Here is a 57,671-nt window from a genome sequence, read left to right as displayed (position 1 = left end):
GCAGGGTCAGGTCGCAGACGTCGCGGCGCAGCAGCACATCGGCGGCGCGCAGGACGCGCTCCTCGGTGCCCTCGGGCAGGACGACCCGGCGCCGGTCCGAGCGCGCCTGTTCGAGCAGTTCGTGCTCGAACATCATCGGGGTGACCCGGCCGCTGCGGGCCACCGAGATGCGCTCCAGCAGGGCGGCGGTGTCCACATGGCGCTCGAAGAGGCCGAGGGCCGTCTCCGCCTTGCGGGGCGTCGCCGCGTTCAACTTGCCTTCAAGGGCGAAGAGTTCACCCGCCGTGGGGAAGGATCCGCCGGTCACCGCGACGACCGGGGTGCCCGGTGCGAGCCGGGTGGCCAGCCGGAGTATCTCCTCGCCGGGCCGCTCGTTCAGGGTGAGCAGGACACCGGCGATGGGTGGCGTGCCGGCGCTGTGTGCGGCGAGCGAACCGATGACCAGGTCCGCGCGGTCGCCCGGGGTGACGACCATGCAGCCCGGGGTCAGGGCCTTCAGGAGGTTCGGCAGCATGGCGCCGCCGAACACGAAGTCCAGCGCGTCCCTGGCCAGGCCCGAGTCGTCGCCGAGCAGAACAGTTCCGCCCAGGGCGGTGGTGATCTGGGCGACCGTGGGCGCGGAGAGTGCGGGGTCGTCCGGCAGCACGGAGCACGGGACCGGGAGCTGCGTCCGCAACGCATCGGCGATGTCCTGGCGGTCCTCGGACGCCACCCGGTTCACGATCATCGCCAGGACGTCGCAGCCGAGGCCGGCGTACGCCCGGTAGGCATTGCGCGTCTCGGCCCGTACGGACTCGGCGTCCTGGTCCTGGCCGCCGACCACGGCGATCACCGATGCGCCGAACTCGTTGGCGAGCCTCGCGTTCAGGGCCAGCTCGTCGGGGAGCTGGGTCGCGGCGAAGTCGCTGCCGAGCACCAGCACCACCTCGTAGTCGCGGGCCACCCGGTGGAAGCGCTCGACGAGCAGGGAGACCAGTTCGTCGGTACCCTTCTCGGCCTGTACCGCGGAGGCCTCCTGGTAGTCCAGGCCGAAGGCCGTCTCCGCGCCCTGCGAGAGCCGGTAGCGGGCGCGCAGCAGCTCGAACAGCCGGTCGGGGCCGTCGTGGACGAGTGGCCGGAAGACGCCCACCCGGTCGACCTGACGCGTCAGTAGCTCCATGACTCCCAGATCGACGACCTGGCGGCCGTCTCCCCGGTCGATCCCGGTCACGTACACACTGCGCGCCACGCGTGGTCTCCCGTCCTGTTTGGCTGGCATTGTCCTCTTGACGATACCTACGGGGGCAGGTGAGCCGCCCGCCGGGCACGGCACCCGGTGCGGACCGCTCCCGGTCCCGCACGGGCCCCGCTCCGGCCGCGTGACGCAGCCGGAAGCACGGGCCCCCTGATCGGCGTGGGACAATCGTCGTGGCTCACGGTACGGGGGTTTCGCGACGGGCCCCCGGAACGCTTGGCACTAGCGAGCAGGAGACACAGCGGGATGCGCATCGGAATTCTCACCGCAGGCGGCGACTGCCCAGGCCTGAACGCTGTGATCCGGTCGGTCGTGCACCGTGCCGTGGTGGGGCACGGCGATGAGGTCATCGGCTTCGAGGACGGCTTCAAGGGGCTGCTCGACGGCCATTTCCGGCCCCTCGACCTGAACGCCGTCAGCGGCATCCTGGCCCGCGGCGGCACGATCCTCGGCTCGGCCAGGCTGGAGCGTGACCGGCTGCGCGAGGCCGCCGAGAACTGCGAGGAGCTGTCCCGCCGTTACGGCATCGACGCGCTGATCCCGATCGGCGGAGAGGGCACGCTGACCGCGGCCCGCATGCTGTCCGACGCCGGGATGCCCGTCGTCGGCGTCCCGAAGACCATCGACAACGACATCTCCGCCACCGACAGGACCTTCGGCTTCGACACCGCGGTCGGCGTCGCGACCGAGGCCATAGACCGGCTGAAGACCACCGCCGAGTCCCACCAGCGGGTCATGGTCGTCGAGGTCATGGGCCGTCACGCGGGCTGGATCGCCCTGGAGTCCGGGATGGCGGGCGGCGCCCACGGCATCTGCCTGCCCGAGCGGCGCTTCCAGGTCGACGACCTGGTCAAGATGGTCGAGGAACGCTTCGCGCGCGGCAAGAAGTTCGCCGTCATCTGCGTCGCCGAGGGTGCGCACCCGGCCGAGGGCTCCATGCCGTACGCCAAGGGCGAGATCGACCAGTTCGGGCACGAGCGCTTCAAGGGCATCGGCAACCGCCTCGCCGTCGAGCTGGAACTGCGCCTCGGCAAGGAGGCCAGGCCGGTCATCCTCGGCCATGTGCAGCGCGGAGGCACGCCGACGGCGTACGACCGGGTGCTGGCGACCCGCTTCGGGTGGAACGCCGTGGAGGCCGTCCACCGCGGCGACTTCGGCCGGATGACGGCGCTGCGCGGGACCGAGATCGTGATGGCCCCGCTCGCGGACGCCGTGACCCGGCTGAAGACCGTCCCCAGCGACCGGATGTACGAGGCCGAGTCGGTCTTCTGAGCCCCGGCCCTGAGGGGTCCGGCCCGGAGGGGTCCTGCGGGCGGGCCAGGTCCTGCGGGCCGGGTCCTCAGGGCCCCGGGTCCTGGCGGGTCTCAGATTCCCGCCGTCCGCCAGAACTCCTCGACCACCCGGTCCAGGAACTCCCGCCCCGCCTCGCCGGCCGTCCCCGCCCGGTCGTGGCCCGTCGTGTTCCAGCTCAGCGTCGACACCATCAGGGACTGGTAGTCGGCGTGCAGCTGCTCCAGCACGTTCTGGAGGAGGATCCGGTCCAGCGGCACGAGCTTGTCCACCGGGCGTACGTAGGCCTGCCAGCGCGTCGTGACCGCCCGGGTCAGCAGGTCCGCCAGCTCCTCGTTCCGGCCGGTCGCCGTCAGGAACTGCGCCGCCGACATGTCCAGCGCGTCGCAGAGTGCCACCGCCTGGCGCTCGTTGCCGCGCCAGCGGCCCGTCTCCTCCGTCCGCTGGTACGCGGCGGCCGTCATCCCGAGCGTCCGCGCCAGATCGTCCACCGCGACGTCCCGGGCCAGCCGGTGCTCGCGCAACGTGCTCGCGGCGGCCAGGAGTTCACCCGGCGCGCACCACAGCACACCGGCCAGCGCCCTCAGTTCGCGTTCGCCCGGCAGGGCCGTTCCACGCTCCCAGGCCATCACGGTCTCTGCCGTGATCCGAAGTCCGTACTGCGCGCCGAGGCCGTACGCAACATGTCCGGGAGCCATTCCCAGTGCCTCGCGGAGGCGGCGCGCGGCGGGGGCGTTGAAGGGAGGGGAGGGGTGCACGGCCCCACCGTAGAAGCCCGCGAACGGCCTGGCTACAGGCTGTTCCTATTACTTCACCCTTCGTATGATCCTCCTACGGCGGCCTCGGCTGCGGCACCCCGGAACATCAGCGGGTTTCGGCCACCCAGTGGTAGTGCAGCTCGGGCCGGCCGACCTGACCGTAGCTCGGCCGGCGCACGCCCCGGCCCACCGTCACCAGGTGCTCCAGATAGCGGCGGGCGGTGATCCTGGAGATCCCCAGCTCCTCCCCGGCGACCGCCGCCGTCAACCCGTCCGGCGCCTTCCGCAGGGCCCGGGTCACCGCCTCCAGCGTCGGCCCGCTCAGCCCCTTCGGCAGGGCGGCCGGATCCGCGACCCGCAGCGCGCCCAGCGCACGGTCCACCTCCTCCTGGCCGCTCGCCTCGCCCGCCGCCGCCCGGAACTCGGCGTAGCGCACGAGCCGGTCCCTGAGCGTGGGATAGGTGAACGGCTTCAGTACGTACTGCACGACGCCGAGCGAGACGCCTTCCCGCACCACCGCCAGATCGCGCGCCGACGTCACCGCGATGACGTCCGCCCCGTGCCCGGCGGCCCGCAGCGAACGCAGCAGTTGCAGGCCGTGCCCGTCCGGGAGATACAGATCGAGCAGCAGCAGATCCACCTCTGTCCGCTCCAGCGCCCGAGCGGCCTCGGTCCGTGAGTGGGCGACGGCGGCGACCTCGAAACCCGGCACCCGGTTCACGTACAGCTGATGGGCGTCAGCCGCCACCGGATCGTCCTCCACGACCAGCACCCTGATCACGGTGCCACCACCTCCGTCCCCGCCGTACGGCCGGTGAGCGGCAGCCGCACCGTGAACTCTGCGCCGCCCTCCGCCGCCCGGCCCAGGGTCACCGCCCCGCCGTTGCGGTGGACCGCCTGCCGTACGAGCGTCAGGCCGAGGCCGCGGCCCGTGCCGTGGGTCGTCCAGCCGCGCCGGAACACCTCGTCCGCGTCGCCCTCGCCGATCCCGGCGCCGGTGTCCGCCACCCGCAGCAGCAGCTCGCCGGACTCCGTACGCGCGGTCACCGTGACCAGGGCCCGCGTCGCGGCGCGCTGCGCGGGGACGGCAGCGCCCGCGCCACCCGTCGCGGCCTCCGATGCCGCGTCCACCGCGTTGTCGATCAGATTGCCGAGGATCGTCACCAGGTCGCGGGGGGCGGGCGACGACGGCAGCGCCCCGTCGTCGATCACGCTGTCCTCGGCGAGCACCAGCTCCACCCCCCGCTCGTTGGCCTGCGCCGCCTTGCCGAGCAGCAGGGCCGCGAGCACCGGCTCACCGACCGCGCCCACCACCCGGTCGGTGAGGGCCTGCGCCAGCTCCAGCTCCGCCGTCGCGAAATCCACCGCCTCCTGGGCCCGGCCCAGCTCGATCAGCGACACCACCGTGTGCAGCCGGTTCGCCGCCTCGTGCGCCTGCGAGCGCAGCGCCTGCGTGAAACCGCGCTCCGAGTCGAGCTCACCCGACAGCGCCTGCAGCTCCGTGTGGTCCCGCAGCGTCACGACCGTGCCGCGCCGCTCGCCGCCGACCACCGGGCTGGTGTTGACCACGATCACCCGGTCCGCGGTCAGATGGACCTCGTCCACCCGCGGCTCCGACGCCAGCAGCGCCCCGGTCAGCGGCGCGGGCAGTGCCAGCTCGTCGACCCGGCGCCCGACGGACCCCGGCGCCAGGCCCAGCAGCTCCCGGCCCGCGTCGTTGACCAGGGCGACCCGGCGCTGCCCGTCCAGCATCAGCAGCCCCTCGCGCACCGCGTGCAGCGTGGCCTCGTGATACGTGTGCATCCGGCTCAGCTCCCTGGCGTTCATCCCGTGCGTGTGCCGCCGCAGCCTGGCGTTGATCACGTACGTCCCGAGCGCGCCGATCGCCAGGGCCGCGCCCGCCGCGGTCCCCAGGGCGCCGAGCTGCTCGCGTACCTGCGTGGACACCCGCTGGACAGTGATGCCCGCGCTGACCAGGCCGACGATCCTGTCGCCGTCGCGGACCGGTGTGACAACCCGGATCGAGGGCCCCAGGGTGCCTGCGTAGGTCTCCTCGAACGTCTCGCCGAGCAGCGCGCCCTCGGTGTGCCCGATGAAGTCCCGGCCGATCTGGGTGGGGTCGGGGTGGGTCCAGCGGACCCCCTGCGGATTCATGATCGTGACGAACGCGATCCCGGTCTCCTCGCGGACCCGCTCCGCGTACGGCTGGAGTACGGCGGACGGGTCCGGGGTACGGATCGCCTCCCGCACCGATGGCGATTCGGCCATCGCGAGAGCGGTCGCCCGCACCTGGCGGACCGCGGTCGTCTCGGCCTGGGAGCGGCCCGAGGCGTACGCGAAGAAGGCGCATCCGGCCACGACCGCGGCCACGAGCAGGGCCTGCATCGCGAACAGCTGGCCGGCCAGGCTGCGGGGGAGGGCACGGGACAGGCGCATGTCTCACAGTCTGCCTGGCGGGGAGCGCGGGCCCAAGGTGGCTCGAAATGGCGTGTGAACGATATGAACGCAAGGGTGACGGCCGTCACAGGGAAGTGGATAGTCACCGGAGCCCCCAGGGACGGGGAGCCGCACATACCCCGAGGAGACCCCCGTGGCAGAGAAAGCCGCACGACGGGACCGCACGCATTATCTGTATCTGGCCGTGATCGCCGCCGTGGTGCTGGGCATCACGGTGGGCCTCGCGGCGCCGGACTTCGCCGTGGAGCTGAAGCCGATCGGCACAGGCTTCGTCAACCTCATCAAGATGATGATCTCGCCGATCATCTTCTGCACGATCGTGCTGGGGGTCGGCTCGGTACGGAAGGCCGCCAAGGTCGGCGCCGTCGGCGGTCTGGCCCTCGGCTACTTCCTGGTGATGTCGACCGTCGCCCTGGCCATCGGCCTGGTCGTCGGCAACATCCTGGAGCCGGGTTCCACCCTCCACATCACCGAGGCGACGCGCGCCGTGGGCGAGGCGCAGGTCTCGGGCGACAGCGAATCCACCGCGGACTTCCTGCTCGGCATCATCCCCACGACCATCGTGTCGGCATTCACCGCGGGCGAGGTTCTGCAGACCCTGCTCATCGCCCTGCTCGCGGGCTTCGCGCTCCAGGCCCTGGGCTCGGCAGGTGAGCCGGTCCTGCGGGGCATCGGCCACATCCAGCGCCTCGTCTTCCGTATCCTCGCCATGATCATGTGGGCGGCCCCGGTCGGCGCGTTCGGCGCGATGGCGGCGGTGGTCGGCGAGACCGGCGTGGACGCGTTGAAGTCGCTCGCGATGATCATGATCGGCTTCTACGTCACCTGCGCGCTCTTCGTCTTCCTGATCCTGGGTGCGATCCTGCGCGTGGTCTCCGGGGTCAACATCTTCCTGCTGCTGAAGTACCTGGGCCGTGAGTTCCTGCTGATCCTCTCCACCTCCTCGTCCGAGTCGGCCCTGCCGCGGCTGATCGCGAAGATGGAGCACGTCGGTGTCAGCAAGCCCGTCGTCGGCATCACCGTGCCGACCGGCTACTCCTTCAACCTCGACGGCACCGCGATCTACCTCACGATGGCCTCGCTGTTCATCGCCAACGCCACGGGTGACCCGCTGAGCATCGGCGAGCAGGTCTCCCTGCTGGCGTTCATGGTGATCGCGTCCAAGGGCGCGGCGGGCGTCACCGGCGCCGGTCTCGCCACCCTCGCGGGCGGACTCCAGTCGCACCGCCCCGAACTGGTCGACGGCGTCGGCCTGATCGTCGGCATCGACCGCTTCATGAGCGAGGCCCGCGCCCTGACGAACTTCGCGGGCAACGCGGTGGCCACCATCCTCGTCGGCACCTGGACCAAGGAGATCGACCGGGCCCGGGTGGACGAGGTCCTCTCCGGCGCGCTCCCGTTCGACGAGAAGATGATCGCCGACGAGAGCCACGCGGAGCAGGTCCCGGAACAGCGGGACGGCGACGAGGAGAAGCCCTCGCTGGCCAAGGCGTAAGGCGTAAGGCGTACGACATACGACGTACCGGAGGGGAGTGCCTGGGAGTACCCGCCCCTCAGCCGGACTGACACCGGGCCCCACGGCAGTGTGCCGCCGCCCGCTCCGACAGGGAGCGGCGGCACACCTTGCCCGTGGGGCCCAGTGGCATGGCCGGGACGTGCAGGAGACGCTCGGGCAGCTTGCGTGACTCCAGGCCGCGACGCACCAGGAAGCCGGCCAGATCGGCGAGGGAGGGCGCGGGGGCGCCAGGAACCGGCCGGACACAGGCGCAGAGCCGCTCGCCGAGATCCGGATCGGGCACCGGGACGCACACGGCCTCGGCCACGGCCGGATGGTTGGCGAGCTCCCGCTCCACCTCGGCGGGGCTGATGTTGTGCCCGCCGCGGATCACGACGTCCTTCAGCCGGCCCAGGACGAACAGCCTCCCGTCCGCGTCGAGCCGGCCGAGATCACCGGTGCGCACCCAGCCGTCGGCGCTCCGGTAGCGCGCGTCAAGATCGGCGTCCGCGACGTAACACAGCGGCGTCATCGGGCCCCTGGCCTGGATCTCCCCGACGGCGCCCGCGGGCAGCGTGCGGTCACCGGGAGCGGTGATCCGGATCAGGGTGACCGCAGGATCCGGGATCCCCGCGTACTCCTCCTCGGCTCCGGGCGACCAGACCGTGTGGCAGTTGACGCCGTCCGAGGAGCCGTAGACCTTCGACACGGGCCGCCCGAAACGCCGTACGCAGGCCCGGGCCGTGCTGTGCGGCAGCGCCGCACCGCTGGACACCAGCGCCCGTAGGCCGGTGAAGTCCTCGCCCTGCGCGGGTGGGGTCTCGGCGAGCCGCCGCAGCATCGTCGGCACCCCGAAGACATGCGTGGGCCGGTGGACGCCGAGCGCGGCCAGCGTCCCGCGCACCGAGAACGACGGCGGGACGACGAGCGTGCCGCCGAGCGCGGCGACGGTGACGATGCCGCACGAGCCGAAGGAGGAGCCCAGCGGGGCGAGGACGAGATGACGGCGGGGCTCCGCACCCGGCGCGAGCGCCCGGACGTACGCGGCCCGGCCCCCTCCCATCGCCTCGTGGGAGTAGGCCACCATCTTGGGCGCCGCCTCGGTGCCGGAGGAGACCAGGACACGGGCCGGCGCCGCCGGATCCACCCGGCCGGGGTGCCAGGGGCGGCCGGCGCACTTGCCGAGCGGGCGGGTGCCGGGCAGGTCGGGAAGTGGGCTGAACAGCACCTCGATATCCGGGAGTCGCCCGGCCACCGCGACATCGTCCGGCTCCGTGAACACGGCGGCCCGCGCGCGGGAGGCGCCCAGGAGCGCAAGGGTGTCCCGGCTGCCGCCGCCCGGCGGGTAGGGCAGGGCGACCGCGCCGATCGCGTACACGGCGAGTTCGGCGGCGACCGCGTCCCGGCCTCCAGGGAGCCGCAGTGCCACCACGTCCCCCGCGCCGAGCCCCGCATCGGTGAACACCGCGCAGATACGCCGGACTTCGGCGTCCAGGGCCGCGTAGGTGAGGCCGCCACCGGCCGGTTCGCCGGTCTCCACGACCGCCTGGCGGGTGGGATGGAGCCGCACACGGAGGCGGAAGAGGGAGTAGAGGTCGCGGCCGGGAGACAGCCCCCGCTCGGCCCAGGCGCGGCGGTCCGCACGGGGCACATGGTCGGGGAAGGCCACCCCGTTGCCCGAGGTCCAGGGCGCGCGCACCGCCGCCCCCGCCACCTTCGGCGCCCCCGCCACCTTCGGCGCGCCCGTCACGAGAACGTCCAGGGGCTGCGGACCGTCGCATACCCGCCCGGCGGGGCCGGATCCACGGCGTCCCGGAAGCCCGGATCGTCCGGGAGGGTGCCCAGATCGGTACGGACCTCGGTGGCGGCCGCACCGGCGAGGCCGAACCGCTCCAGCCACTGGCCGGTGGTGCGGTGGCCGAAGCGCGTGGCCAGGGCGCGCGGGTCCGGCGTACCGGGGCCGGTGATCCGCGCGAGCAGGGGGAGATCGGCCCGGATCCGCCCGCCCAGGCACAGGTAGCCGTCGGCCGTGCGTACCGGCGTCTCCAGCGGCGACCGGGCCCGGCGTCGCACGGCAGGGCGAGGCACCAGGCCGGCGGCCGACAGCAGAGAGGACTCGGCACGCACCCCGTGCCCCCGGAGGGCGCCCAGCAGCAGCCCCGCCACCACCGCGTGGGCGCAGAGGAGGCCGCCGAGCACATCGGTGAGCGTCATCAGGGAGGGCGCGGGGTTCTCCCCGGCCGGACGCAGAGCGGCGGCGAGACCGCTGCGGGCCTGGGCGAGGTAGTCGGTGCCGATCGGGGTCTGTCCGGGCGGACAGGCGTCGCCGAAGCCGGAGGCACCGGCATGCACGAGTCCGGGCCTGACCCGCCACAGGTCCTCCGCGTCGAGCCCCAGGCGCCCGGCCCGGCCGGGTGCCCAGTTGTGCAGGAACACATCGGCGTCCGCGACGAGTTCACGCACGGCGGCGTGCCCCGCGGCCGTACGCGGGTCGGCCTCGACGACCCGTTTCCCGGAGTTCAGCGCCGAGTGGCGTACCGAACAGCCACCCGCGAGCGGCGGCAGCCCGCGCATCGGATCGCCGCCAGGAGGCTCGACGCCGATCACCTCGGCACCCAGCAGCCGCAGGACATGACCGGCGAGCGGACCCTGCACCCGGCGCGTCGACTCCACCACCCGTACGCCCGCCAGGGGCAGGACGGCGGACGTACGGACCGGGGTCACCACCGGCACGTACGGCGGCCCCGGGGTGAGGCGCACCGGCTCGACCGCGGGACCCGGTACAGGGTCGTCCGTCAGCGGGACGAGACTGACGCCGCAGACCGCAGCGGCCTCGCGCAGAGACCGGAGCGGCGTGGCGCGGGCCGTTGTCCGCAGCTCCTCGGGCAGGGCGCACACGGCGTTCGCGAACCGCCGCTGGAAGGCCCCCCAGCCGCGTCCCGCGAGCCGGGCGGGGACACCGAGCCGCTGCCAGAACTCCCGCCACGCGTCGGGATCGAGGGTCTCGATCTCGAAGGCGGTGCCCTCGGCCGACACCAGCGTCGCTCCACCGCGCCCGGCCGGTTCCGCGCCGTACGGGCCTTCCGTGCTGTCAGCGGGGGCCGTGGCGGCGGCGAGGTACTGGGAGAGCGCGAGCAGGGCACCCTGCGCGGCCGAGGTCCGTACCTCGCTCAGGCCGTGCCCACGGTGCCGGGCGAGCAGGACCGCGCAGACACCCAGGGCGCCGAGCACTCCGGCGGTGGTGGCGGCGTAGTCCACCCCCAGCGGGAGCGGCTTGCCGCCTGCCCGCCCGTGGACGTGCATGATCCCGCAGGCCGCCTGGACCGCGTCCTCATCGGCGAGGGGTGTCGCGACCGGCCCCGCCCAGTCCGCCGTCAGACGTACGTCCCGCACGGCGCCGGGCGGCACGACCCCGTCGGTCGCCCCCCGGAGCAGACGAGCCGTCACCTCCGCCGTCGTGGCGGGCAGCACGGGGGTGGTGGTGCTCACAGGGCCGCCCGCCCGGGGCGCCGGCCCTGCGTCGAGTACAGGACGCTGCTGGCCGCACGGAAGCCCGGGTCCCGCATGATCTCCCGCACCCGGTCGAGCTGCCGGTCCGTCAGCCCCTGGGCCAGGAGCTTCTCCCGCAGATGGTGGGTGTGGTGGAGCTGGAGCTGGAGGCTGGGCGAGCCCGCGTGGCGTACCTCGATGTGCGGGTGCACATCGACCCCGACCAGGCCGGCCTCCCGCAGCGCCTCCGGCACCCGCCTTCCCCACTGCGGGTCACCTCCGCCGGCGCGCATGGCGGCGGACTTGGCCTCCAGGAAGGCGGTGTAGAGCTTCTCCGCATCCGGGTCGGGCGAGAGGAGCGGGGGTTCGTACGAGGTGTCGAACTCGTCGATCTGGAGCACCCCGCCGGGCCGCAGGGCACGGACCAGCTTGCCGAGCACAGTGCGCCGTTCGGGCAGGTGCTGGAGGACGAGACGGGCCACGACGAGGTCGTAGCGGTCCTCGGGGAGCCGGTCGTGCACGAGGTCGTGCGCGCGCACCTCCAAGTGCGGGGCGGGGGAGATGTGGCGGGGGTCCACGTCGGTCGCCAGGACCGAGCCACCTGGGCCGACGTGCCCGGCCAGCCAGTGGGCGACGCTGCCGCCGCCCGCGCCGACCTCCAGGCAGTGCCAGCCGGGGCCGACCCCGGTGGCGGCCAGCCGGGGCAGGGTGACCGGGTCGTAGGCAGCGGCGAGGCAGCGGTGCTGTTCCGTGCTGTGCGGGGTGGCGTTGTCGAAGACGTACCCCCCAGTGGGCTCAGTGGGCTCGGTGGCCGTCGGGTGCGGCACGGTGGGAGTCCTTCGGTGCGAGAGGGGGTGAAGAGGAGGAGGGGCGGGCACCGTCAGGTCCAGCGGCCGGTGCCGCAGGTGCCGGCGTCCCCGGTGAGCTGCTCCAGCAGGGCGGAGCGCCGCACCTTCCCGGTGCCGGTGCGCGGCACCTCGTCCCAGGTGAGGACGGTCGGCTCGGCGAGCGGGAGGCCGGCCGCCGCGGTGTCCCAACGGGCAGGAGCGAGCTGTCCGTCGGGGGTGACGACGACGGGGATCGGGTCCTTGCCGTCCGGCCGGCCGAGGACGACACACTCCAGCGCCTCGGGCAGCCGCGTTTCGAGCAGGTCCTCCGTCTCCAGGCAGCTGAGCCGGCCGGGGCTGTCGACCTCGCGGTCCAGGAGGCGCACGCTTCCGTCACGGCGCAGCACCCCGAGGTCGCCGGTGTTCCACCACCCGTCGTGGTGCTTGTCGGCCCAGCGGTCCTCCTCGCCGACGTAACCGAGCGCGAGGGCGGCGGTCCTGGCCTGCAGAAGCCCCGTACTGCCGCGGGGCAGCGGCATGCGGGTGCGGGGGTCGACCACGCGCAGCCGGGTCTTGAACGGGATGGGCCTGCCCAGGTCGCGGGCGGTGGAGCCGGCGTCGTCGGTGGCCGTACGCGTGTGGAAGCGGAAGGTCAGCGGACCGGTCTCGGTCTGCCCCCAGCCCTGCATCCACACGGGGCGCTGACGCCTGCTGGCGTGCAGATAGGCGCGGAGCGTGGGCGGGTGCACAGCGTCGTAGGTGCTGATGTAGAGGCGGACCCGGCGGAAGGGGTTGTCGAGCCGGCGGGTGAGGCCCTGGAAGCGGACGTAGACGCTCGGCAGCGCCTCGACGATGGTCGGGGGGTGCGCGCGCAGCAGTGGATCGACCGTGTCAGGGGCGGTGCCGGAGAGCAGGACCACGGCCTCGGGGGCGCGTGAGAAGGCCACCGCCGTCCAGCAGAAGGTGCGCCCATGGGCGTACGAGCCCGCGTGCAGCAGGGTGTCGCCGCGACGGACGCCGATGCCGGGGTAGGGAACCGCCTCGAAGCGGGCGAGTTTACGGATGATCGTGCGCGTGGAGTGGGTGACGAGCTTGGGTACCCCGGTGGTGCCCGAGGTGTGGTTGATGACGAGCGGCTCGTCGTCATGGCGGGCGCGGTGCACCCGGGGCCCGGGCTCGATGTCCGTGAGCGGGACGACGCCCGGGGCATCGGCGCCCACGGTGAGGCAGATGCCGGCCAGGGCCGCCGGATCGGTGCCCGCGGCCCGGCAGCGCTCCAGCACGGCGGCCGAGGTGATGAGCACCGCGGGCCGGAGCCTGGTGAGCAGGGCGGCGAGGACCGGTGGGTCGAGAGCGGCGGAGAGCTGGGCGGGCACGGCCCCGGCGCGGACCGCGGCGCAGGCGAGGAGGTCGTAGTCCCAGTGGTTCTCCTTGACGACCGCCACACGGTCACCACGCCCGGCCCCGGCCGCGGCGAGCCGGGCGGCGGTGGTGGCGACCAGGGCGGCCAGTTCGGGGACGGTCCACCGGGTGCCGCCGTCGGGTGCGAGGTCGAAGGGCCGGTCGAGGTGGACGACGGTGGCGTGCCCGCGGGCCGCGGCCTCGTCGAAGAGCAGCCCCATGTCGTACGGCTTCACCCGGCCACCGCCGGCAGCTGCGCGGGACGCGGGTCAGGGGCACCGAGCCGGCTGAGGACACGCGATGCGGCGAGACCGCCGGAGCGTACGGCGCCCTCGGACGCGGGGCGCAGCATGACCCAGTCGCCCGCGTACTCGACGGCGCGGACGGGGCGCGCCGCGAAGCGCTCGCGCAGGTGCAGGGCGCGTGGCGTGGCCTCGGGCAGGGCGTGCGGGAAGGCGTGCACGAAGGTGCGGAGGGTGGCGGCGCCGAGCCCCGGCACATAGCGCTCGGCGGCTGCGAGCAGCCGGCCCGCCGTCTCCTCGTGCGCGCTGTCCAGCAGCTCGGGCACGGTCCCGGGAGCGGCCATCAGGGTCAGCAGACCCTTGCCGTGCGGGGCGCGGCCCGGGTGTTTGACGTGGTCGGCGATGACGGCGGTCAGGACGTTCTCCTCGACGGCGGGGGTGAGCAGCAGATACAGGGGCCGGCCGGCCGCGGTGGGCGCCAGGGGCCGGTCCAGCAGACAGCTGACCTTGAGCGCGGAGCTGAAGGTGCAGGCGTCGATGAACGCGCGTTCCTCGGGCGGCGCCTGGGGCCGGAGGGCGGCGGCGACGGGGGCAGGTACGGCGAGCACGGCGGCCCGCGCGGTGATCTCCCCGTCCGAGCAGCGCACCACGGTACGGCCGTTCGCCTCGACGACCTCGTGCACGGTCCTGCCGGTCTCGACGTCGACGGTGCCGGCGAGCCGCCGGGCCAGCAGGTCCATGCCGTCGCGGTAGGTGCGCCAGCCGGACGGCGGACCGACCTCGGCGAGCAGGCTCAGCATCGGGGCGGCGGTGGAGCGGGCGGTGTCCCAGCCGAAGCAGCATTCCGCCAGCGGCTGGAGCAGGTAGTCGTGCAGGTCCGGGTGGTAACGCCCGGCCAGTTCACGGATGGTGGCCGCGCCGGCCGGGGTGCTCTCGGGCCGGTCACCGTCGTAGGCGCCGGGCCGGCTCGCGGTCCGCCCCAGCAGCCTGGCCAGGTCGAGCCTGGCCCGCGGCCGGAGCCCGGCGCCGGCTCCGAGCAGGGCTCCAGGCCCTGCGACCCCCGGGCGGGCCCGGCCGTCGCGCCAGACGGCGATGCCGCCGGAGATACGGGGCACGTCGGTGCGGGGGACGCCGAGGCGGTCGAGCAGCTCCCAGGTGGCGCGGTAGCCGTGGGAGGGGACCTGTTCGGCCCCCTGGTCGACGGTCCAGCCGTCGTGCCGGAAGGACCGCATCCGGCCGCCGACCTCGGCATGGCTCTCGAAGACGCGTACGGACAGTCCGGCGCGGCTCAGTTCATGCGCGGCGGTGAGGCCGGCCGGACCCGCGCCGATGACGGCGACATCCAGGTCGTGGCTCATGAGGCCCCTGCGCCGAGTGCTCCCAGCGCTCCGAGTGCGCCGCCCGCGTCGCTCGCCCCGCCCGCTCCGACGAGCAGGTTCGTCACGATGAGGAGGACGACGCTCAGCCGGTGCACGAGGAAGCCCGTGCGACGGGCGACCATGACGTTTCCGCCCCGGAAGCCGGTCACGTACTGCCGGAGCCTGAGGCACCCGGCCGGGAGCATGACCAGGGCGAACCACCAGGGTGCGATGCCGGTGACGGAAGCAGCGACGCTGATCAGGTACTCGCCGGCCGACAGGACCCCGATGAAGACGGCGTTGCCACGGGTGGAGACGAGGGCTGCCACGGTGGGGCGCCCGACGGCGCGGTCACCGTCGACGTCGTTGGTGTTGGAGTACACCCCGAACATGAGCGGTCCGAAGCCGAAGAGGAGCCCCTGCACCAGGAGGAAGCCGGTGTACTGCCCGGTCAGCAGCCCGTAGGGGGCGAGGACCAGGATCAGCCCCAGGGCGACGAGGAACGCCTCCTGGAAGCCGTGGTAGCTGATCTTCAGGCCGTAGGAGTACTGGAGGGAGACGACGTAGAGGGCGGCCAGCAGCACGACCGCCCACAGCGGCCGGTGCGGGGCGACGGCGACGGTGAGCGCCCAGACGGCCGCGCCGGCCACGGCACAGGTCCAGGCGAAGCGGAGCGCCTCGCGTTCGGTGAGTGTCCCGGCGACGAGCGGCTTGCGCAGCTTGTTGCGCAGCGGGTGGTCGGGGCCGTAGTTGGCGAGGTCGCTGCCGTCCCGGTAGCCCGTCACATCGTCCAGCGCGACCATGGCCATGATCACGAGGACCTGACCGAGGAGGAGGAGCGACAGCGTCCCCACGGCGCGGCCGGTCAGTCCGGAGAGCGGCAGCAGGACCGCGGCCAGGACGACCGGCGCGCTCAGGTAGTAGTCGAAGACGTCGAGCTTGCCCAGTCTCCGGTAACTCTGCAGCTTGCCCTCGGGGCAGGGCGCGGCGGGTACGGCTCCCGCTTCGGCTGCGACGTTCTGTGTCATCGTTCCTCGGTCTTTCGTGTGGTTCATGTCGTTCGTGCCGGGCAGGCCGGGGCGAACGGGACGCGCCGTGGCTCAGTGCCCGTCCGCGAAGGAGCGGACGCTGTCGGCGATGTGCTCCACCTGGGCGTCGGTCAGGAGGTGGTGCACGGGGATCGCGAGGATGCGCGCGGAGGCGGCCTCGGCCCGTGGCCATGTCTCCCCGGGGCGGGCGTACCGGGCGAAGGCCGGCTGCGCGGGCAGCGGCCGGGGGTAGTAGACGTGGGTCTCCACGCCGGCGCCCGTGAGATGGGCGCGCAGGGCGTCGCGTTCCTCGGCGAGCAGGCAGTAGACGTAGTGGCAGCGGCCGTCGCGGCCCGGGGGAGGCGCGAGGATTCCGTGGTCCGCGAGCGGGGCGAAGCGCTCGGTATAACACGCGGCGATGGCGGCCCTGCGCTCCAGCCGGGCAGGGAAGCCCTCGAAGCGGTGGAGCTGGAAGGCTGCCTGCACCTCGTCGAAGCGGCTGTTCCGGCCGACGACATGGTGGACGAAGCGTTGCCGGCCGTCCTGTCCGTGGTTGCGCAGCATCCTGAGCCTGCGGGCGAGTTCGGCGTCGTGGGTGACGATCGCACCGCCCTCGCCCGGCATCCCGCAGGACTTCACCTGGACGAAGGAGTAGACCCCCGCATCGCCCCAGAGCCCTGCCGGTGTGGAGCCGAGAACGGCTCCCTGGGCGACGGCGGAGTCCTCGACGAGCCTCAGCCCGTGGCGGCGGGCGAGCGCGCGGAAGCGGGGCATGTCGGCCATGACGGAGAACATGTGCGCGGGCATCAGGGCCTTGGTTCTGGGCGTGATGCACCGCTCCATGGCGTCGGGGTCGGCGACCATGGTGTGCGGCTCGATGTCGGCGAAGACCGGGACGGCCCCGATGTTGATGACGGAGGCGGCGAGCGGGGCGCATCCGAAGGCCGGGACCACCACTTCGTCGCCCGGGCCGATGTCCATGGCGGTGAGGACGAGTTCGAGCGCCGAGGTGCCGCTGCCGCACAGCACGACGTCGGTGGCGCCCAGGGATTCACGCAGCACCCGCTCGAACTCCTGGGTGCGGTGGCCGAGGATGAAGCGCTGCGAGGGGTCGAGCGCGACCTCGCGCACGAGGCCCAGCAGAGCCCTGCGGTCGGCCTCGAAGAGATGGGGCGGGAAGAAGGGGATGGGGCCGGCCGCGACTCCGGCGCTGTGGGTGGGTGCGGTCACTTCAGGCGCCCGCCTTCCTTGGACGGGGCCTGCGCGCGGGGCGTGTAGAAGCCCGCCACGGCGTCGCATACCCGGTCGGCCTCCTCGATGGTGAGGTCCGGGTGGAGCGGCAGCGCCACGGCCTGCCCGGCCGCCCGCTCGGCGTGCGGGAAATCGCCCGGCCGGTGTCCGGCACGGGCGAACGCGGGCTGGTGCGGCAGCGGCACCGGGTAGTAGACCTCCGTGCCGATGCCCTGCCGTTCGAGATGGGCGACGAGGGCGTCGCGGCGCTCGGCCTCGATCAGATAGACGTAGAAGACGTCCCGGTCCCCGTCCTCGGACCGGGCGGTGGAGCGCGGCAGGCGCAGGACGCCGGGGACGCCGCGCAGCCGCTCGGTGTAGTGGGCGGCGAGGACGGCGCGGCGGGCGATGTCGCTCTCCAGGGTCGTCAACCGCGCCAGGAGCACGGCCGCCTGTACGTCGTCCATCTTGCTGTTGGTGCCGACCCAGCTGCTCCCGGTCGAGATCGCGGGGAAGTCGTCGAGTGTCGGCCCGGACCGGCCGTGGTGGCGCAGCGCGCCGACGGCACGGGCCAGCTCCGGGTCGTCGGTGAGCACGGCCCCCGCGTCACCCAGGGCGCCGAGCGTCTTGCTCGGGAAGAAGGAGAGCACCCCGCCCGCTCCGTACAGACCCGCGTGCCGTCCCTGCCGGCGCATCCCGATCGCCTCGGCGCTGTCCTCCACGACGGTCAGTCCGTGGTCCCGGGCCACGGCCCCGATCGCGGCCATGTCGGCGGTCCGGTGGAAGAGGTGCGCGGGCATCACGAAGCGGCAGGCCGGGGTGATCGCGGCGGCCAGTGCCCGTGGATCCATGGCGTAGGTGACGGGGTCGATGTCGACGAACCTCGGAGTGCCTCCCGCGAGAACGACGGAGGATGCCGTGGCGAAGAAGGAGTAGGCGGGCACCAGTACTTCGTCACCCGGCCGGAGACCGCACGCGCGCAACAGCAGAATCAGCGCATCCGTCCCGCTGTTCACCCCGATGGCGAATCGGGCTCCGGTGTAGGCGGAAAGTGCCTCTTCCCATTCGCTCACCTGGGCGCCGTGGGAGAACTTTCCGTTGTCGAACACGCGCTCAAGGTTCTGTTCGACCAAAGGCCACAGCCGGCGAAATCCGCGGGCCTGGGAGAAGAACGGCACTCCTGGCGGCGGGGGTTCGGGTGCTTCCTGGGTGGTTACTTCCTGAGTGGTTACTTCCTGAACAGTTAATTCCTGTACTTCCTGAACAGGTGTCACGCACACATCCACAAGGCCGCTGACCTCGGGGTCGGAACCCATCGTGCAACCCTTCCCGATCTTCGCCATGAACGAACCCAGACTCGCTCACGTCGGGCCAGGACGACAAGAAAAACAATCCGTTTCACACGTTGTAGTGCATATTCCAGGCGTGGCTTGACTCCGCTTCGGTCCGGTCGAAAGGCTTCAGGGGGCCAGGAATTCCCGCGCCGAAATCGCCACCACCCTTGAGGAGACTGTGTGTCGCATGTGTTGCAGCCCCTGGTGATAGGACTCGGCCGCTCGGGAGCCGGACTGCACCTGAAGGCGCTGCGGAAGCTGGCACGTTCACCCGGTTTCCGTATCGGCCCGGTGATCGGCTGTGACCCGGCCCCCGACACCGGGCGTGACCTGTCGGGGGTCGTCCTCACCACCTCCGCGGCCGAGGCGCTGCACCGGGTGGCCGACCCGGCCTCCGTCGTGGCACACGTCTGCACACCGCCGCAGGACAGGCTGCCGCTGCTGCGCGAGCTCTCGGACCACGGGGTGAGGCGGATGCTGATCGAGAAGCCCCTCGCCACCTCCCACGCCGAGCTCGACGCGCTGCGGGAGCTGCGTGAGCGAGCCGGTCTGCGCATCGCCGTCGTCACCCACTGGCTGGCCTCCGAACTCACCGCCCGGCTCGCCCGGTCGGTGTCCGACGGGCGGTACGGGCCGCTCCTGGCCATCACGGTGGAACAGCACAAGCCCCGCTTCACGAAGTCGCTCACCACATCCGCGCACCACAGTGCGCTGGAGGTGGAGATCCCGCACGCGCTCGCCCTCGTGGTCCGTCTGGCAGGCCCGGCCCGCCTGCTGCGTTCCCACTGCGCGGACCTGCGCGTCGGCCGGGAGCTGCGCTCCGGCCTGGGCGGGGCCGAGCTGACCCTGCACCACGACAACGGCGTGCGTACGGCCATCCGTTCGGACCTGACGGCTCCCGTGCGGCGGCGCAGCGTCGTCCTGGAGTTCCGGGACGTCGAGGTCACCGCGCACTTCCCGGTGGGCGAGGACGACGACCACGCCCAGCTCGTGCTGCCCGGCGGAGAGCGGCAGATCTTCCGCGACGACGCGATCCTGGCCCTCTTCCGCACCGCTTACGGGCCCGTGACCGATGGTTCGCCGGCCATGGACTTCACCGTCGCGGCGGAGGCCGCCCGGCTGCTCTGCGAGGCACGGGCGGCCGGATCCACGGAGCGGGTGACGGCATGACGGTACGGCACACGGCCTTGGCGGACGGCGGTCTCCCGGACCCCGACGCACCGGGCGCGCGCCCCCTCGGCCCCTCCCCGCACGTGCTGGCGGGGATCGGCGACGAGGCCGCGCCGTCCCTGGAGGGCCAGTTGTCAGCAGTCCTGGCCCTCGGCTGGGGGGCCGTCGAGCTCCGCTCGCTGGACGGCGTCCCCCTGGCCGACGTACCCACCGCCCAGATCCGTGCCTCGGCCCGCCGGCTGGCCGACGCCGAGGTCCGGGTGATCGCCCTCGCCTCCCGTATCGGCAACTGGGCCCGCCCCGTGACCGGTGACTTCGGCCTCGACCTCGACGAACTGCGGGTCATGGAGGAGTGCGCGCTCCTGCTCGACTGCCCGCGCATCAGAGTCATGTCGTACCCCAACGACGGTCTGCCGGAGCGCGAATGGGGCGAGCGGGCGGTCGAGCGCCTGGGCCTGCTGGCCGGCCGGGCCGAGGCGGCGGGGCTCACCCTGCTCCACGAGAACTGCGCCGGCTGGGCCGGCTCCGACGCCGGCCGCACCCTGGGCCTGCTGACAGAGGTGAACAGCCCCGCCCTGCGGGTGCTCTTCGACACCGGCAACGGCGTCCCCCACGGATACCGCGCCGCCGACCTGCTGGGCCCCCTCCTGCCGTACGTCGAGCACGTGCACATCAAGGACGCAGTACGCCGGCCCGACGGCACCACGGCGTACGTACTGCCAGGCGACGGGGAGGCGGAGGTGGCGCACTGCCTGCGGACCCTCACCGCCGCCGGCTACACCGGCCCGCTCTCGCTCGAACCCCACCTGGCGCTGCGTCCGCACGAGGGCCTGAGGCGGCCGGGCGAGGGCGCGACGGACCTCTTCGTCCGGGCAGGCCGCCGGCTGGAGGAGCTCCTGACCGGCCTCACCGTGCCCGGACCGCAGCGGCAGGGCGCCCCATGACCCCGCCCGGCGGTCCTCTGCTCGACGGAGCCGACCACCGGCTGCTCCTTGACCTGCTCTCCCTGCCCACGGCCGGCCCTCTGGAGGGCGGCACCGCGCCGGGGGCGATCCGCTCCGCCCAGCGGCTCTACGCGCAGGCGGCGGACCGGGCCGGAATGCGGGTCGTACACCATGCTCCGCCCGACCCGGGCTGGCTGGACCGGCCGGGGGTGCCCGCGGTGGTACGCCGGGCGGCCGAGGCCGACCCCGGGTTCCTCGCCGCCCAGCCGAGCCTGCTGCTGCGCCTGGGACCCGGGCTGCCCCGTTCCCGCACGGTCATGTTCAACGTCCACCTCGACACCGTGGCCGGAGACGAGCCCGTGCGGTTCGCCGGCGCCCGCTTCCACGGCCGGGGCGCCGTCGACGCCAAGGGGCCGGCCGTCGCCCTGCTCGCCGGGATCCGGGCAGCGGTGGCCGCCCGGCCCGAGCTGGGCCGGTGCGTGGGTGTCCTGGTGCAGGCGGTGGCCGGGGAGGAGGGCGGCGCGATGGGCACGTACGGCACCCGGCCCCTGCTCGCGGACGGCCACTACGGGCGGCTCAACGTCTTCTGCGAACCCACCGGTATGCGTTCGCTGCCCCGCTCCACCGCCTCGATGACCGCCCGGATCACTGTGGACGGCGAGGACGCGATCGACGACCGCCCCGAGGCAGGACACAACGCGAGCGTCCTGCTGGGACACCTCGCCCAGCACCTGGGCCACCGGCTCGACGGCGCCGTCCCCGGCACCCGGGTCTGTGTCGCGGGGCTGCACACCGGCGAGCTCCACAACCGTGTCTACGGCCGCGGAACACTGCTGCTCAACCTCTCGTACGGCCACGAGGAGCACGGCCGGCGGCTCGCCGACGCGCTCACCGAAGCCCTCAGGGAAGGCCTGGCCGGGTTCACCGAACGCTTCGCGCGGACCGCCGCGTTCGCGCGTACGGCCAAGGACGCGGAAGCACTCGTACAACTCCGCTGGGACAAGCGAGACCTGCCCGCGCTCCACGACTCCGACCCCTGGGCCGAGGCCCTGCTCGCCGGCGCCGGCGCGGAACAGGCCCCCGCCGCGGACCCCGGCTTCACCTGCGACGCCCTCTGGGCGAGCGGTCTGCCCGGGGCCTTCACCACGGTCATCGGCCCCGGCTCGCTGGATGCCAACCACGCCCACGCGCAGGGCGAGTTCATCGACCTCGACGACCTGGAGGAGTTCGCTCGCGTCGTCGCCCGGCTCCTCGGTGCGTTCGCCGACCGGCCCGCACCCCCGCTCCCCTCCGGGGAAGACCTCTGCCAGAAAGGCGGAACCACCGCGTGACGACCACCACCCCCCGACCCGAGGCGCCCCAGGCCCTCGTCGGCCACGCACGGCTGCTGGACGCCGTCACGGGCCTCTTCGCCCGCCGGGGGCTGCCCGTGGCACGGGCCCGTACGGCGGCCGAGGCGCTCTGCCACGGCGACCTCGCCGGATTCCCCTCCCACGGGCTGTTCAACCTGGAGCGGCTCTATCTGCCGCTGCTGGATTCCGGGCGCTGCGACCCGCGCGCCGAGCCGGTGACGGTGAACGACCTGGGGGCCTGCGCCGTCGTGGACCACCGCCGGGCGCTGGGCCTGTGGGCGGCGGCCGAAGCGATGGACGACGCGGTGAACCGTGCGCGGCGCCACGGCATCGGCCTCGTCTCCGTACGGGGAGGGACGCACTTCGGCTGCGCGGGCTTCCACGCGGCCAGGGCTGCCGCCGCCGGAATGGTCGGCGTCGTTGCGGCCAACTGCGGCGGCCAGCGGCTGGTCCCCGCACCGGGCGGCGGTCGCCCGCTGCTCGGCACCAATCCGCTGAGCGTGGCCGCGCCCGCCCTGCCCGGCCACCCCTACGTCCTCGACATGAGCACCACGGTGGTGCCCACCGGACGGCTACGGCTTGCCGAACGCGAGGGCGCTCCGGTCCCGGAGGGCTGGCTGGAGGACGGACGCGGCGCCCCCGTCACCGACCCTGGTGCGTACGACAGGGGCGAGGCCCGGCTGCGCTGGCTCGGCGGGGAATCCGGGACGGGTGCGTACAAGGGCTTCGGCCTGGGCCTCGCTGTCGAGGTACTGGCCGCCGGCCTGTCCGGAAGCGCCACAGGACCCGCCCCCGAGGCTCTGACGGGGGACGGCGGCGCGCAGGGGGTGGACGACGGCGTGGGCTTCCTGATGCTCGCCGTGGACGCCGGGCGGCTGCGCCCCGGCGGGGACTTCACCGAGGCGATGCGGGACCTGTTCGGGACGGTCGCCGACTGCCTCCCGGCACCGGGTGCGGACGGTGAGGTGCGCTACCCCGGCTGGTGGGAGGCGGAGCGCGCGGCGCACCGACGGAGCGAGGGCGTCCCGCTGCCCACCGGCCTGTACGAGGAGCTGACGACGCTGGGGCTCTTCGACAGCGCCGCGACCACGGGGTCCGCGACCGCGGGGACAGGGACCCGGGGTCTCGCGACCACGGGTCACGCGACCACGGGTCACGCGACCACGGGTCACGCGACCACGGGTCACGCGACCACGGGTCTCGCGACCGCGGGCCCCGGCATGGGGGAGGCCCGATGAAGGACACACGCGCCGCCCTCGGTGTGATCGGGCTCGGAGCGATCTCCCGTTACTACCTCGCCGCCCTGGAGCACTCCCCGCACTGGCGGCTCGCCGCGGTGTGCGACGCCCGCCCCGAGGTGCTGCGGGAGCGTGGCGGCGGGGCGCCTGCCTGGAGCGACGCCGAGGCGATGGTGCGGGAGGCCGGCCTCGACGGGGTGGTCGTCGCCGTCCCGAACGACGCGCACGCCGAGGTGTGCCGGGCGGCCCTGGCTGTCGGTGTCCCGGTCTGCGTGGAGAAGCCGCTGGCCCTGACGGCGACCCAGGGCCGCGAACTCGTCGCCCTGGCGGCACGGTCGGACACACCGCTGCTCACCGCCTTCCACCGCCGCCACAACGACGCCTTCCGGGCGCTGCGGGAGGCCGTGGCCGAGGCGGGTTCTCCCGTGCGCCGGGTGCTGGTGCGCTATCTGGAGCGCATCGAGGAGCACACGGGCGGCGAGTCCTGGTATCTGGAACCGGAGCGCTGCGGGGGCGGATGCGTCGCGGACAACGGGCCCAACGCCTTCGATCTGGTACGGCAGTTGATGGGTGAGGTCGCCCCCGCCGGGTCCCTGATCGGCAGGGACCCGGCCGGGGTGGACCGCAGCGCCCGGGTGGATCTGCGGTCGGCCACCGGGGCAGAGGCGGAGGTGCTGCTCGACTGGTCGTACGCCGGGGAGCGGAAGGACGTCACAGTCACCCTGGCGGACGGCCGCACCCTGCACGCGGACCTCCTCGCGGCCCACCCCGGCTTCAAGGGCTCGCTGTGGCACGAGTACGAGGGCGTACTCACGGAGTTCGCCGCACTGCGGGCCGGCGGCGGCTTCGGGGAGGGCGCATCCGGCGGCCTGGCCTGTCTGGACCTGGTGGAGGCGGCGTACGCCCATGAGAAGGCCGCTCTGTCTGTCGCCCCGGTGGCAGGGGCATGAGGAACACGGCGGAGGACGGCCCCAAGAGGCCGGTGCGGGCCACGCTGGTGAAGGTGCTGCTGCACCGGCGTACGGACCGCGGAATGACCCTGCTGGAGTGGGCGAGCCGTTGTGTGCGACGGGGCGAGGTCCATGAGCTGGTGGTGACCGACCAGTGGGACCCACGCCCAGGAGCCCGGATCGACCGGGTCGGCTTCCTCGGCTTCGCGGAGATGGAGTGCGGCGGGGTGGTGGACCGGGGTGACTCCCTGGCCATCGGCGGAACCGAACACGGGACGGTGCTCGGTTTCGACGGCTGCCATCTGCCCAACCACTACAACATCCTCATCCACGCTCCCCACCTGCTGACCGGCGCCTCACTCGGCCTGAGCCCGGAAGTGCCGGTGATCCTGCGCCAGGGCCCGGCGGACGAACCGGCCTGAGCGGAGCATGCGAAAGAGGGCCGGCGGTCCTGGACCGCCGGCCCCCCTCCCAGCGGTGCTGGATCAGCCCAGCAGCTCGATGTCGAGGCGGCCGTAGTGGTACTCACGCACCACGCGCAGCAGTTCGTCCTCGCTCAGCACTCCGTCGCCGTTCGCGTCGACCTTGCGCAGGACCTCGTCGGCCTGGCCGGCCGGCAGGCCGATCGCGACCAGCCACGTCGAGAACTCCTTGCCGTCGAGCACGCCGTCACCGTCGGAGTCGGAGAGCTGGACGAGGGACTTCACGACCGGGCCGAGCGCGCGGTTGAACGCGGCCTCGCCCTCGCTGAACAGCAGCTGCTCGGTGGCGCGCAGGAAGCCCTCCTCGGAGATCCCACCCTGGGCGGAACCGCTCTGCTCGGCGAGGTGGGTGTAGAGCGCCTCGAAGGCGTCGCGCAGCCCCTGCACCTCGGGGGCGTCCTCCGCCTTGCCGAAGGCCTTGGCGATCCGGGCGGCCTCCTGACGGAAGTCGCTGAGCTCCAGGAGGCCGTTGCCGTCGACGTCCCAGCGGGCGAAACGCTTACGCAGACGCTCGTTGGCCAGGGCAGTGCTCATGAATGTTCTCCTTCTTCGTTACGGGTGATGCGGACAAGCGGTGCGTCCGGCGCACCAGGGGCCCATGGGCTCCGGCGGACCGGAACCGAGGGGCCGCACGCGCCGTGGAGGGCGCGCGAGCTGAGGGAGAGGCCACCGGCCTTTCGAGGGCGGGGCACAGTGGGCGTCAGAGTGTGGTGACGAACCTGCCGGTGACGGCGCCCCGGGTGTCGAGCAGGGGCCGGCCGCGGCGCCCGAGCGCTCCGAGGTCGTAACAGGCGTGGGGCTGGAGGAGGATGACGAGGTCGGCCGACTCCAGCGCCTCGTCCAGGTCGGTGGCCCGGGGCAGTGCCGTGCCACCCACGTGGAAACGGTCCACGTACGGGTCGTGGTAGGTGACCTGGGCGCCCGACTCGGCCAGCACCGTCGCGACGCCCCGCGCCGGGGTCTCGCGGATGTCGGCCACATCGGGTTTGTAGGTGACCCCCAGGAGCAGCACCCGGGCGCCGTCGGGCCGGACGCCGTGCTCGTCCAGGAGGCCGAGTGCGCGGAGGGCCACATGCCCTGGCATGGCGTCGACCACCTGGCGGGCGGCGTCGAGCAGCCGGAAGGAGAAGCCCTGACGTTCGGCCTCGGCGGCCAGATAGCGGGGATCGACCGGGATGCAGTGGCCGCCGACACCGGGGCCGGGCACGAACCGGCCGAACCCGAAGGGCTTCGTCCCCGCGCAGTGCAGGACGTCCCATACGTCGATGCCGCTCTGCCGGCAGTAGAGGGCCACCTCGTCGACGAGAGCGATGTTGACGTATCGGTAGGTGTTCTCCAGGAGTTTCGCCATCTCCGCCTCCCGGGTGCCTTTCGCGAGGACGATGTCCTTGACGAATGGGGAGTAGAAGGCGACGGCCCGTCTCGCGCAGTCGGTCGTGTATCCGCTGACAATTTTCGGAGTGTTCTCCACTCCCCATTTCCTGTTTCCCGGGTCGATGCGCTGCGGGGAATAGGCCAGAGCGAAATCCTGGCCCGCGACGAGGCCGCTGCCCTTTTCCAGGAGCGGTCTCACGACGTCCTCGGTCGTGCCGGGATAACTGGTTGATTCCAGTACCACGAGGGTGCCGGGACCGATCCTCCGGGCGACCTCCTCCGTGGCGGCCTCGACCTGCGCGAGGTCGGGACCGCCGTCGGCGACGAGCCCGGTGGGGACACAGACGACCACGGTGCGGGCGCCGCGCACGATCTCCGGGTCGGTGCTCGCCCGGAAGTCCTGGGCGAGCATCGCCGTGACATCGGCGTCGCTCACGCCGCCCACGTGCGAGCGCCCCGCGCCGAGTCCGGAAGCGACCAGGGCGCTGACATCGAGACCCAGGACGCGAAGACCGGCGGCCGACGCACTGCGCGCGAGCGGCAGCCCGACATGGCCGAGTCCGACGACCACCAGGTCGGCGGCCCCGTCGGCAGGGGACGACGTGACCTGCTGAGGCACCTGCGCGGATGCCGGCCGGGACGGCAGGGGCTCCCGCTGAACCGCCTTCACCTCCACCATCAGCCGGAGAAGCTGCCGCTGCCGGGGGCGACATGGGACCCGTGCCCCGGCTGGACGGTGAGTCCCGGGGTGAGACAGAAGGGGTCCCCGTGCACCGTCACGGGGCGCTCGCTGCGGTTGACGAGCACGTGCGCGTCGGCAGGGAGTTTGTGGCAGCCCCGGGGACTGGCGTACGTGGTCAGCGGCGCCACCTCGGTACGGAAGACAGCGACCTCACCGGCATCCGCGGGTGCGGCCGAGGCCGTCGGCGCGAATGCGGCGAGAAGTCCCGCAGCGGCGAGAACGACTGCGGTCCCGAAGCGGTGCAATGTTCAACTCAATTCTGTGGTGCATGCGGATACAAAAGCGCACGCGGAGAAGTCGCGGACACAGATCATTCTGTGGCCTTTCTCGGGGCCTGATCACCAGGGATCGGAATGTGCACCTGTACGGGTGACGGAATTCGATAAGAAGATCGATGAGGCACGGAAGGTTTCCCCGGAGCAGCCCCGCAGCCTCCTCCCCTCCTCCTTCCCCTCCTCCTCCTTCCCCTCCCTCTCTTCCCTTCCCTTGCCTTGACGCCGACGTCAAGGATTACTGTCGGGGGATGCGAATCGGGGAACTGGCCGAACGCGCCGGCACGACGACACGGACGCTGCGGTACTACGAGTCACGGGGCCTGCTGCGGGCACGCCGTGCGGAGAACGGCTACCGCACGTACGAGGAGAGCGACCTGCGGCTGATCCAGCAGATCCGGACCCTTCAGGACTTCGGGTTCGACCTGGAGGAGACCCGTCCCTTCGTCGACTGCCTGCGCGCCGGTCATCCGGCGGGCGACGCCTGCCCTGCCTCGCTGGTCGTCTACCGGCGCAAGCTCGGCGAACTGGACTCACTCATCGGTCAGTTGCAGTCGATCCGCACGGAGGTAGGGGCCCAGCTGGCACGCGCCGAACTGGAGGCGACCGCCGAGCTGCCGGGCGGCCCGGAGCCCCGATGTGAACTGAGTGAACCGAACTGGAAGGACGAGACCCGATGATCCACGCAGAAGGCGTAGCCGAGGTCACCGACACGACGTTCGACGCGGAGGTCCTGGAGGCCGGGCTGCCGGTCCTGGTCGAGTTCACCGCCGACTGGTGCGGCCCCTGCCGCCAGCTCGCACCGGTGCTCAGCGCGATCGCCGGGGAGGAGTCCGACCGCATCAAGATCGTCCAGATCGACGTGGACCACAACCCGGGCGTCACCAGCCGCTACGCGGTGCTGTCGATGCCGACGCTGATGGTCTTCCAGGACGGCGGACCGGTGAAGTCGATGGTCGGCGCCCGCCCCAAGCGCCGCCTCCTCCAGGACCTGGAGGACATACTCCCCCCGACGCCCTGATTCCCACCCCACCCCACCCCACCCCGCACCCACCCCACCCCCGCCCACCCCCCGCCCCAAGCGGGGAGGTTGAGGACGACCTGTGGGGGTGTATGTCGCTTTTGGTGGTCCGTAACTCCCCTACCGCCGCGCGAGGGTCGCGAGCACGCCGCGCGCGGGCGTTCCGTCCGGCCAGGTCCATCCGGCGACGAGGTGGATCTGGCCGGACGGGCTCTGCGCGTCGTCCACGGGCCGCAGGACCCGGTTGATCCGGACATCCGGCCCGTCGGCAGGGTCCGTACCGTGGATGGTGACGGTCGGATCAGGGGTGTCGCTCTCGCTCTGGCGCTGCGGCAGCGCCTCGCCGCGCAGGAGGGCGTGCAACTGGCCCGACACTGCCGGGTCGTGGACGCCGTCGTAGACCCATCGGGTGCCCAGGACCCCGTGCTCGGAGGTGCCGATCAACGCCGCGTCGGGGGCGTCTTCGAGCGGCTCACCGCGGTAGCCCAGCGGGACCAGATAGGCCACCGGCGCCTGCGCGGAGGTGTCCACCACGATCATGAACTCGATCCCGACCGCGCCCTGCGGGTCGTCCAGCCGGAATCCGCCGGCCTTGACCAGCACCGGTGCCTCCGCGTTTCCCACGTACCACCTCTGCTTCGACAGCCAGCCCGTGAGGAGTTCCAGCTTGGTGGGCGTCATGGTGGTGCGGTGGATGGTGGCCATACGAGCTCCCTCACGCATTAGTCCGCGCCCGTCCTCTGACGGGGCGTGATTGAAATCTAATCGAACTTGTCCCCCATGAGAGCCACTCGGATGTCCACCGCAGGGTGATGCCCGGCGTACACCCGGTTTCCTAGTGTTCCCGGCAGTACAGCGGCCACCGGGCCGCGGGCCGTGGAAGAGGGAAAAATGTCGCGTACATCGCTGCCGGGCACACAACGACTGAAGGGCCTCTTCTCGCAGACTCCGACTCCCCTCGTCCCGACGCGCCGGGTGCTTTCGAGGGGGGTGCGGCTGGCGCTCATGGCGGTGCTGTTCCTCGTCGTCATAGCGCTCGCGGCCGGGGTGCGGTCCATCGCCGGACACCAGCCGGTCCTCGCCGTTCTGGCCGGAGCCGTGGTCGTGGTGGGCAGCCTGGCCGCCTACGCGGCGGTCGTACGGGCCCTGGAACAACGCGCCGTGTCCGAGCTGGACCTCGCGAGGGCGGTTCCGGAGCTGCGGACCGGAGGTGCCGTCGGGGTCGGCCTCTTCACCGTCACGCTCACCCTGATCGCCATCTTCGGTACGTACGGTTCGGGGTCCGGCGGCTCGATCGGCGGGATGCTGGCCGTGCTCGGGATCATGGCGGGAGTCGCCGTCACGGAGGAACTGCTGTTCCGGGGGGTCGTCTTCCGCCTGGTCGAGGAACTCACCGGCACGCGCGTCGCACTGGCCCTGTCGGCCGTGCTCTTCGGCGCCCTCCACCTGGTCAACGACGGGGCCACGGTCTGGGGCGCCCTCGCGATCGGGATCGAGGGCGGACTGCTGACGGCCGCCGCCTACGCTGCCACGCGCTCCTTGTGGATGCCGATCGGGATCCACTGGGGCTGGAACTTCGCCAGCGGGGGCATCTTCGGGACCGCCGTCTCCGGCGACGACACGACCCCCGTGGGCCTGGTCCGTGGAGTCTTCTCGGGTCCCAGCGCGATCACGGGAGGCGACTTCGGACCGGAAGCCGGCATCTTCTCCGTCCTGGTGTGCTCCGTCGCCACGTTCCTGTTCCTGCGCACGGCCCGGCGCCGGGGCCGCCTCTACGACCGCGGTCACTTCCGTGCCGCCCGAGTCGCCGGTGCGGAGTCCACGACCTCCTGAACCAGGTCCGGTGCGTGCCGTGGCCGCTTCAGCCCCGCACGGTGACCAGGCCCACCCGGTGGGCGTACACGACCGCCTGCACGCGGTCACGCAGGTCCAGCTTGGTCAGGATGCGCGACACATACGTCTTGACCGTCTCGCGGCTGATGAACATCCGGTCGGCGATCTCGGCGTTCGACAGCCCCTCGGCGATCAGCTTGAGCACCTCGGTCTCCCGTGGGGCCAGGTCGGGCAGCAGCGTTGTTGTCGCGGCGGGCTCGGGGGCCGTCTCGCCCGGCAGGATCCGGTCGGCGAACCTGCCGACCAGGCGACGGGTGACGGCGGGCGCCAGCAGGGACTCGCCCGTGGCGACCGTACGGACCCCGTGCACCAGGTCACGCGGCGGGGAGTCCTTCAGCAGGAACCCGCTCGCGCCGGCCCGCAGCGCCTCGTACACGTACGCGTCGAGGTTGAAGGTCGTGACCACCAGGACCTTCACCGGGTCGGGGACGTCGGGGCCCGCCAGCAGGCGGGTCGCCCCGATCCCGTCCAGCAGCGGCATCCGGACATCCATGACCACCACGTCCGGGCGCAGCCGCCCCGCGGCCTCCACGGCCGCGCGCCCGTCGGCGGCCTCTCCCACGACCTCCAGGTCCGGCTGGGCGGAGAAGATGGTGACATAGCCGGCCCGCACGAGTGCCTGGTCCTCGCAGACCAGGACCCTGATCGGCCTCTCGGGCCCGGCATCCGCCGTCCGTATCCCACCACCGGTCTCGGTCATTCGCTCCTCCTGCGGGAAACGGCGTGCTCCCCGGAGGGGATGGGGATGCGGGCGCTGACCGCGAAGCCGCCGTCCGGGCGGGCACCGGCCAGCAGTTCGCCGCCGAACACTCCCACCCGCTCACGCAGCCCGATCAGGCCGTGCCCACCGCCCCGGCCCAGGGGCCTGACCCCGGTGGCCGCGGGTGTGGCGGGTGCTCCCTCGGTGGTCACCTCGACCTCGATGTCGTCGTGCGTGTAATGGACGGCGACCAGTGTCCTGCGGCCCGGCGCGTGCTTGAGGGCGTTGGTCAGGGACTCCTGCACCACGCGGTACGCGGCGAGACCGACGCCCGATGCGGTCGGCGGCTGTTCGCCGGTCTGCGTCAGTTCCACGGGCTGCCCGGCCGCCCGGGTCTTCTCGACCAGATCGCTCAGCCGCGCCGTGTCATCGGACGCCGTGTCATGGGGCGTGGCCTCGACGGTCTTTGCATGCTGAGTGAGCGTCGGATCGTCGGACGCGTTCAGCAGGCCCAGCAGATGCTGGAGGTCGGTCAGGGCGTGCCGGCCGGAGTCGCTGATCGCGCCAAGTCCGGTGGCGACCCGGTCCGGGGCGTCGGCGAGCAGGAACTGGGCCGCGTCCGCCTGCACCGTCATCGCGGTGACGTGATGGGTCACGACGTCATGCAACTCCCGTGCGATACGCGCTCGTTCGCGGGACATCGCCGCCTCCACGCTGAGGCGCCGCCGCTCCTCCTCGCCGGCCTGCCGCGCACGTACGGCCCGGCCGGCGGCCCAGCAGCAGATCAGGGCGAGGGGGATGAGGAGGAAGTCGGACGCATGCAGGGGCGAGCCCCTGTCGTGCAGCCCGAGGACGAAGAGCGCGTAGAGAGCGGCGGCCCCGGCGGCCACCAGCGCGAGGCGAGCACCGTCGGCACGCCTGCCGTGCGCCCCGGCGCTGTACAGGGCGATGTACAGCCCGACGCTGGCGAACGTCGCTGGGTAGGCGACCAGTTGGTGCACGGCGAAGGCCCCCGCGACCAGTGCGAGGCACCACCCGGGCCACCGCCGGCGCGCGACCAGCGGCAGCCACAGGAGCAGGGTCACCAGGACACCGGGCATGTCGTACGGGCGCTTCGCCAGGTCTCCGAACTCCGCGCCGAGCGGGGCCATCGCCGGAGCGAACGCCAGGGGTGCCAGCACGGCGGTGAACACACCGTCCCGTACGAGCACGTCCAGCGCGTTCCAGCGCGCCACGGCACCGCGAACGCCCTTCACCGGTGTTGACGTCATCGCTTCGAACACGCTGCGAGCCTAGCCTCCCGGCGGGGCCCCGACGTGCCCGGGCGGACGCGCTCACGCGTGCCGGTGCTCGACCGCTGCGCCATGTGCCGCACCCCATGGCCATGGTCCTTGCGGGCGGGTAGGCCGATGTCAGCCGGCCGTCCACCCGCCGTCCACGGCCAGTGCCGACCCCGTGGCGAAGGAGGCGCGGTCGCTGCACAGCCACAGGGCCGCCTGGGCGATCTCGACGGGGTCCGCCATGCGCTTCTGCATCTGGCGCGAGATGAACGCCGTCTCCAACTCCGGGTAGGCCTCCACCGCTTGGCTGATCATCTCCGAGCGGGTGGTGCCGACGACGAGGGAGTTGATGCGGATGTTGTGCTCCGCGTACTCGGCCGCCGCTGCCCTGGTCATTCCGAGCACCGCGTGCTTCGCCGCGACGTAGGGAACGGGGGCCCCGGTGGCTTCCACGGCGGCGGTGCTGGATGTGTTGACGATCGCCCCCTTCCCGGCGTCGAGCATCACCGGGATCTGCGAACGCAGGCAGTTCCAGGTGCCGTTGACATTGACGGCCATCGAGCGGTCGAAGATCGCCTGGTCGAGCTCATGCAGGGGGGACAGGTCGGCGCCTGAGAAGCCCGCGTTGTTGAAGGCCGCGTCCAGTGCCCCGAAGTGCTCCACGGCCGCGTCCACGGCGCGCTGTACGTCCTGGGCGATCGAGACATCGCCCGTGCTGATGGCCGCCCGGCCGCCCGACTCGTTGATCTCCTGGGCCAGTTGCTTCAGCACGTCCTCGCGGCGGGCCATCAGAAGGACCGCCGCACCCTCGGCGGCGAACAGCCTGGCTGCCGCCTCGCCGATACCGCTCGACGCACCCGTGATCATGACGGTCTTGCCGGCCAGCATTCCATTGGTGTCACTGTCACTCATGCGGCGAGTAAACGCCCTGAGGCGCCTGGAGGATAACCCTCCGAACCTGTCCGGTCGATCACGTTCACCGCTGGATGGCGAGGACCGCCGCTGTCGCGCGACCGATGGCCCGCACCGGATCGAGTGGAGAGCCTCCCGGGCGGGACGCTCTGCCCTGGGGCCGACGTGGCCGACTACTTGCTGCACCCCATGGCGCGCAGGCCTTCCGGTTGGAAGGCCGTGGCGAACTTCTCCAACTGGGAGCGCTTCTTACGGGCCTGGTCGAGAGGAATGGACAGGGTGACCCTGAGGACGTAATTACTCTTGCTGCCACGTTTGGCACACGGACTCAGCGAAACATACGCATCGTCGGTTATTGCCGCGTTCCCCGTCCCCGACGGTCGCGGATCGCGGTCGGCGGAGGTCTTTTCCAGATCCGTCTGCACGTCGAAGTAATTCTGGTCCCGGTACTCCACCACGGTCAGCGCCCTGGATCCGTCCACGGACACGACACAGTTCGACGTTTCCGGCTTCCCTGTCGCCTGCTGTTCCGCCTCGATCTTCTCGCCGCCCGGCAGCAGCGGTTTCAGCACGTCGGGGTCGACGGTGCGGTCGCACAGGGCTTTGGGCGTTGTGTAGCCGGTGGAGCTCGTGCATGCCGTGAGCCCCGGGAGGAGGGCTGCGGCGACACCGAGGGCGAGCGCGGCACGGCGCGTGACACGCCAGGGTGCGGTGGTCATTGCGGGACTTCACCTGCTATCCGGTTGGCGGTGCTGTTTCCGGTCGGTCCCGGTCGCCTCCCACGGGATGCGGGTGATCCGGCGCTGAGCAACGCCGAGTTCTTCGGCGGTCGGCGTGAGGCTGTAGCCGTCGCCGGCCGCCGCACCGGAGGGCCGGTGTGAGCGCTCCGCAGGATTCTCAGGACGGTCTTCGCCTCGGCGGCGGCCTCGCCGCACTGTTTCGCCGTCTTCGTCACGAACTCTCGGGTGATGTTGGCGTCCCCCGTGTCTGCTGTCGCCGCCCTGCGGGCAACCCGCCCCGCCTGCAGCCTTAACGTACTTGGTCGGCTACGGCGTCGTCATGCCGCGTTCTTTGGGCCCTCGCGCCCTGGTGTTCGTGTCCGCCCCCCAAGCGCGCCGCAGCTATGCAGAGGTCCCGGTGCGTCTCGCCTCAGGCGGAGTGAGGTCACGCTGGACCGCAGGGCCACCTACAGCCGTACTTTCAGCGTTGCCTATGCTCGATGGTGATCAATACTTGCTCCTTACGCGCAAGTTCACGCATCGTGAGCGAAGGGACCCCCGTGTCAGACCTGCGACTCGGTGTCATCGGACTCGGACTGCGCCGTTCCATCGCGACGGCAGCCCACCGTCCCGGGCGGGGTTCGGTGGTCACCGCCGTCTGCGACCTCGACCCGGAAGTGCGTCGCCGCGAGGCGGAGCACTTCGGTACGGATGTCGCCGTCAAGGACTACAGGCTGCTCCTCGGCCGGGAGGACCTCGACGCCGTCGTCATCGCGACGCCGGACGACACCCACGAGGCGATCGCCGTCGACGCGCTCCGGGCCGGCAAGGCGGTCTTCGTCGAGAAGCCGCTCGGGATCACCGTCGAGAGCTGCGACAACGTCCTGCGCGCCGCGTACGGGACCGGGACCCGGTTGTACGTCGGCCACAACATGCGCCACATGGGTGTCGTGCGGCTGATGCGCGACGTCATAGCCCGGGGTGACATCGGTGAGCCCAAGACCGTCTGGGTACGGCACTTCGTCGGTTACGGCAGCGACTACTACTTCAAGGACTGGCACGCCGACCGGACACGTACCACCGGTCTGCTCCTGCAGAAGGCCGCGCACGACATCGACGTCGTGCACTGGCTGGCCGGCGGCTACACCCGTCGCGTCAACGCACTCGGCGACCTCCTCGTCCACGGTGACCTGCCGCGCCGTGCCCCGGACACACCGCGTCCGGACAACTGGCTGCGGGAGTTCGACTGGCCGCCGACTGCCCGTAAGGACCTGCACCACACCGTGGACGTCGAGGACGTCTCGGTGATGAACATGCAGCTCGACAACGGTGTGGTGGCCGCCTACCAGCAGTGCCACTTCACGCCGGACTACTGGCGCAACTACACGGTCATCGGCACCGAAGGGCGGCTGGAGAACTTCGGGGACGGCCCCGGCGACGAGGTCAAGGTCTGGAACACCGGTCCCGGCGGTTACCGCGCCGAGGCCGACATCACCTACCGGGTGCCCGAGGCGGACGGCTCGCACGGCGGCGGTGACAGCCGGATCATGGAGGAGTTCTGCCGGTTCGTCCGCGACGGTGGTGTCACCGACACCTCGCCGGTCGCCGCCCGGATGAGCGTCGCCGCCGGTGTGCTCGCGACCCGCTCGCTGCGCGACGGCGGTACACCCTTCGACGTGCCGGCGCTCGCCCCCGAGCTGATCGCGTACTTCGAAGGCGGCCAGGCGCGCTGAATGTGACGCGGGCAGGGGAGAGCGCACGCGGTCCGCGTCCAAGGAGTGCTGTGTGCCTCCTCAACATCACGGAAACACTGATGTACGGTCCACTCGCATGCGCACCCGACCTGTACTCGCGTGGACCTCAGCCGTGACCGCGGCGTTCGCGGTCGCGGCCGCTGCCGGCCCCGTGGCCGCCGCCGCCCCGGCCGCCCCGGTGTCCGTGAAGCCGAAGGCCCACTGTCCTCAACTCTCCGACGAACTCACCTGGTACGGCGACAACCGCGCCCAGTTGCAGCGCGTGATCGACGAGCGCGGCACCTGCCACGGCAAGGGCGGACCGCGTCCGGTCGCGGCGTTCGACTGGGACAACACCATCACCAAGAACGACGTCACCGACGCCACCATCAGCTGGTCCCTGAGGCACGACAAGATCCTGCGGCCCGCCCGCTGGAAGGACACCAGCAAGTGGCTGACCGACACCGGTGAGAAGGCCCTCACCAAGGCCTGCGGTACCGACGTCGAGGTGGGAGCGCCCCTGCCCACGTCCACCAACGACCGCTGCGCCGACGAGATCCTCCAGATCCGTGAGGACGGCACCACGATGAGCGGCGACGCCGCCTTCGCGGGGGAGTGGAACCACCGGCGCACCGTCCCGCAGTACGCCTGGGTGCCCCAGCTGTTCGCCGGACACACCGTCCCCGAACTGCGCGCGTACACGGCGGCCGCCCGCAAGGAGGCCCTTGCCGCGCCTGTCGGTGCGACCCGCACCGTCGGTACCCACGTCCTTCCGGCGTACGTCCGTTACTACGAACAGCAGCGCGACCTCGTCCGTACGCTCCAGAAGGCCGGCTTCGACGTCTGGATCGTCTCGGCGGGCTCCGAGCCGGTCACCGAGGTCTGGTCGCGCGGCATCGGCATCGACCGCGCGCACACCGTCGCCATCCGCTCCGTGCTCGACCGCAAGGGCCGCATCACGACCCGCAACGAGGGCTGCGGCGGGGTGGGCGTCACCCAGGGCGAGGCCATCCCGTACATCGACGGCAAGCGGTGCTGGATCAACCAGGAGATCTACGGGATCGAGGGCCGGGCCGCCTGGAGCAAGCAGGCCCCGGACCGGCGGATCGCGCTCGGCGGCGGTGACGCCGACACCGACGTGACGTTCGTCGGTGACGCCACCGGCGCGCACCTCGTGCTCAACCGCAACAAGAACGAGGTGATGTGCCGCGCCTACGACAACGCCGACGGCCGCTGGGTCGTGAACCCCATGTTCATCGAGCCGCTGCCCCGGAAGACCACGGCCTACCCCTGCGCGACGGCCGCCTACAACGAGCCCGACGGCGGCTTCGGCCCCGTGCTGCGTCGCGACGGCAGTGTCGTACCCGATCAGCGGGACACGGTGTACTGACCGCCTGCCGTACCGGCCGCCGCCGATCCCGTCCGGCGGCGGCCGGTACGGCTGGCCAGGCTCTTCCAGAATCCGGGGCGGTGGACGGTGCCGAAGCTCAAGCAGGGCGGGCAGCGGGCGGGTCCTCGTCGGCCAGACACCTTCGTAAGTCGGCCAAAGACACCACAGTTCCCCGCGACGGATGGCGGGCTTCACTAACGTGAGGCCCGCCATCGCTACATCAGCATGCCGATCGCACAGGGGGACACACCATGGAATCGCGTGCAGGCAGAGCCTTACCCAGGGCGCTCAGCGTCCTCGTTGCCGCGTTGGCCGTCATGCTCGGGCTGACCGCGCAGGCGGGCGCGACCCAGGCCGACGGGGTGTCGGCGTCAGGGCTGACCGGCCTGACGTTCACCTCGGTCAACAGCGGCCGGAACCTCGACGTGCAGAACGGCAACACGGGTGACGGGGTCTTCGTCGTCACCAACGCGGCGCCGGGCTACCACCAGCAGTGGACGGCCGACGTCCAGACCGACGGTGCGTTTCGGCTCGTCAACGACGACACCGGCAAGTGTCTGGCCACGGGCCTTCCGCTCGCGCAGCAGTCCTGCGCCGGAACGGCCGCTCAGCGCTGGTACTTCCAGCCCGTCGCCGGTGTCGAGAACACCTTCATGATCCGTAACGCCGGTGACAACAAGTGCGTCGACGTCGTCCTCGCGTCCCAGAACGACGACGCGTGGACCCAGACCTACGCCTGCAACGGCAGCAAGGCCCAGCAGTGGTCCATCCCGGCCTCGGCCACCGGGGACGCGTTCGAGGCCGCTGTGGACTACGCGTCCAAGCGCTGCCAGAAGGACGAGGCGACCTGCTCGTGGACGAAGGGCTCCCAGGCCCCGGCCGAGCCGCTGCCCCTGCAGTGTGTCTCGCCCGTCTGGTACAACGGCACCGCCGCCTCGGTGCCGTGGACGTTCTCACTGACCACCGAGCACGGCTGGTCGAGCGAGATCAGCGTCTCCTTCGAGTCGAGCGTCACCGTGGGCGACCCGAGCCCCATCCAGACGAAGATCGGCCTCACCATCTCGGACAAAGTGACCTACAGCCTCAGCGAGACGCTCGGCAACAGCCTGGAGATCGCCGTGCCGCCGGGCCACTACGGCTGGGTGGCGCTGTCGGAGCTGGCGACGAAGGTGACCGGTGACTGGACCTTCGACGCGAACGGCTACCCGTGGAAGGCACACGACACCGTCACCGTGCCCCTGACCAGTGACGACCAGGGCCACGCCAGCGTCTACCTGGCGAAGACCGGGCCGGAGTTCACGACCTGCGGCGGCTGATCCGCCGGGGCCCGCACCGCGCACACCTGGTGCGGGTCCCGGTTGGCCTCGCGCGAAGCGGGGCTCGGAGTGAGGTTACGGACCGTGCACCGCCCCGAAAGCCGAGGTCGCGGAAGGTCCGCGTGTCCGTAACCTCTCTTCGACCGGGCCTCCCGGTGCCCCGGGGGCCCTCAGGCCGGGCGCAGCCAGACCGTCGCGAGCGGCGGCAGCGTCAGCGTGATGCTGCTGTCCCTGCCGTGCGCCGGGACCGACTCCGGCTTCAGCGGCTCCTCGTTGCGTACGTCGCTGCCGCCGTAGCGCGTCGCGTCCGTGTTGAGGACCTCGACCCAGGCCTCGGGGCCGTCCGGCACGCCGATGCGGTAGTCCTGGCGCACCACGGGGGAGAAGTGCGAGACCGCGATCAGCGGTGAGCCGTCCGCGTCGTAGCGCACGAACGAGAACGCGTTGTCCTCGGCCGCGCCGCCGTCGATCCAGGAGAAGCCACCCGGGTCGGTGTCCCGCTGCCAGAGCGCGGGCAGCGCGTTGTACACCGCGTTGAGGTCCGTCACCAGGGTGCGTACGCCGCGGTGGTCGCCGGAGGCCTCGTACGTCTCGTCCAGCAGCCACCAGTCCGGGCCGTGGCCCTCGGACCACTCGGCGCCCTGGGCGAACTCCTGGCCCATGAACAGAAGTTGTTTGCCCGGGTGGGCCCACATGTAGCCCAGGTAGGCGCGGTGGTTCGCGCGCCGCTGCCACCAGTCACCGGGCATCTTGCTGACCAGGGCCTGCTTGCCGTGCACCACCTCGTCGTGCGAGATCGGCAGCACGTAGTTCTCGCTGTACGCGTACACCATCGAGAAGGTCATCTCGTTGTGGTGGTACTTGCGGTGGATCGGTTCCTTGGAGACGTACACCAGCGAGTCGTGCATCCAGCCCATGTTCCACTTCAGACCGAAGCCCAGGCCGCCGTGGTCCGTGGCGCGGGTGACGCCGTCCCAGGCGGTGGACTCCTCGGCCATCGTGACGACCCCGGGGCTGCGGCGGTAGACCGTCGCGTTCATCTCCTGGAGGAAGGTGACCGCGTCCAGGTTCTCCCGGCCCCCGAACTCGTTCGGCGACCACTGGCCGTCCTCGCGGGAGTAGTCGAGGTAGAGCATCGAGGCGACCGCGTCGACCCGCAGTCCGTCGATGTGGAACTCCTCGCACCAGTACGTGGCGTTGGAGACCAGGAAGTTACGGACCTCCTTGCGGCCGTAGTCGAACTCCAGGGTGCCCCAGTCCGGGTGGGCGGCCCGGTTCGGGTCCGAGTGCTCGTACAGCGGGCGGCCGTCGAACTCGGCGAGTGCCCAGTCGTCGCGGGGGAAGTGCGCGGGCACCCAGTCCATCAGGACGCCGATGCCCGCCGCGTGGAGCGCGTCGACCAGGAAACGGAAGTCGTCCGGGGTGCCCATGCGGGACGTCGGCGCGTAGAAGCCGGTGACCTGGTAGCCCCAGGAGCCGCCGAAGGGATGCTCGGACACCGGCATCAGCTCGACGTGGGTGAAGCCGAGTTCCCGTACGTACGCCGGGAGTTGGGCCGCGAGCTGGCGGTAGCTGAGCCCGGGGCGCCAGGAGGCGAGGTGGATCTCGTAGACGGAGAACGGGGACTCGTGGACCGGGCGGTCGCCGCGGTGGGCCATCCAGTCCGCGTCCTGCCACACGTGGTGCGTGGCCGTGACCACCGAGGCGGTGGCCGGCGGCACCTCGGTGCGCCGGGCCATCGGGTCGGCCCGCTGGGTGTGCGACCCGTCGGGCCGGCAGATGTCGTACTTGTAGACGGCACCCTCACCGACGCCGGGGAGGAAGACCTCCCACACGCCGGTGGAGCCGAGCGAGCGCATGGGGGACGCCGTGCCGTCCCAGTAGTTGAAGTCGCCCATGACACGGACACCGCGCGCGTTCGGCGCCCAGACCGTGAAGCGGGTGCCCGCCACCCCCTGGTGCTCCATCGGCTGCGCGCCGAGCGCCTTCCAGAGCTCCTCGTGCCGGCCCTCGCCGATCAGATGCAGATCGAGTTCGCCGGTGGCGGGCAGGAAGCGGTACGGGTCCTCCACCTCGACGGTGGTGTCGTCGTAGGTGACCTGGAGGCGGTACGCCTCCGGCACGGCGGGCAGCCCCAGGACCCCCGAGAAGAAGCCGTCGCCGTCGCTCTGCAGCTGGGCCCGCTCGCCCTCGGCCGGCACCACGGTCACCGAGCGCGCGAAGGGGCGCAGGGTCCGGAAGAGGACGCCGCCCGCCGCCGGGTGCGCGCCCAGGACACCGTGCGGGTCGTGGTGTTCACCGGCCAGCAGCCGGCCCCGGTCCGCGTCGTCCAGGGCGGTGGCGGGCAGGACGTTCTTGCTGCCCCCGCCGCGCCTGGGGCGGGGTGGGGTCCCGGAGGCCGCGGCGGTCGTCTTCCTGGCCCGGGTGCGCTTGGCAGGGGCCGGCGCCGGAGGCGCGTCGGCCGGTGTGTCCACCGGCGCGGGAGAGGGGGCAGCGGCGGGAGTCGCGGCGGAGGCGGTGACCTCGGTGGTCACCGGCTTGGCCGTGGGCGGGACCTCGATGGGATCGGACGGCTTGCGGGACGGCTTGCGGGCGGTCACGGAGACTGCCTCCTCGAAAGGCTCGAAGGGCTGGAAGGGTGTGTGGTGGGAGGGGAGGTCACGCGGGTGTGCCGGCCAGGCGCTGGATGGCGGCCATCGGGACCGGCAGCCAGTCGGGGCGGTTACGGGCCTCGTAGAGCACCTCGTACACCGCCTTGTCGGTCTCGTGGGCGCGCAGCAGTTCCGGTTCGGCGCGTGGATCGGCGCCCGCCGCGCGGGCGTAGCCCTCGCAGTACGCGGCGCGGCAGCGGGCCGCCCACTCGGGGTTCCAGGGGTGGTGGGAGCGGGCGGCGTAGTCGAAGGACCGCAGCATTCCGGCGACATCACGCACCGTCGGCTGCGGCGCGCGCCGCTCGGGCAGCGGCCGGGCGGGTTCGCCCTCGAAGTCGATCAGTGACCAGAAGCCGTCTTCCCCCCGCAGGGTCTGGCCGAGGTGCAGATCCCCGTGGACCCGCTGCGCCGCCCAGCCGCACCCCGTGTCCCCGAGCGCGGTGACCGCGTCGAAGGCGGTGCGCAGCCCCGGTACGTACGGGACGAGTGCCGGGACCGCCTGGGCGGCTGCCTCAAGCCGCTCCACCATCCCGGCCACCAGGTCCCTGGTGCGGTCATGGGCCAGCGGTGGCGTCGGCAGTGCGGCGGCGAGCGCCGTGTGCACCTCTGCGGTGGCGCGGCCGAGCGCGTGCGCCTCGGTCACGAAGTCCTGCCCGGCGGCCAGCGCCGCGAGGGCCAGCTGCCAGCCGTCCTGGGCGCCGCGCAGGAACGGCTGCAGCACGCCGAGCGTGAGCGGCTGCGGGGTCGTCGTCTCGAACCAGGCGACCGGGGCGGGCACCCGGCCGCAGCCCTCGCGGCTGAGGGCGAGCGGCAGTTCGAGATCGGGGTTGGTGCCGGGGAAGACCCGGCGGAAGATCTTCAGGATGAACGCCTCACCGTAGACCAGCGAGGAGTTGGACTGCTCGGTCTCCAGGACGCGCGGGGTGAGGCCCGGCGGGATCGGCTCGGCCCGGTCGAAGCGGAGGGGGCCCAGGGGGCCTGGCGTACGGAATCGTTCCAGCAGCAGGTCGGCGACGCGAGGGTCGTGCAGCCCCTCGTACAGCGTGCGGCCGGCCAGCGGCCCCTCCGTGACCGGGCCGATGCGTGCGCCGGCCAGGCGCGGGGGCAGCGTGGTGCGCACGCCGAGCATGAGCTGGTAGCAGTCGCCCTGGGACTGCGTGGGGCGGCCGCCCGCCTGGTGCACCCGCACGAGCAGATGCAGCAGCCCAGGGGCCGTACCCGTGGTGTCGAGCGGCAGTATCTCGGTGGCCGAGACCAGCGAGAAACCGGTGACGGGCTGCCCCTTGCCGGCGAACCAGCGCTGCCGGGGCACCCACTCGTGGAGCAGCGGGGCGAGCGACGGCAGCAGGGCGGTGGTGCCCGTACTGCTCGTCGAATGTCGTTTTGTCGTCTTTCTGGATGTTGTGCTCTTCGCCAGGGCGACTCGAGTGGATGCAGCCTCCGACATGGCATCGCGTCCTTTCCCCGGGCACACCACAGGATGCGAAGAGTGTCCCGGATTGCGGCAACGGCTGTCCGGCTGTGCGGGACGTGTCGGGTGAGGAAATGTCCAAATGGACTCGATTAATGCCCGATCAATACTCGATCAAGGCTCGGTCAATGAGCCATAAAGAGCATGGAAGGGTCGGGAAGAGACAGGAAGTGCTCGATTTGGGGTGAGAGTGCCCCGTGCGGGGCGGCGGAAACCGCCCCGCGGGTGGCGCCCCGGTGTGGGGCGCCGTCAGCCGATCGTCACCGGAGGTCAGCTGACCGGAGCATCCTTCCGCAGCCGGAACCAGTAGAAACCGTGCCCCGCGAGTGTCAGCAGGTAGGGCCACTGACCGACGGCCGGGAAGCGCACCCCGCCGATCAGCTCCACCGGATGACGCCCCTCGTAGGCCCGCAGGTCGAGCTCCGTCGGCTGCGCGAACCGCGAGAAGTTGTGGACGCACAGCACGAGGTCGTCCTTGTACTCACGGGTGAACGCGAGCACCGCCGGGTTCGACGACGGCAGTTCGGTGTACGAACCGAGGCCGAACGCCGGATTCTGCTTACGGATCTCGATCATCCGCCGAGTCCAGTGCAGCAGTGACGACGGCGAGGCCATCGACGCCTCGACGTTGGTGACCTGGTAGCCGTAGACCGGGTCCATGATCGTGGGGAGGTAGAGGCGCCCCGGATCGCTGGAGGAGAAACCGGCGTTGCGGTCGGGCGTCCACTGCATGGGGGTGCGTACGGCGTCGCGGTCGCCGAGCCAGATGTTGTCGCCCATCCCGATCTCGTCCCCGTAGTAGAGGATAGGGGACCCGGGCAGGGACATGAGCAGCGCCGTGAACAGCTCGATCTGGTTGCGGTCGTTGTCCAGGAGCGGTGCGAGGCGGCGACGGATGCCGATGTTGGCCCGCATCCGCGGATCCTTGGCGTACTCCGCGTACATGTAGTCGCGCTCTTCGTCCGTGACCATTTCGAGCGTGAGCTCGTCGTGGTTGCGCAGGAAGATGCCCCACTGGCAGCCGGACGGGATCGCCGGGGTCTTCGCCAGGACTTCCGAGACCGGGTAGCGGCTCTCGCGGCGTACGGCCATGAAGATGCGGGGCATCACCGGGAAGTGGAACGCCATGTGGCACTCGTCGCCGCCGGCCGGGTAGTCGCCGAAGTAGTCGACGACGTCCTCGGGCCACTGGTTGGCCTCGGCCAGCAGCACCGTGTCCGGGTAGTTGGCGTCGATCTCCTTGCGGACCCGCTTGAGGAAGCCGTGGGTCTCGGGGAGGTTCTCGCAGTTGGTTCCCTCGCGCTGGTAGAGGTAGGGCACGGCGTCGACGCGGAAGCCGTCGATGCCGAGGTCCAGCCAGAAGCGCAGGGCCGAGATGATCTCCTCCTGCACCGTCGGGTTCTCGTAGTTGAGATCCGGCTGGTGCGAGAAGAACCGGTGCCAGTAGTACTGCTTGCGGACCGGGTCGAAGGTCCAGTTGGACGTCTCCGTGTCGACGAAGATGATCCGGGCGTCCGGGAACTGCTTGTCGTCGTCGGCCCAGATGTAGTAGTCGCCGTACGGCCCGTCCGGGTCGGTGCGGGACTGCTGGAACCAGTCGTGCTGATCGCTCGTGTGGTTCATGACGAAGTCGATGATCACGCGCATTCCGCGCTGGTGCGCCGCGTCGACGAACTCCACGAAGTCGGCGAGGTCGCCGAATTCGGGCAGCACCGCCGTGTAGTCGGAGACGTCGTAACCACCGTCGCGCAGCGGCGACTTGAAGAACGGTGGCAGCCACAGGCAGTCGACGCCCAGCCACTGCAGATAGTCCAGCTTGGCGGTGAGGCCCTTGAGGTCACCGACGCCGTCCCCGTTCGAGTCCTGGAAGGACCGGACGAGTACCTCGTAGAAGACGGCGCGCTTGAACCAGTCGGGATCGCGGTCCTTGGCGGGAGTGTCCTCGAACAGGTCGTGGACAGGCTCATTGACGATCATGGTGTGGGTGACCCTCCGGTCGGCGGGGACGGTCGCAGGACGGCGATGTGCGCGGGTGTCACACCCGGTTCCAGACGCACATAGAAGGTCCTGCCCCAGTGATAGGTGTCGCCGGTGAGCTCGTCGCGCACCGGCACGCTCTCGTGCCAGTCGAGGCCGAGACGCGGCATGTCCAACGAGACCGTGGCCTCCTGGGTGTGGTGAGGGTCGAGGTTGACGACCACCAGGACGGTGTCCGGGCCCGAGCGCTTGCTGTACGCGATCAGTGCCTCGTTGTCGACCGGGTGGAAGTGCACGTCGCGCAGTTGCTGAAGTGCCGGATGGCGACGGCGGATCCGGTTGAGAGAGGTGATCAGGGGAGCGAGCGAGCGGCCCTCACGTTCCGCCGACTCCCAGTCCCTGGGCCTGAGTTGGTACTTCTCGGAGTCCTGGTACTCCTCGCTCCCGGGATGCACCGGGGTGTTCTCGTACAGCTCGAACCCCGCGTACACGCCCCAGGAGGGGGACAGCGTCGCGGCCAGCACGGCCCGGGCTCCGAAGGCGGGACGGCCGCCCTCCTGGAGGTACCCGGGAAGAATGTCGGGCGTGTTCACGAAGAAGTTGGGCCGCATGTACGAGGCGCTCTCGCCCGAAAGCTCCGTGACGTACTCGGTGAGTTCCTGCTTCGTGTTACGCCAGGTGAAGTACGTGTAGGACTGCTGGAAGCCGACCGCGGCCAGCGTGCGCATCATCGCGGGGCGGGTGAAGGCCTCCGCCAGGAAGATCACATCCGGGTCGGTGCGGTTGATGTCGGCGATCACCTTCTCCCAGAAGACCACCGGCTTGGTGTGCGGATTGTCGACGCGGAAGATCCGTACGCCGTGATCCATCCAGAACCGCAGGACGCGCACGGTCTCCGCGACGATCCCGGGCAGGTCCTTGTCGAACGCGATCGGGTAGATGTCCTGGTACTTCTTGGGCGGGTTCTCGGCGTAGGCGACGGTCCCGTCCGCGCGGTGGTGGAACCACTCCGGATGCTCCGTCACCCAGGGGTGGTCGGGGGAGCACTGGAGCGCGAAGTCCAGCGCGATCTCCATCCGCAGCGTCCCGGCCGTCGCCACGAAGTGGTCGAAGTCCTCCAGCGTGCCGAGATCCGGGTGGACGGCGTCGTGCCCGCCGTCGGCCGAGCCGATCGCCCAGGGCACACCCGGGTCGTCGGCTCCGGGGGTGAGGCTGTTGTTGGCACCCTTGCGATGGGTGGTGCCGATGGGGTGGACCGGGGGGAGATAGACGACGTCGAACCCCATCGCGGCGACGGCGGGAAGCCGCTCCGCCGCGGTACGGAAGGTGCCGCTGATCATCCGCGGGGCGGGCGGCGGGAGCTCCGCGCTGACCGTGGCGGGCGCCTTCTTCCGGGCCGGTGCGGTCTTCGTGGTCTTCGCCGTCTTCGTGGCCCGCGGCTTCCTGGCGGGCTTCGGGGGCTCCACCGGCTCCGGGCGCGCCCCCTCGGAGCGCGGGAACATCTCGTACCAGGAGCCGTACAGGGCGCGCCGGCGCTCGACGTTCAGCGGCAGCGGCCGGGATGCGGTGACCAGCTCGCGCAGGGGGTGGCGGCCGAGCGCCTCGTCCACCTCCGCGGTCAGCGCCGCCGCGAGCCGGGCGGCTGAGGGGCGGCTCGTGTCGCGCAGCGCGTCGACGGCGGCCAGCACGGCCTCGCGCCCGTCCTTCTTGGGTACGCCCTCGGCGGCGCGGGCGTACAGCTCGGCCCCCTCGTCGAGGACCAGCGCGGTGTCGATGCCCGCCGGGATCTTGATCCGCGCGTGCGAGCGCCAGGTGCTGACCGGGTCGCTCCACGCCTCGACGGTGTAGGTCCAGTGCCCCTCCGACCCCGGGGTGACATCGGCGCCCCACCGGTCCGTGCCCGGGGCGAGCTCACGCATCGGCGTCCAGGGACCGGGTCGTCCGTTCGGGTCGCACAGGACGACGTTGGCGGCCACGGCGTCGTGGCCCTCGCGGAACACGGTGGCGCTGACCTCGAAGGTCTCGCCCGCGACGGCTTTGGCGGGCCGTCTGCCGCAGTCGACGAGCGGACGGACGTCCAGGACGGGAATGCGACCGATCATGGAATCACCTGGGGGTCGGAGCTCGGCATGCACGGCGAGCGACATGGGCGTGAAGGGCTGACCGCGCGCGCCGCGATGGTGGGGGTGCGTCCTTTGTAGCTGCTCGGTTGTGGGCTGGCGGGCTGTGGGCATGGCCGCTCCTGTCCGCGTTCACTCGAATGGCACTCGAATGGCAGGTGCGTGGGGGATTCGGGCTCCGACCGGGGCACCTAGGGATGTGCGACGCGGGGGGTGTCACCGGGGTGTCACCGGGAGCCTTCCCACCGATTTCGGGCGGCCAACCCGGTGGTGTGTTAACTCCTGGGTGCAACAGGCGCACGCGCCGTGGGCCGCACGCCGGTCCCCCGCCCGGCGAGTGGGCACCCCCGCAGCCTTCCCTGCGGTGCCGGGTGCCACAAGTCCGTGCGCGGAGGGGAAATCAGCCATATCGCCCGTGACAGACGGGGACGAAACTGGCGCATCTGGCCCAGGGGGCCACAGGGACCACAGGGGCCGGAGATACCGGCGGTACCCCGGCGGCAGGAGGCGTCCCAGGAGCCGGCGGAGAGAGGGCGCGCACGGTGCGGCGCCGGGACGGGGGCGGGCGGACCGCTCCGCGCCGGACCCACTGAGCCGGTCGCGCGCCGTGGTCGCGTACGGCGGCACGCCGCTACCGTCGAGGGTGACGGAGAGGGCGCCCACCGTCGTGCGTCCCCTCGGATCCGCAGGTCCCCTGTAAAGGTGGGATACGTGAAGGCCATTCGTCGATTCACCGTGCGTCCCGTCCTCCCCGAACCCCTGCAACCGCTCAGCGACCTCGCACGCAACCTGCGCTGGTCCTGGCACACCGAGACCCAGCAGCTCTTCCAGGCGGCCGACCCGGAGGGCTGGCGGCCCGCGGACGCCGACCCCGTGCGGCTGCTCGGTGCCGTCTCCGCGGCGCGCCTCACCGAGCTGGCCGGGGACCAGCACTTCATGCGCCGGCTCACCGAGGTGTCCGATGACCTCCGGGAGTACCTCGGCGGCCCGAGGTGGTATCAGAACCAGCTCTCCCAGGGCGCGGAGCTCCCCGCGGCCATCGCCTACTTCTCACCCGAATTCGGGGTCACCGCCGCCCTGCCCCAGTACTCGGGCGGGCTCGGCATCCTGGCCGGTGACCATCTGAAGGCCGCGAGCGACCTCGGCGTACCGCTCATCGGGGTCGGCCTGCTCTACCGGCACGGCTACTTCCGCCAGAGCCTGTCGCGGGACGGCTGGCAGCAGGAGCACTACCCCGTGCTCGACCCCAACGAGCTGCCGCTCACCCTCCTGCGGGAGGCCGACGGCACCCCCAGCAGGGTGGTGCTCGCCCTGCCCGGCGGCCGCTCGCTCCACGCCTCGGTCTGGCAGGCCCAGGTCGGGCGTGTCCCCCTGCTGCTCCTCGACTCCGACGTCGAGGAGAACGCGCCGGGCGAACGCGACGTCACCGACCGGCTCTACGGCGGCGGCAGCGACCACCGGCTGCTCCAGGAGATGCTGCTCGGCATCGGCGGGGTGCGCGCCGTGCGCACCTACTGCCGGCTGACCGGCCACGCGGTGCCCGAGGTGTTCCACACCAACGAGGGGCACGCCGGGTTCCTCGGTCTCGAACGGATCCAGGAGCTCTCCGAGACCGGCCTGGACTTCGACGCCGCCCTGGAGGTCGTGCGGTCCGGCACCGTGTTCACCACCCACACCCCGGTACCCGCCGGGATAGACCGGTTCGAACGCCAGCTCGTGGCCCGTCATTTCGGTGACGACGGCGAGCTGCCCGGTCTCGGTGTGGAGCGCATCCTGCGCCTCGGGCAGGAGACCTATCCGGGCGGTGAGCCCGAGCTCTTCAACATGGCGGTGATGGGGCTGCGGCTCGCCCAGCGCGCCAACGGGGTCTCGACCCTGCACGGCGCGGTGAGCAGGGAGATGTTCTCCGGGCTGTGGCCGGGATTCGACCCCTCCGAGGTGCCGATCACCTCGGTGACCAACGGGGTGCACGCCCCGACCTGGGTCGCCCCCGAGGTTCTCCGGCTCGGCGCCGGAAAGTTCGGCTCCGAACGCACGGAGAACGCACTCGCCGGGGCCGAGGTCGAGGAGCGGACAGGCGCGGACGGCGGGGCGGCGGGCACGCCCCGGCGCTGGGACGCCGTCACCGCCGTCGGCGACCGGGAGATCTGGGAGCTGCGCAGGGGACTGCGCGAGCAACTCGTCACCGAGGTCCGCAAGCGCCTCTACGCCTCCTGGCGCAGGCGCGGGGCCGGCACCGCCGAGCTGGGCTGGATCGACGACGTTCTCGACCCGGACGTGCTGACCATCGGCTTCGCCCGCCGGGTGCCCTCGTACAAGCGGCTGACGCTGATGCTGCACGACCGTGACCGGCTCCGTGATCTGCTGCTCCACCCGACGCACCCCATCCAGATCGTCGTCGCGGGCAAGGCCCACCCCGCCGACGACGGCGGCAAGCGGCTGGTGCAGGAGCTGGTGCGGTTCTCCGACGATCCTCGGGTGCGCCATCGCATCGTCTTCCTGCCCGACTACGGCATGGGGATGGCGCAGAAGCTCTACCCGGGCTGCGACGTCTGGCTCAACAACCCGCTGCGCCCCCTGGAGGCCTGCGGCACCAGCGGGATGAAGGCCGCGCTCAACGGCTGCCTCAACCTCTCCGTGCGCGACGGGTGGTGGGACGAGTGGTTCGAGCCCGACTTCGGCTGGGCGATCCCCACCGCCGACGGCTCGGCCACCGACGAGGAGCGGCGCGACGAGCTGGAGGCGGGCGCCCTCTACGCGCTGATCGAGGACCGGGTCGCCCCCCGCTTCTACGACCGCAACGCCGAGGACCTGCCCGAGCGGTGGATCGAGATGGTCCGCCGCACCCTGGTCACCCTGGGCCCCAAGGTCCTCGCGGGCCGCATGGTGCGTGAGTACGTCGAGCGGCTCTACGCCCCCGCGGCGCACTCCCGGCGGGCGCTGGAGCCGGCCGCGGCCCGCGACCTCGCGGCGTGGAAGACCAGGATCCGCGCGGCCTGGCCGCAGGTGGCGGTCGACCATGTGGAGGCGACGGCCGACACGGTCGTCGGCGGCTCCGCCGAGCTGGGGTCCACCCTGGCGCTCCGGGTCAGGGTCGCCCTGGGCGGTCTCGACCCTGAGGACGTGGAGGTGCAGGTGGTGGCGGGGCGCGTGGACTCCGGGGACGCGATCGCCGAGGCGCAGACGTTCCCGCTGAAGCCGGCGGGCGGTCACGATCTGGAGGGCCGCTGGCTGTACGAGGGCCCGCTCGCCCTCGACCGTACGGGCCCCTACGGCTACACCGTGCGTGTCCTGCCCTCGCATCCGCGGCTGGCGTCGGGTGCGGAACTGGGCATGGTCGCCGTGCCGAACGCGTCCACGGGCGACGGCGGCGGGGTGCTCCTGCGCTGACGCGTGCCGTTCAGGGTGGGCCCGGCGAGTCCCCGCGCCGGGCCCACCCTCGCGTCCGTCCGTCCGGCGCGGACGGGCGGGGTTGTTTTCGCCGTGATCTCGCTAACATGACAGCCCTGCCGGTGTGGCCCCCTGGCCACCGACATGACAGCGATGCGTCCCACCGGGCGCGAGTGGAGGTCAGCACGGTGAACGGCGGCGGAGGCCGAGCGAGGCGCCTGACCCGTCGGCTGGCCGCCCAGCACGGCATCTCACGGCAGTTGTACGTCCGCCGCCCGCAACCCACGGGCCCTTCGCGGGGCGACCGCTTCACCACCGCGGCCCGGATGCGGTGGCTGCACGCCGCGAGCACCCGGATCGGCACGACGCTCGACCTGGAGCGGACGGCCCAGGAGCTCGCCGGGTTCAGCGTCCCGCGGCTGGCCGACGGTGCCGCCGTCGACCTGCTGGAGTCCGTGCTGCGCGGCGAGGAGGGCGAGCGTGTCACCGGCGCGGCGGTGCCCGTCACCCGTGCCATGGCGGTGCGTTCCATCGACGCGCTGGACGAACTCGAACCCGCGCCGGTGGGTGAGGTGGTCGATCGCAGCGCACTGCGCGAGACGCTGCTGACCACCGAGTGCCTGCGCAACGGACGGCCCGTCCTGGTCAGCCGGATGACCGACGAGGACTACGACCGCGTCACACCGACGCCGAGCGCGGCCGACGCGATGCGCCGCCAGGGCGTCCACAGCTACCTGGCCGTGCCGCTGGTCGCCCGTGGTGTCCTGCTGGGCTCCGCCGACTTCGTACGCGCCGGTGACAGCCCGCCGTTCAACCGGGCCGATCTGGACCTCGCGGGCCAGCTGGCCGCCATGGCGGCCGTGTTCATGGACAACGCGCGGCTCTACGGGCGCGAGCGCGAGCATGTCGTCTCGCTCCAGCGCACCCTGCTCCCGCGCGCCACACCGCACACCCCTGGTCTGCGGGTGCACTCCCACTACGCGCCGGCCGTCGACGCGCACGGGGTCGGCGGCGACTGGTACGACGTGGTGGCGCTCCCCGCCGGGCGTACGGCGCTGGTCGTCGGTGACGTCACCGGCCACGGGCTGCCCGCCGCCGCCACGATGGGCAGGCTCCGGGCCGTCGCCCGTACGCTGATGATGCTGGACATCGCCCCCGACAGGCTGCTCGCCCGGCTCGACCTGGCCACCCGGGACCTGGAGGACGACCAGGTCGCCACGTGTCTCTGCGCGGTCTACGACCCGGCGGACTCCAGCTACACCATCGCCAGCGCGGGCCACCCGCCGCCGCTGCTGGTGGAGGCGGACGGCACCGCCCGCTATCCGGAAGTGCCGGTCGGCGCGCCGCTGGGCGCCGGGGTCATTCCGTACGACCCGCTGAGGCTGCGCGGCCCGGCCGGCGGCCGGCTCGTCTTCTACACCGACGGCCTGATCAAGACCCGCACCGACGACGTGGACGTCCAACTGGAGTCACTGCGTGCCTCCGTGGCCTCGATGACGCCCGAGGAGCTCGACGCGGGCGGTCCGCTGACCTGGCCGAGGCAGGACGACGGCCGCTTCGACGAGGCGGTGCTGCTGGTGGCCGGGGGCCACGAGCTGCCCCCCGGCGTGGAGTTGAAGGAGTGGGACCTGCCCACCGAAGGCAATCCCGCCTCCACCGCGCGCACCCTCGTCACGGAGCAGCTCGCGCGGTGGGGCCTGGCCGAACTCGCCGATGTGACGGAGCTGGTGGTCAGCGAACTGGTCGGCAACGCCCTGCGCTACGGCGGCGGTCCCGGCCGGCTCCGGCTGCTCCTCGACGAGCGGCTCCAGGTGGAGCTTGCCGACACCGGGCCCGACCTGCCGCAGATCCAGCACGCCGATCTCAGCGACGAGGGTGGCCGGGGGCTTCAGCTGATCAACATGCTGTGCCGCAGCTGGGGTTCGTGCCGCACGGCGACCGGAAAGATCGTCTGGGCCGAGCAGATCGTCCCCGGCCGGGGCGCGAACGCGCCGGGCTGACGCGCGTGGGCGGCGCCGGGAGGGGACTGCCCCCCGGCGCCGCCGCTGCCGCCGTCGCTCAGAAGGTGAGCTCGACGCTGTTGAAGGTGCCGGTGTCGCCCGAGTAGACGTCCTGGACCTTCAGGTTCCAGGTGCCGTCGGCCACTTCGGACGATGCGTCGACGGTGTACGTCTCCACCACGTCGTCCGCCGAGTCGGACGACGAGGAGCCCTTGAGGCGGTAGGCCGTCCCGTCCGGGGCGACCAGGTCGAGGGCGAGGTCACCGCGGTAGGAGTGGGTGATGTCGACCGACACCGACAGATCGCTGGGCGCGTTGCCGGTGACGCCGCTCACGACGACCGGGAAGCTGGTGGTGCTCCGGTCGGCGATGGCCTTGACGGTCTTGTTCCCGAAGACGGTGCCGCCGGGCGTGGGGTCGGTGCCGCCGCCGGGACGCGAGCCCACGGCGATGCCCGCCCAGGCGTCGGCGACCGCGGTGTACTCGGCGCTCGTGGTGCCGTACAGCTCACCGGCCACGGCGAGGGTGCCGGTGCGGGCCGCCGCGTAGTTGGTGGTCGAGGTGAACTTCGTGGTGAGCGCCTTGAACCAGATCTGCAGCGCCTTGTCCCTGCCGATGCCGGTCACCGGAAGGCCGTCGGCCGTCGGGGAGTCGTAGGACACCCCGTTGACGGTCTTGGCGCCGCTGCCCTCGGAGAGCAGGTAGAAGAAGTGGTTCGCCGGGCCCGACGAGTAGTGGACGTCGACATTGCCGATCCCGGAGTACCAGGAGTCCTTGGACGCGCCGTCCCTGCTCGGCTTGTCCTGGTAACGCAGCGGCGTGCCGTCGCCGTTGATGTCGATCTTCTCGCCGATCAGGTAGTCGCCCGGGTCCTCGGCGGTGTCGGAGTAGAACTCCACGCCCGTCGCGAAGATGTCCGACGTGGCTTCGTTGAGCCCGCCCGACTCGCCGCTGTAGTTGAGCCCCGCGGTGTTGGAGGTGACTCCGTGCGACATCTCGTGGGCCGCCACGTCGAGCGAGGTCAGGGGAGCGGCGTTGCCGCTGCCGTCGCCGTAGGTCATGCAGAAGCAGCTGTCGGTCCAGAAGGCGTTGACGTAGCTGTTGCCGTAGTGGACGCGGGAGTACGCGCCGACCCCGTCGCCCTTGATGCCGGTGCGGCCCATGACGTTCTTGTAGAAGTCCCAGGTCTCCGCGGCCCCGTAGTGCGCGTCGGCGGCGGCCGTCTCGGCGTTCGACGCGGTGCCGTCGCCCCAGACGTCGTCGGTGCCGGAGAACAGGGTGCCGGTGCCGGACGTCCCGTTCTTCAGGTTGTACGTCTTGTGGCCACCGCGCGTCGTGTCGGTGAGGTTGTACGAGCTGCCTGAGCCCGAGGTGTCCAGGGTGACCTGGCCGTTGTACTGGGTGTTGCCGACGCCGGTCTCGATGGCCTGCCACTCGTAGAGCTTGTCGCCCGATGTGGCGTCCGTGATGACGTGCAGCTCGTTCGGGGTGCCGTCGTGCTGGAGGCCGCCGACGACGGTCTCGTAGGCGAGCTGCGGGGTTCCGCTCGCCGCCCAGACGACCTTGCGCGGGTCCTTGCTCGCCTCGGTGCTCTTCGAGCCGTCGGTCCGGGCCGCGCCGAGCGCCTGCTTCTCGGCGGCGGCCGGCGCGATGTCGGCCGTGGTGCCGACCGCCTTCAGCTGGGCCCCGGTCGCCTTCGACGCCTTGGTGACGGCCTCTGTCGTACCGGACTTCGACTCGCTCACCACCAGGTCGCCGCCGAGGACGGGGAGACCGTCGAGGGTGCGCTCGTAGCGGGTGTGCGTGGTGCCGTCGACGTCCTTGACGACATCGCGGACGACGAGCTTCTCCGTGGCGCCGAGCCCGAGTTCGCCGGCGGTGGCCGCCTTGGTGGCGTCCGCCTCGCGGAGCAGTTCGGCACGCTGGGAGGGGGAGAGCTTCGCGGGGAGCGCGCCGGGGTCGGCGCCCTTCACCGCTGCCGCGGGGGCGGCGCTCGCGGCTTCGGGGGCGGCCGTTGCGGCACCGCCCTGCATTCCGACGGCGAGGAGGGCGGCTGCGGCTATCAGAGCGCCGGTCGCGGTGGCACGACGGCTGGGGGTGGGTCTCACGCGGGCTCCTTCTGCGAGGGGGCGACGGTCGGCCGGTGAGCGGACCGGGCAGAGCAGGCGGTGCGTGGAACGGGGGAAGAGTGTCAGCCGGAGCGGGTGTATGTCAGGACCGCGTCAACAGATTGGCCGGAATTCGTCCGGCTCCCGAAGGAGCGTGTTCGTTAAGCGGACGTTTCGCCGCGTGTCATCTCTGTGGCGTCCTCGATCGCCGCACCGGCCGTTCTCCGTGCGCCGCAGGGCAGGAAGGGGTTTCCGTCGGTATCCCTCGTATCCGAGGTGCGCGCGGGGAAGCGGAGGGGACCACGTGCTGAGACGGCGCACAACTGTGGCCAGTTACGCGCCGTCCCTGTTTTTCCGTGGGTCCCGTCGGCCTTCGTGTCCGGTCCGCGTCAGGCTTCGGTGGGGATGTGTACGTCGGGGATGGCGTCCAGCAGCCGGCCCCACTCCGGGGAGGCCGCCACCTTCCCGCGGGCCTACGGGCCGGCCGGCTGACCGTCTCGGCGGCCCCTGGCCCCCGGCCCCCGCGGCCCGGCGGTCATCGAGGAGGCAGCCGTCCCCGGGGTGCCTGTCCTCGTCCGTGGCGGCCCGTGTGCCTGGGACGACGCGGCCACCCGCGGGGCCATCACGGCCCAGGCGCGGAAGCATCTCGTCATCTGCGTGCCCGCGGGGGCCGCGGCCTGACCCCCTCCTCAGGCCAGGCTCTCCCGCCATGTGCGGTGCAGGCCCGCGAACCGGCCCGTGCCGCCGATGAGTTCGGCCGGGACGCCGTCCTCCACGATCCGGCCGTGCTCCATCACCAGGACCCGGTCCGCGATCTCCACCGTCGACAGCCGGTGCGCGATGACGACCGCGGTGCGGCCGTGCAGCACCGTGTCCATCGCCCGCTGCACCGCCCGCTCGCCGGGGATGTCCAGCGAGCTGGTGGCCTCGTCCAGGATCAGCACCGCCGGGTCCGCGAGCAAGGCCCGGGCGAAGGCCACGAGCTGACGCTGGCCCGCGGAGATCCGGCCGCCCCGCTTACGGACATCCGTGTCGTACCCGTCGGGCAGGGAGCTGATGAAGTCGTGCGCCCCGATGGCCTTCGCCGCGTGCTCGATCTCCTCGGGCGTGGCCTCGGGACGGCCGATCGCGATGTTCTCGGCGATCGTCCCGGAGAACAGGAACGCCTCCTGGGTCACCATCACCACGCCCCTGCGCAGCTCGGCCGTCGCCAGGTCGCGCAGATCGGTGCCGTCCAGGAGGACCCGGCCCTCGGTCGGGTCGTAGAAGCGGGCCAGCAGCTTGGCCAGCGTCGACTTGCCCGCACCCGTCGAGCCGACCACGGCCACCGTCCGGCCCGCCGGGATCGTCAGATCGAAGCGGGGCAGTACCTCGCCGCCCGTGCGGTAGGCGAACCGCACCCCGTCGAACGTGACCTCGCGACCCGGGTGCTCACCGGTGAGCACGGGCAGTTCCTTCGGCGCCACGGGCTCGGGCACCGTGGGCGTCTGAGCGAGCAGGCCCGCGATCTTCTCCAGGGAAGCCGCCGCCGACTGGTAGGAGTTCAGGAACATCGCGAGCCGGTCGATCGGGTCGTACAGCCGCCGTAGATACAGCACCGCCGCGGCCAGAACGCCGAGCGCCAGCGTGTCCGACGCCACCCGGTAGGCACCCCACAGCACCATCGCCGCGACCGCCGTGTTGGCGAGGAGCCGGGAGCCGACGACGTAGCGGGCCATCTCCAGGAGCGCGTCGCCGTTCGTGCGCTCATGGCGGCGGTTGAACACCGCGAAGTCCTTGTCGTTGGCCCGCTCCCTGCGGAAGGCCTGCACGGGACGGATGCCGTTCATCGTCTCGGCGAACTTCACGATGACGGCGGCGATCGCCGATGAGCGCGCCGAGTACGCCTTGGCGGCCCGGCGCCGGTAGTTCCGCACCAGCAGATACAGGGGGACGAAGGAGGCCACGGCGATGGAGCCGATACCGAGGTCGAGCCAGAGCAGCATCAGGGAGATCGACACGAACGACAGGACCACGCCGATGAGTTCCTGGAGGCCCTCGCTCAGCAGCTCGCGCAGGGACTCCACGTCCGTGGTCGAACGGGAGATCAGCCGGCCCGAGGTGTAGCGCTCGTGGAAGTCCACGCTCAGCGCCTGCGCATGACGGAAGATACGGCCGCGTAGGTCGAGCAGCACATCCTGGTTGATCCGTGCGGCCGCCCGGATGAAGGCGTACTGGAGGGCCCCGGCGCCCACCGAGCACGCCGCGTACCCGATGCCCACGGCGGCCAGCGGACCGTAGTCGTGGTCCCGGAAGGCGGGCACACCGCTGTCGATGGCGTACGCGACGAGCAGCGGCCCCGCCTGCACCGCGGCCTGCTGGACGAGCATCAGGAGGGAGGCCACGATCACCCTGGTCCGCAGTGGTGCGAGCAGGGAGGCCAGCAGGTACCGGGTGGCGCCCCGGGGCGCGGGCAGGGCGTCGGCGTCGAAGGCGTCCTCGCCGTCCGGCGCCCGGCCGGCTTCGGCCCCGGCGAGATCGTCGTCGGCGAGGGCGGGTCCGTCGGCAGTCGTACTGGTCATCGGGTGCTGCCCTCCTCGGGGACGAGAACACCGGTTTCATCGGTGTCGGCGCCCGACATCAGCCAGGCGTACTCGGCGTGGGTGCGCAGGAGTTCCTGATGGGTGCCCACGGCGCTGATCCGGCCCTCGGACAGCAGCGCCACCCGGTCAGCGAGCATCACCGTGGACGGCCGGTGGGCGACGACCAGGGCCGTCGTCTCCGCCAGCACGCGCCGCAGGGCCGCCTCCACCAGCGTCTCCGTGTGCACGTCCAGGGCGGAGAGCGGGTCGTCGAGCACCAGGAAGCGCGGTGTGCCGACGACGGCGCGCGCCAGCGCGAGGCGCTGGCGCTGGCCGCCGGAGAGGCTCAGCCCCTGCTCGCCGACCTGGGTGCCGACGCCCTGCGGCAGGTCGTGCACGAAGTCGGCCTGCGCGACCGACAGGGCCCGGTGGAGCTCCCCTTCGCTCGCGCCCTCCGCGCCCATCAGGACGTTCTCCCCGACGGTCGCCGAGAAGAGGGTGGGTTCCTCGAAGGCCACCGACACCAGCTCGCGCAGCCGGGACCGCTCCATGGTGGCGATGTCCTCGCCGTCCAGCAGGATCCGGCCGCCGGTGGCCTCGTGCAGCCGGGGGACGAGCGCCGTCAGCGTCGTCTTCCCCGACCCGGTGGCGCCCACCAGGGCCATGGTCTCGCCGGGACGGATCCGCAGATCGATCCGGGCGAGCGCGGGGGGCGAGCCGGGGCCGGCGTCCGGGTAGCGGAACTCCACCCCTTCGAAGACGAGGCCCTGCCCGGCGGCCCCGGAGCCCTCACCTCGCGTCGCGGGCTCGGGTTCCGGCTCCTCCGCGACGTCCATCACCTCGAAGAAGCGGTCGGCGGCCGTCGCCGACTCCTGGCTCATCGCCAGCAGGAAGCCGATCGACTCGACCGGCCAGCGCAGCGCAAGCGCCGTCGAGAGGAACGCGACGAGGGTGCCCGCCGACAGACCGCCGTCCGCGACCTGGATCGTGCCGAGCACCAGCGCGGCGCCGATCGCCAGCTCCGGAATGGCCGTGATCAGCGCCCAGATCCCCGCGAGCAGCCGGGCCTTGCCCAGCTCCGTGGTGCGCAGCCGCTGCACGAGGGCGCGGAAGGCCAGCGCCTGGCTGCGGTTGCGGCCGAAGCCCTTGACGATCCGGATGCCGAGCACGCTCTCCTCGACGACCGTCGTCACGTCGCCGACCTGGTCCTGGGCCTTGCGCGCCACCAGCGAGTACTTCGTCTCGAAGAGGGAGCACAGGATCATCAGGGGGACGGCGGGTGCGAGCAGCACCAGCCCGAGGGACCACTCCTGGCCGAACAGGATGACGAATCCGACGAGGATCGTCGTGCCGTTGACCAGGAGGAACGTCAGCGGGAAGGCCAGGAACATCCGCAGCAGCATCAGATCCGTGGTCCCGCGCGAGAGAAGCTGTCCCGAGGGCCAGCGGTCGTGGAACGCCACCGGCAGCCGCTGGAGATGGCGGTACAGGTCGGCGCGCAACGCTGCCTCGACGCCGGCCAGCGGTCTGGCCACGAGCCACCGCCGCAGCCCGAAGAGTCCGGCCTCGACGATGCCGAGCAGCAGCAGGTAGAGCGCCCCCAGCCAGACCCCGCCCGGATCACGGTCCGCGACGGGCCCGTCGACCATCCACTTCAGGATCAGCGGGATCACCAGGGCGAGACAGGACGCGAGCACGGCCACGAGGGCGGCACTGATCCAGCGCACACGCACCGGTCTGACGTAGGGCCACAAGCGCAGGAG

General features: G+C 71.9%; 43 protein-coding genes (2 of these 43 running past the window's edge). 16 read left to right on the top strand and 27 right to left on the bottom strand.

Features of this window, described 5'->3' with window-relative positions; translation table 11 throughout:
• Positions 1 to 1,228: the 5' portion of a phosphate acetyltransferase gene (pta, locus tag AB0C75_RS23890; RefSeq protein ID WP_362893721.1), read on the bottom strand. 845 nt of this gene lie to the left of the window's left edge; the window shows 1,228 of its 2,073 coding nt (coding positions 1-1,228); its start codon is at positions 1,226 to 1,228; its stop codon lies off the left edge, out of view.
• Between the two features lie 252 nt (positions 1,229 to 1,480).
• Here pta and AB0C75_RS23885 point away from each other — a divergent pair, with 252 nt between their 5' ends.
• On the top strand, positions 1,481 to 2,506 hold the full coding sequence (locus tag AB0C75_RS23885; protein WP_362893720.1) for an ATP-dependent 6-phosphofructokinase: 1,026 nt from the start codon (positions 1,481 to 1,483) through the stop codon (positions 2,504 to 2,506).
• Between the two features lie 92 nt (positions 2,507 to 2,598).
• Here AB0C75_RS23885 and AB0C75_RS23880 read toward each other — a convergent pair whose 3' ends face one another.
• From AB0C75_RS23880 to AB0C75_RS23870, 3 genes are all read right to left on the bottom strand, one after another.
• Positions 2,599 to 3,222, bottom strand: coding sequence for an XRE family transcriptional regulator (locus AB0C75_RS23880; RefSeq protein ID WP_362893732.1), 624 nt, complete (start codon positions 3,220 to 3,222; stop codon positions 2,599 to 2,601).
• Positions 3,223 to 3,388: 166 nt separating this feature from the next.
• A complete protein-coding gene (locus tag AB0C75_RS23875) occupies positions 3,389 to 4,063 on the bottom strand; it encodes a response regulator (protein ID WP_362893719.1) in 675 nt (224 codons plus the stop codon).
• Entirely contained in the window at positions 4,060 to 5,718 is a 1,659-nt protein-coding gene (locus tag AB0C75_RS23870; protein WP_362893718.1) for a sensor histidine kinase, read from the bottom strand. Before AB0C75_RS23870 ends, AB0C75_RS23875 begins: the two co-directional genes overlap by 4 nt.
• 154 nt (positions 5,719 to 5,872) lie before the next feature.
• On the opposite strand from AB0C75_RS23870, the gene AB0C75_RS23865 reads away from it, so the two are divergent.
• On the top strand, positions 5,873 to 7,234 hold the full coding sequence (locus AB0C75_RS23865) for a cation:dicarboxylase symporter family transporter (RefSeq protein ID WP_362893717.1): 1,362 nt from the start codon (positions 5,873 to 5,875) through the stop codon (positions 7,232 to 7,234).
• 58 nt (positions 7,235 to 7,292) lie between these two features.
• Here the strand turns inward: AB0C75_RS23865 and AB0C75_RS23860 are convergent, their stop codons facing one another.
• The 8 genes from AB0C75_RS23860 to AB0C75_RS23825 all read right to left on the bottom strand — a co-directional run bounded on the left by AB0C75_RS23860 (position 7,293) and on the right by AB0C75_RS23825 (position 17,987).
• Positions 7,293 to 8,984 (bottom strand): class I adenylate-forming enzyme family protein, encoded by a 1,692-nt coding sequence (locus tag AB0C75_RS23860; protein ID WP_362893716.1) that lies wholly within the window; start codon positions 8,982 to 8,984, stop codon positions 7,293 to 7,295.
• Positions 8,981 to 10,723 carry a CoA transferase gene (locus tag AB0C75_RS23855; protein ID WP_362893715.1) on the bottom strand — a complete coding sequence of 581 codons (1,743 nt, stop codon included), beginning with the start codon at positions 10,721 to 10,723 and terminating at the stop codon, positions 8,981 to 8,983. The genes AB0C75_RS23860 and AB0C75_RS23855 overlap by 4 nt, the downstream gene beginning before the upstream one ends.
• On the bottom strand, positions 10,720 to 11,550 hold the full coding sequence (locus AB0C75_RS23850; RefSeq protein ID WP_362893714.1) for a methyltransferase: 831 nt from the start codon (positions 11,548 to 11,550) through the stop codon (positions 10,720 to 10,722). Before AB0C75_RS23850 ends, AB0C75_RS23855 begins: the two co-directional genes overlap by 4 nt.
• Before the next feature lie 53 nt (positions 11,551 to 11,603).
• On the bottom strand, positions 11,604 to 13,187 hold the full coding sequence (locus AB0C75_RS23845) for a class I adenylate-forming enzyme family protein (protein WP_362893713.1): 1,584 nt from the start codon (positions 13,185 to 13,187) through the stop codon (positions 11,604 to 11,606).
• Complete coding sequence (locus AB0C75_RS23840) at positions 13,184 to 14,551, bottom strand: FAD-dependent oxidoreductase (protein WP_362893712.1); 1,368 nt, start codon at positions 14,549 to 14,551, stop codon at positions 13,184 to 13,186. The genes AB0C75_RS23845 and AB0C75_RS23840 overlap by 4 nt, the downstream gene beginning before the upstream one ends.
• The gene (locus AB0C75_RS23835) at positions 14,548 to 15,579 is read right to left on the bottom strand and encodes a UbiA family prenyltransferase (protein WP_362893711.1); all 1,032 of its coding nucleotides are present in this window, start codon (positions 15,577 to 15,579) and stop codon (positions 14,548 to 14,550) included. The genes AB0C75_RS23840 and AB0C75_RS23835 overlap by 4 nt, the downstream gene beginning before the upstream one ends.
• Before the next feature lie 72 nt (positions 15,580 to 15,651).
• Positions 15,652 to 16,809 carry a DegT/DnrJ/EryC1/StrS family aminotransferase gene (locus AB0C75_RS23830; protein ID WP_362893710.1) on the bottom strand — a complete coding sequence of 386 codons (1,158 nt, stop codon included), beginning with the start codon at positions 16,807 to 16,809 and terminating at the stop codon, positions 15,652 to 15,654.
• A complete protein-coding gene (locus AB0C75_RS23825) occupies positions 16,806 to 17,987 on the bottom strand; it encodes a DegT/DnrJ/EryC1/StrS family aminotransferase (protein ID WP_362893709.1) in 1,182 nt (393 codons plus the stop codon). The genes AB0C75_RS23830 and AB0C75_RS23825 overlap by 4 nt, the downstream gene beginning before the upstream one ends.
• Before the next feature lie 336 nt (positions 17,988 to 18,323).
• Here AB0C75_RS23825 and AB0C75_RS23820 point away from each other — a divergent pair, with 336 nt between their 5' ends.
• From AB0C75_RS23820 to AB0C75_RS23795, 6 genes are read left to right on the top strand one after another with little or no spacing between them, the layout of a single operon-like run.
• Positions 18,324 to 19,313 carry a Gfo/Idh/MocA family oxidoreductase gene (locus AB0C75_RS23820; RefSeq protein WP_362893708.1) on the top strand — a complete coding sequence of 330 codons (990 nt, stop codon included), beginning with the start codon at positions 18,324 to 18,326 and terminating at the stop codon, positions 19,311 to 19,313.
• Positions 19,310 to 20,257 carry a sugar phosphate isomerase/epimerase gene (locus AB0C75_RS23815; RefSeq protein ID WP_362893707.1) on the top strand — a complete coding sequence of 316 codons (948 nt, stop codon included), beginning with the start codon at positions 19,310 to 19,312 and terminating at the stop codon, positions 20,255 to 20,257. Before AB0C75_RS23820 ends, AB0C75_RS23815 begins: the two co-directional genes overlap by 4 nt.
• Positions 20,254 to 21,588 (top strand): M20/M25/M40 family metallo-hydrolase, encoded by a 1,335-nt coding sequence (locus tag AB0C75_RS23810; protein ID WP_362893706.1) that lies wholly within the window; start codon positions 20,254 to 20,256, stop codon positions 21,586 to 21,588. Before AB0C75_RS23815 ends, AB0C75_RS23810 begins: the two co-directional genes overlap by 4 nt.
• Positions 21,585 to 22,847: an Ldh family oxidoreductase gene (locus AB0C75_RS23805; protein WP_362893705.1), complete on the top strand. Its 1,263-nt coding sequence runs from the start codon at positions 21,585 to 21,587 to the stop codon at positions 22,845 to 22,847. The genes AB0C75_RS23810 and AB0C75_RS23805 overlap by 4 nt, the downstream gene beginning before the upstream one ends.
• Positions 22,844 to 23,797 carry a Gfo/Idh/MocA family oxidoreductase gene (locus tag AB0C75_RS23800; RefSeq protein ID WP_362893704.1) on the top strand — a complete coding sequence of 318 codons (954 nt, stop codon included), beginning with the start codon at positions 22,844 to 22,846 and terminating at the stop codon, positions 23,795 to 23,797. Before AB0C75_RS23805 ends, AB0C75_RS23800 begins: the two co-directional genes overlap by 4 nt.
• Positions 23,794 to 24,219, top strand: a complete 426-nt coding sequence (locus tag AB0C75_RS23795) for a hypothetical protein (protein ID WP_362893703.1) — start codon at positions 23,794 to 23,796, stop codon at positions 24,217 to 24,219. The genes AB0C75_RS23800 and AB0C75_RS23795 overlap by 4 nt, the downstream gene beginning before the upstream one ends.
• Positions 24,220 to 24,282: 63 nt before the next feature.
• Here the strand turns inward: AB0C75_RS23795 and AB0C75_RS23790 are convergent, their stop codons facing one another.
• The 3 genes from AB0C75_RS23790 to AB0C75_RS23780 form a co-directional block, all read right to left on the bottom strand.
• Positions 24,283 to 24,813 carry an EF-hand domain-containing protein gene (locus AB0C75_RS23790; RefSeq protein ID WP_362893702.1) on the bottom strand — a complete coding sequence of 177 codons (531 nt, stop codon included), beginning with the start codon at positions 24,811 to 24,813 and terminating at the stop codon, positions 24,283 to 24,285.
• Between the two features lie 166 nt (positions 24,814 to 24,979).
• The gene (locus AB0C75_RS23785) at positions 24,980 to 26,332 is read right to left on the bottom strand and encodes a nucleotide sugar dehydrogenase (RefSeq protein ID WP_362893701.1); all 1,353 of its coding nucleotides are present in this window, start codon (positions 26,330 to 26,332) and stop codon (positions 24,980 to 24,982) included.
• A complete protein-coding gene (locus AB0C75_RS23780; RefSeq protein WP_362893700.1) occupies positions 26,332 to 26,640 on the bottom strand; it encodes a hypothetical protein in 309 nt (102 codons plus the stop codon). The genes AB0C75_RS23785 and AB0C75_RS23780 overlap by 1 nt, the downstream gene beginning before the upstream one ends.
• Positions 26,641 to 26,918: 278 nt before the next feature.
• Between AB0C75_RS23780 and AB0C75_RS23775 the strand changes: the two genes are divergently transcribed.
• Together AB0C75_RS23775 and trxA are read left to right on the top strand one after the other, a co-directional pair.
• Positions 26,919 to 27,347 carry a MerR family transcriptional regulator gene (locus tag AB0C75_RS23775; RefSeq protein WP_362893699.1) on the top strand — a complete coding sequence of 143 codons (429 nt, stop codon included), beginning with the start codon at positions 26,919 to 26,921 and terminating at the stop codon, positions 27,345 to 27,347.
• Entirely contained in the window at positions 27,344 to 27,688 is a 345-nt protein-coding gene (gene trxA, locus AB0C75_RS23770; RefSeq protein ID WP_362893698.1) for a thioredoxin, read from the top strand. The genes AB0C75_RS23775 and trxA overlap by 4 nt, the downstream gene beginning before the upstream one ends.
• Positions 27,689 to 27,808: 120 nt before the next feature.
• On the opposite strand, the gene AB0C75_RS23765 is transcribed toward trxA, so the two are convergent.
• Positions 27,809 to 28,393, bottom strand: coding sequence for a 1,4-alpha-glucan branching protein (locus AB0C75_RS23765; protein ID WP_362893697.1), 585 nt, complete (start codon positions 28,391 to 28,393; stop codon positions 27,809 to 27,811).
• Between the two features lie 186 nt (positions 28,394 to 28,579).
• Between AB0C75_RS23765 and AB0C75_RS23760 the strand changes: the two genes are divergently transcribed.
• Complete coding sequence (locus AB0C75_RS23760) at positions 28,580 to 29,521, top strand: CPBP family intramembrane glutamic endopeptidase (protein WP_362893696.1); 942 nt, start codon at positions 28,580 to 28,582, stop codon at positions 29,519 to 29,521.
• A 28-nt stretch (positions 29,522 to 29,549) separates the two neighbouring features.
• Here AB0C75_RS23760 and AB0C75_RS23755 read toward each other — a convergent pair whose 3' ends face one another.
• The 4 genes from AB0C75_RS23755 to AB0C75_RS23740 form a co-directional block, all read right to left on the bottom strand.
• Positions 29,550 to 30,281 carry a response regulator transcription factor gene (locus AB0C75_RS23755; protein ID WP_362893695.1) on the bottom strand — a complete coding sequence of 244 codons (732 nt, stop codon included), beginning with the start codon at positions 30,279 to 30,281 and terminating at the stop codon, positions 29,550 to 29,552.
• Positions 30,278 to 31,564 (bottom strand): histidine kinase, encoded by a 1,287-nt coding sequence (locus AB0C75_RS23750; protein ID WP_362893694.1) that lies wholly within the window; start codon positions 31,562 to 31,564, stop codon positions 30,278 to 30,280. The genes AB0C75_RS23755 and AB0C75_RS23750 overlap by 4 nt, the downstream gene beginning before the upstream one ends.
• A gap of 129 nt (positions 31,565 to 31,693) precedes the next feature.
• Positions 31,694 to 32,473: an SDR family NAD(P)-dependent oxidoreductase gene (locus AB0C75_RS23745; protein ID WP_362893693.1), complete on the bottom strand. Its 780-nt coding sequence runs from the start codon at positions 32,471 to 32,473 to the stop codon at positions 31,694 to 31,696.
• 173 nt (positions 32,474 to 32,646) lie between these two features.
• Positions 32,647 to 33,192 carry a hypothetical protein gene (locus AB0C75_RS23740; protein ID WP_362893692.1) on the bottom strand — a complete coding sequence of 182 codons (546 nt, stop codon included), beginning with the start codon at positions 33,190 to 33,192 and terminating at the stop codon, positions 32,647 to 32,649.
• A 560-nt stretch (positions 33,193 to 33,752) separates the two neighbouring features.
• On the opposite strand from AB0C75_RS23740, the gene AB0C75_RS23735 reads away from it, so the two are divergent.
• From AB0C75_RS23735 to AB0C75_RS23725, 3 genes are all read left to right on the top strand, one after another.
• Entirely contained in the window at positions 33,753 to 34,925 is a 1,173-nt protein-coding gene (locus AB0C75_RS23735) for a Gfo/Idh/MocA family oxidoreductase (RefSeq protein WP_362893691.1), read from the top strand.
• A gap of 97 nt (positions 34,926 to 35,022) precedes the next feature.
• Positions 35,023 to 36,315, top strand: coding sequence for a haloacid dehalogenase-like hydrolase (locus AB0C75_RS23730; RefSeq protein ID WP_362893690.1), 1,293 nt, complete (start codon positions 35,023 to 35,025; stop codon positions 36,313 to 36,315).
• Positions 36,316 to 36,566: 251 nt separating this feature from the next.
• Positions 36,567 to 37,631 (top strand): RICIN domain-containing protein, encoded by a 1,065-nt coding sequence (locus AB0C75_RS23725; RefSeq protein ID WP_362893689.1) that lies wholly within the window; start codon positions 36,567 to 36,569, stop codon positions 37,629 to 37,631.
• Positions 37,632 to 37,801: 170 nt separating this feature from the next.
• Here the strand turns inward: AB0C75_RS23725 and glgB are convergent, their stop codons facing one another.
• The 4 genes from glgB to AB0C75_RS23705 all read right to left on the bottom strand — a co-directional run bounded on the left by glgB (position 37,802) and on the right by AB0C75_RS23705 (position 45,832).
• Positions 37,802 to 40,231, bottom strand: coding sequence for a 1,4-alpha-glucan branching enzyme (glgB, locus tag AB0C75_RS23720; RefSeq protein WP_362893688.1), 2,430 nt, complete (start codon positions 40,229 to 40,231; stop codon positions 37,802 to 37,804).
• A gap of 58 nt (positions 40,232 to 40,289) precedes the next feature.
• Entirely contained in the window at positions 40,290 to 41,729 is a 1,440-nt protein-coding gene (locus AB0C75_RS23715) for a maltokinase (protein ID WP_362893687.1), read from the bottom strand.
• Positions 41,730 to 42,023: 294 nt separating this feature from the next.
• Positions 42,024 to 43,730, bottom strand: a complete 1,707-nt coding sequence (treS, locus tag AB0C75_RS23710) for a maltose alpha-D-glucosyltransferase (RefSeq protein ID WP_362893686.1) — start codon at positions 43,728 to 43,730, stop codon at positions 42,024 to 42,026.
• Positions 43,727 to 45,832, bottom strand: coding sequence for an alpha-1,4-glucan--maltose-1-phosphate maltosyltransferase (locus tag AB0C75_RS23705; protein WP_362893685.1), 2,106 nt, complete (start codon positions 45,830 to 45,832; stop codon positions 43,727 to 43,729). The genes treS and AB0C75_RS23705 overlap by 4 nt, the downstream gene beginning before the upstream one ends.
• A 729-nt stretch (positions 45,833 to 46,561) precedes the next feature.
• Between AB0C75_RS23705 and glgP the strand changes: the two genes are divergently transcribed.
• Both glgP and AB0C75_RS23695 read left to right on the top strand, forming a co-directional pair.
• Entirely contained in the window at positions 46,562 to 49,240 is a 2,679-nt protein-coding gene (gene glgP, locus AB0C75_RS23700) for an alpha-glucan family phosphorylase (RefSeq protein WP_362893684.1), read from the top strand.
• Between the two features lie 173 nt (positions 49,241 to 49,413).
• Entirely contained in the window at positions 49,414 to 51,240 is a 1,827-nt protein-coding gene (locus AB0C75_RS23695; protein WP_362893683.1) for a SpoIIE family protein phosphatase, read from the top strand.
• Between the two features lie 58 nt (positions 51,241 to 51,298).
• On the opposite strand, the gene AB0C75_RS23690 is transcribed toward AB0C75_RS23695, so the two are convergent.
• The 3 genes from AB0C75_RS23690 to AB0C75_RS23680 form a co-directional block, all read right to left on the bottom strand.
• Positions 51,299 to 53,347, bottom strand: coding sequence for a M4 family metallopeptidase (locus AB0C75_RS23690; protein WP_362893682.1), 2,049 nt, complete (start codon positions 53,345 to 53,347; stop codon positions 51,299 to 51,301).
• Between the two features lie 689 nt (positions 53,348 to 54,036).
• Complete coding sequence (locus AB0C75_RS23685; RefSeq protein ID WP_362893681.1) at positions 54,037 to 55,908, bottom strand: ABC transporter ATP-binding protein; 1,872 nt, start codon at positions 55,906 to 55,908, stop codon at positions 54,037 to 54,039.
• Positions 55,905 to 57,671: the 3' portion of an ABC transporter ATP-binding protein gene (locus AB0C75_RS23680; RefSeq protein WP_362893680.1), read on the bottom strand. It continues 48 nt past the right edge of the window; the window shows 1,767 of its 1,815 coding nt (coding positions 49-1,815); the start codon falls outside the window, past its right edge; its stop codon occupies positions 55,905 to 55,907. Before AB0C75_RS23680 ends, AB0C75_RS23685 begins: the two co-directional genes overlap by 4 nt.

The sequence above is a fragment of the Streptomyces sp. NPDC048565 genome (assembly GCF_040650935.1).
Taxonomy (GTDB): Bacteria; Actinomycetota; Actinomycetes; order Streptomycetales; family Streptomycetaceae; genus Streptomyces.
The sequence above is the reverse complement of the archived record's forward strand: the minus strand, read 5'-3'. Positions and strand labels throughout refer to the sequence as shown.

Coding starts and splice junctions, on each gene's coding strand:
- AB0C75_RS23885 (WP_362893720.1), top strand. CDS start 1,481: ATGCGCATCGGAATTCTCACCGCAGGCGGCGACTGCCCAGGCCTGAAC.
- AB0C75_RS23880 (WP_362893732.1), bottom strand. CDS start 3,222: ATGGCTCCCGGACATGTTGCGTACGGCCTCGGCGCGCAGTACGGACTT.
- AB0C75_RS23870 (WP_362893718.1), bottom strand. CDS start 5,718: ATGCGCCTGTCCCGTGCCCTCCCCCGCAGCCTGGCCGGCCAGCTGTTC.
- AB0C75_RS23840 (WP_362893712.1), bottom strand. CDS start 14,551: ATGAGCCACGACCTGGATGTCGCCGTCATCGGCGCGGGTCCGGCCGGC.
- AB0C75_RS23835 (WP_362893711.1), bottom strand. CDS start 15,579: ATGACACAGAACGTCGCAGCCGAAGCGGGAGCCGTACCCGCCGCGCCC.
- AB0C75_RS23815 (WP_362893707.1), top strand. CDS start 19,310: ATGACGGTACGGCACACGGCCTTGGCGGACGGCGGTCTCCCGGACCCC.
- AB0C75_RS23810 (WP_362893706.1), top strand. CDS start 20,254: ATGACCCCGCCCGGCGGTCCTCTGCTCGACGGAGCCGACCACCGGCTG.
- AB0C75_RS23800 (WP_362893704.1), top strand. CDS start 22,844: ATGAAGGACACACGCGCCGCCCTCGGTGTGATCGGGCTCGGAGCGATC.
- AB0C75_RS23795 (WP_362893703.1), top strand. CDS start 23,794: ATGAGGAACACGGCGGAGGACGGCCCCAAGAGGCCGGTGCGGGCCACG.
- AB0C75_RS23790 (WP_362893702.1), bottom strand. CDS start 24,813: ATGAGCACTGCCCTGGCCAACGAGCGTCTGCGTAAGCGTTTCGCCCGC.
- AB0C75_RS23785 (WP_362893701.1), bottom strand. CDS start 26,332: ATGGTGGAGGTGAAGGCGGTTCAGCGGGAGCCCCTGCCGTCCCGGCCG.
- AB0C75_RS23775 (WP_362893699.1), top strand. CDS start 26,919: ATGCGAATCGGGGAACTGGCCGAACGCGCCGGCACGACGACACGGACG.
- trxA (WP_362893698.1), top strand. CDS start 27,344: ATGATCCACGCAGAAGGCGTAGCCGAGGTCACCGACACGACGTTCGAC.
- AB0C75_RS23765 (WP_362893697.1), bottom strand. CDS start 28,393: ATGGCCACCATCCACCGCACCACCATGACGCCCACCAAGCTGGAACTC.
- AB0C75_RS23760 (WP_362893696.1), top strand. CDS start 28,580: ATGTCGCGTACATCGCTGCCGGGCACACAACGACTGAAGGGCCTCTTC.
- AB0C75_RS23755 (WP_362893695.1), bottom strand. CDS start 30,281: ATGACCGAGACCGGTGGTGGGATACGGACGGCGGATGCCGGGCCCGAG.
- AB0C75_RS23745 (WP_362893693.1), bottom strand. CDS start 32,473: ATGAGTGACAGTGACACCAATGGAATGCTGGCCGGCAAGACCGTCATG.
- AB0C75_RS23740 (WP_362893692.1), bottom strand. CDS start 33,192: ATGACCACCGCACCCTGGCGTGTCACGCGCCGTGCCGCGCTCGCCCTC.
- AB0C75_RS23730 (WP_362893690.1), top strand. CDS start 35,023: ATGCGCACCCGACCTGTACTCGCGTGGACCTCAGCCGTGACCGCGGCG.
- AB0C75_RS23725 (WP_362893689.1), top strand. CDS start 36,567: ATGGAATCGCGTGCAGGCAGAGCCTTACCCAGGGCGCTCAGCGTCCTC.
- AB0C75_RS23715 (WP_362893687.1), bottom strand. CDS start 41,729: ATGTCGGAGGCTGCATCCACTCGAGTCGCCCTGGCGAAGAGCACAACA.
- treS (WP_362893686.1), bottom strand. CDS start 43,730: ATGATCGTCAATGAGCCTGTCCACGACCTGTTCGAGGACACTCCCGCC.
- AB0C75_RS23705 (WP_362893685.1), bottom strand. CDS start 45,832: ATGATCGGTCGCATTCCCGTCCTGGACGTCCGTCCGCTCGTCGACTGC.
- AB0C75_RS23685 (WP_362893681.1), bottom strand. CDS start 55,908: ATGACCAGTACGACTGCCGACGGACCCGCCCTCGCCGACGACGATCTC.